The organism is Hallerella porci, from assembly GCF_003148885.1.
Taxonomy (GTDB): Bacteria; Fibrobacterota; Fibrobacteria; order Fibrobacterales; family Fibrobacteraceae; genus Hallerella; species Hallerella porci.
In genome coordinates, this window is record NZ_QGHD01000003.1 from 1 (window position 1) to 57,671 (window position 57,671).

Below are 57,671 nucleotides of genomic sequence, written 5' to 3' on the forward strand. Positions count from 1 at the left end.
ATGCTCCGTCTTTGCCAAAAATTGGCTTTCCTGTTTTGAACTGAGATGCTGCTTTTTTGATCATCTCTTTATATTCTTCGTGTGTCATCATAGTTCCTCAATTTACATCATTTTTCAAATGATGCTTGGTGGTGAATGACACAGTTTTATGGATAGAGTCAAAACTTACAGAATAAACAAACCGTAAAAGTCTTGTATATTTCAAAATACTACTATCCATACTTGGGCGGAGTAGAAAATATTTGTAAGTATTTAGTGGAAGGGGTTTCCAAAGATTTTGAAACCGCTGTAGTTTGTTTTAATGATTGCAATAAAAATCAAGTGGATGAAGTCAACGGGCATAAAATTTATCGCGTCGCTTCGCAGTTAATGATAGAACGCCAAGCGTTGAGCCTTTCGTATCATCGGATGTTAAAAAAAGCAATTCGGGAATTTCAACCTGATATTATTCATTTCCATGCGGCAAATCCGTTTCCGGCGGCTGTTTTATTGATGGTAATTCCAAAGCAGGTAAAATTGGTGATTCATTGGCACATGGATATTACAAAGCAGCGATTGATTTATCCGCTTGTAAAACCCGTTGAAACTTCTCTTTTGAAACGCGCTAATTTAATTGTTGTGACAAGTCCACAATATAAAGAATCATCGATTCCGCTTCGTCCTTTTTTAGATAAAGTTGTCGTTGTGCCGAATGCGATGGATTGCAAAAATTTTGAGCCAAAACCAAATGATGCGGCAGTCATTCAAAAAATCAAAGAAAAATTTCCCCAAAAAATTGTCTTTTTTGTGGGGCGGCATATTGAATATAAAGGTTTGCCTTATTTATTAAAAGCGGAACCATTTATCCAAAGCGATTGCGATATTGTGATTGCGGGCACGGGTCCTTTAACCCCCAAATTAAAAGCCGCGTGTAAATCTTCTCGGGTGCATTTTGTGGGGCGTTTAAGCGATGATGATTTGCGTTGCTTTCATTATGCGGCATCCGTTTTTGCATTTCCTTCGATTACACGAAACGAGGCTTTCGGGGTGGCAATTGCAGAAGCGCAATTTTGCAACACGCCGGTCGTTACATTTACCATTCCAGGAAGCGGTGTAAATTGGGTCAATTTAAATGGGGTGACGGGATTTGAAGCTCCGAATAAAGATGTTCAAGCTTTTGCAAAAGCCATCGATTCTCTTTTACAAAATGAATCGTTAGCCAATCAATTTGCGATAGCAGGGAAGCGCCGCGTCGAAGAAAATTTTACGATTGAAAAAATGGCAAAAAAAATGGAAGAAGAATATCTTCAAGTCATGCGGAATAGATGACAAACCCCTAGTCACCGCTGACGCGGCTAGGTGTTTGCCCCTTCGGGCTTAACACTCATTTCATTCGCGTTAAGCTCAAAATTTACTTCCACGCACTTCGTGCACGAAGTAAATTTTGTCGGCCCCTCTTCTCGGGTCCGAGTCTTTCGGAATAAAAAAGAAAGCCACCATAAAGGTGACTTTCTTTTTTTAGAGCGGGAAAAGGGACTCGGACCCTCGACCCCGACCTTGGCAAGGTCGTGCTCTACCAACTGAGCTATTCCCGCGGGGGTGACCCCAATTTAGAATTAAAAATTTCTTTTGTCAAGGGGAAAAGATTAAATTTCTACCTTTATTTGCATGAATTCTCTCTATGTTCACATTCCGTTTTGCTCAAAAATTTGCGGTTACTGCGATTTTTCGACGGTGGGCGGCGCGCCGCGGCTTTTTGCGGAGTATGTGGACTTGCTTTTGCGCGAAGCGGAGGAGCGTTTTGCGAAAGCGGGAAATTTTGTGCAGAATTTTCAGACGGTTTATTTTGGCGGGGGAACGCCGTCGGTGCTTCCGCTGAAAGAATTTTCCCGATTGGTGCGCGGGCTCGAAAATTTGGGAGTGAAATTTTCGCAAATGCGAGAAGTCGATTGGGAATGCAATCCCGATTCGGCGACAGAAGAAATCGTGGAAAACGCGATTTCCCTTGGCGTAAACCGCATTAGTCTCGGCATTCAAAGCTTTGATAATCGCATTTTAGCGGAAATCGGGCGAAGAGGAAGCGCAGAACAAGCCCGCGAAGCGCTTCAAAGATTGCAGAATTTTCAGAAATCGTCCAAATCGTTGCGTTTAACCGCCGATTTAATGTTTTGGCTTCCGAAGCAAACTTTAGAAGATTTTGAGCGCGATGTGAAAGAACTTGCGGATTCGGGAATTGGTCATGTGAGTTTTTACGGGCTCATTTTAAACCCAAAAACCGTTCTCGGAAAAAAATTTGCGCAGAAAAAGCTCGATTTAGACGAAGATTTATACCCGAAAATGTATCGAGCAGGAGTAAAAATCCTCGAAAATGCGGGAATTGAACGCTACGAAGTGTCCAATTTCGCAAAAATCGGCGAAGAAAGTTTGCACAATCGCAATTATTGGCTGCGGGGCGAATACATCGGGCTTGGTCCGAGCGCTCACAGTTTTCGAGAGAGCGTCCGCGCAGCGGCTCCCGCGAAATTTAATGCTTGGAAAAATTGGGTTCTCGCAGGCGCCGAAGAATCCGCGATGGAAATTGACCGCTTAGGAAAACAAGAAAGAATTGAAGAAAAAATTTGGCTTTCGCTTCGGACTCGCGAAGGCTTGGATTTGCAACGCCTTGAATTCGAAGAATTTACAAAAATTCCCGAACAAAAAATCGCTAGCTGGGAAGAAAAAGGCTACCTGAAAAGAGACGAAAATCGCTTAATTCTCCAAGGCGACGGCTGGCTTTGGATGGACGAAATCGTGAGCGATTTCATTTAGAACAATTGACGAAACATCAAATTCCTACCTTCTAATTTGCTTTTCTATTCTATCTTGGAGTATTGTAAAGTTGGTTATCTTTAAATGTTTTCGTTTTTTTTACATTTCCCGATATATTTTAGGTGTAAGGAATATCACAAATCGGTTGGTTTGTGTCAAATTTCTGCGAGACTTTGATCATGATGCGTTCTGTTGTGGCATGCGCACCCATTCGGGTTTTTGGATTCATCCTGCTGTTAGCGGGGATGGTTTTCGCTTCGACCCCAGAATGCCCTGAAAAGGGAAAGTGCAAATACTACTCCATTTATACTTCTCCGATTTCTTATTTATGGAAGACTTCTAGCGGATTCGAAATGAATCCGGATAGCGCAATTCGCGGGGCGACTTTCTTCACTTATGCGCCGAGCGATACGCTGATTTTAAATCCTTGTACAAAAGATTATGCGACGGGGAAGACAACTTGTGATCGTTCTAAAACTCTTTCGCATCCGACGGAAAAAGTCACCGCGGATACAGAAAAAGGATTTTTTTATGCGCGGGCTTCTTCGAATTTTCCTGCCGAAAATTTAGCACTCGGGATGGCGGTTGAAGCGGATGCGACGCCGACGATTTTCCGCTATTATACATTCTATGTCGCCGATTTGGAATTTTTCATTTTAGACGAAAAAGGCGAAAAAATTCCGGTGAATTCCAAAACGCAACTTTCAATTCCTGTCGATTCGGCGCTTTCTGTTTCGGTGCGTGCGGTGATTCCTGTCGGACCCGATTCGGGGCGAACCGATACGACGGTGAATAAATACGCCTTTTATTTAAATCCGGCTCGCGGAAGTGAATCGCTCGTTTTTACGACGATGGCGGGCGATACGACGGATCGTGTGATTTTAGAACGCGGCGAGGGGAATTTTCAGGTGCACGCTTCCGCTGCGGTTTCGGGCGGAAAATTTACGGCGAGCGGTCTTGTCAATCCGAAGGATTCTTCGTTCTTTGTGAATGAAACTTTCCCGGGAAATCTCACTTTTGAAAATCCGGATTTGCCGTCTCTTGATAGCGCATTTATTTATGATGCAAATGGCGATGGCATCGGCGATAGCATTATCGCTTACTATTCGGGGAAAACGGATTCTGTTTCGTGGGATAGCATTTTCCACAGTTGGCCAAACGATGGCTCGATGAAACAGTATGCGGGCGAATACAAGCAGAACTCTTCTTTGACTACTATGGAACTTTTGGATGTGAAAACATCGCTTCCGAAAGATTCGGGAAAAGGCGATTTGAAAGTTTATGTGACTTCGAAACTCAGCGGCACGAGTGCGCCGTTATCGTGTGAAATCGGCGATCGGATTGGGCCTGCAATTCAGCGTGTGACTCTTATTCCAGGTGTGAATGGCGCAAAAGATACATTGGTCGTCGACTTCAATAAAAAACTCGACGAAAATTTTGAAAAAGGTTCTGCGCTGCAACTTTCAAATGGCGATAAAGTTTATGTGAAAGCGATTGAAAAAGACGGTCTGCGTTGGACATTTACTGCTGATGCGGGGAAGGTTTTGGTCGGCGATTCTCTCTCGATTGTGCGGGGAATTGGCGATACGGGACTTGTTGCAGCAGACGGTAATGTGCCGGGCTACAATCGTCCTGTGTGCGTTTCAAATGCGGGCCGCGTCTATTTTTCCAATGAAAATAATGGCTTCTTTGATTCGGACGCCGATGGCAGAATGGATTCTGTTTCGGTGGGCTTTGAAAATCCGCTTACCGAAGAAGATTTGGCAAATCTTCAACTGCAATTCTTCTGGAAAGATTCGTCGGATAGCGTTCTCATCTTAAAACCCGAATCGAAAGATTTGATTCTTTCGGAAGACGGAAAAGTGGTTTCGTATAAATTAACGAAAGACGAAGTGGCAGCGGTGAAGCCGAATTTGACAGCGATTGAAGACGCGGATAAATACGGTTATGCGGCGCTCAAAAATATCTCGGAAGTGAACGGCGATACGGTTTCGCAGTTGCAGTATTTGCAGATGAACGATCGCATGGCGCCTGTTATCACTTCGACATTCCTTTCGCCCGAATCAAAAGACAAAGAATCGCCAGATAAATTGACTCTCCGCTTCTCGGAACCGGTCGATGTGAATGCGATGACAAATCCGAATTTCATCGGTTTCCTCGTCGATAGCGATACGGTTTATTTTGATTTTTCCCTTGCAGAATGGAATGATTCTTGCACACAAGTTTCGCTCAAAATCGCAGAAGATGTGAAGCTTCTTTCGCGGGCAAATCCGAATGATTCGCTCTTCATCAATCCGAAAGCGACCGTTGCCGATTTAAGCGGCAACGCTGTTCTCGCTAATACAAAGACGACGGGAATTGAAGGCGATCCGCGCGTGGTGATGGAAACTGCTTCGCTCGTGGGCATTAACCGTGACGCACTTGCGCCCGATGCACCGGCGTTCTCAACGCGATTCTTCCCCGAAGGCACTTCGACAAAAAATGAAATGGGCAAATCTCTCGGCGTGATGCTCGACATCGGATTTGCGACGATTTTTGATGATTCAACCGGCGAAAAATTAGACTTAGACGAAGTCGGTTTGCATTGGTCTATGGATGTTTATACGAATTTGGGCACATTTGTCGCTTCGGACGGTGGAACAATTCACTGCGACGATAAAGGCTTCGAAGGAAATTGCTTTGAACATGCAAAGCGTCTTTATTTGCGCTGGAATTTGCGCTCAAACGATGGCCGTAAAGTCGGCGTTGGCGCTTATCTCGTGCAATTTGAATTAAAAGTTTATGGTAAAAAGCATTCGTATAAATACGACAAAATTTTCAAGTGGGGCGTTCACGGCGGCAAAACCGGTCTTGCGCTCGACGACTAAACGGAGGATAACGAGATGAAAACGATCGAAAAATTCTTCCTTGCCCTCGGGGCAATTTTGGCAAGTTCTACGGCAGCGAATGCCGCAGACGTTTCTATTCGAACTCCGTATAACCCGGCAACGGGAATTTGGATTCAGCAAGTGGGCGATTTGTATCCGTCGGCGAGTACATTCGAAACGGTGTATTATACGCGGTATAGTGAACAGCTCAGCGCAAAAGCGGTGGACTATTACTACGATGGAAACGGTTATTTAAAACTGTATAACCGTCGTCTTCTCTGCCGCACCCGCGGAGCGGATGGAATTATTCACCATCCTGATGGCGATTTAGTCGTTGCTGGCCAAAATAATAACGAAATTTATAAAGTCAGCAAATCGGCGAAGGATACGCTTACCAATCAATGCGTGACGAAAACGGTTTCGTCGCAAGTCGGATCTTCTACATTCCACTTGATGATGAACCCCGATAATACGGTTCTTTGGTCTGCGGGTATTCCCGGAAACTTGGTGAGCTTTGCGACGGATTCCACCGGAAAAATGGATCGCATTCGCCAAGTGAAAGTTTATGGAGATGTCAATAATATCACGACAATCGTCTGGGACAAATCGCAGCAGGCTTATTACACGCGTTCGGATAATATGGGCGAAGGCTCGTATGCGCAATTTGGAAAAATCGTGGATACGACTTGTGCGATTAACGCAAAACCTTGCCCCGCAAATCAGATTACCGGACTCAAAACGAAGACTTTGATTTCGGGATTAAATGGTGCGCATGGTGCGAGCTTTGACGATTACTCCGAAACGATTTTGCTTTTCGGGGGAACGCATATCGTGCAGATTGATCCGAGTAATCCGTCTAAGATTGCTGCCGATGTGGATTTGAACAAATATCTTTTCACGCCGTCGAATGAGAATCATTGGGTCGGCTATAATCGTTGGCTTTTGGACCAAGGAACGGCAGACCATAAAGGCCATATTTTCGTTGCGTCCAATTCGGGACATTTGATTTTTGTGGACTTTACTTCGAACCCGAACAAGCTTATCGACAATAACATTTTGATTCATGTGCAGTGGATTGATAACTACTTGGATGATGTGGCTCCGATGGCGGGCGCAGGCTCGAATCGTCAATCGGCGAATACCGAAGGCGGCAATGTTGTGTCGTCAAATTCGCATTCTTCGAGCGCATCGGTTTACAAAGAATCGTCTAGTTCTAAAGTGAAATCGTCGAGTTCAACAGGAACCTCGCGTTCATCTTCTTCGAGATCTTCATCGAGCAAAAGTTCGTCGAGTTCCGTCAAAGGCGGAAGCTCGGGCTCGGATAATTCTTCGAGTTCAATTGGCGAAGGCGGAAATAGTTCTTCGGGCAAAACAGGTTCTTCTAGCTCGGTGGGCGAAGGCGGTGATAAATCGTCGAGTTCAAACGGCGGCGATGGCGGAAAATCTTCGAACTCGGGAACAGGCACGGGCGAAGATCCGTCTTCTAGTTCGAAGGGCGGCAGCGGTAGCGAAGAAGAACCGCAAAATTCTTCGAGCTCTAACGGCGGAAATGGCAGCGAATGGGTGCCGCCTTGGTCAAAGGATTCCACCTATTCGGGATTTGACGATGACGGCTCCGAAGATAAGGGCGGTTCCGACGCATATCCGACAAATGATAAGCGCGACAAGGGCGATACCTTGGTGACAAACGGCTCCATTTTGGTTCCGTCTTCTTCGCAGTCTTCGGATACGAATCACGTTGTGATTAACGGTGAAACTTATAAAAACGATAGCACGCAGAAATCAATTCCGCTTCCGACTTACGGCGCAGATTCTTCTTACGCGACAGGACGCGAACGGGTGAATGTCGGCGACGTTATCCAGATTACTCTTGATGCAAATAAAATCAAAGATTACTTCAGCGATTCGGATTCGCTTTTCATCTCGGGCACGGAAGGACTTTTGTTCGTTGATCCGAAGCATCCGAGTTCTCCGAATGCAAACATTTCTGTCGGTGTTGGCGATGAAGATGTGACGATTTGGGTCACCGCCGATACGACGGTTTCTGTGGGCAGTATTTACTTTACCGATAAAGATGGTCATTTGATTATCTTTGATGGCATCAATTTCTACGACCCGATTCCAGCGGCAGAAATCGGCTACATTCAAGATTCCGATGACGATGGCTTCTTGGATTCGATTGAAGTAATTCTCGCAGATACAATTCCGAAGGGAATGACCGCAACAGGTCTTGCCATTCTCATCGACGGCGATACGCTGCCCGTGCACAATGCTCTCTCGGTTTCGAAGAATCGCATTTTCGCAAGCGCAGACGGATTACAAATCAAGTCGGATAATTTCCCAGAAGATGCGAAAGTGATTATCACTTATACGAGTGAACAGACCGGCGCCAATTATCGTCGCAAAGGCAATTTGCTCGAACTCGGTTCGCATGTGATTAATCAAGCTTACGCCATTCGGAATTTGCACGGACGCGATTCGCTCTTTATCGAATTTAACGTCGATATTATTCCGGCGGATTTGAAAAATCCTGAAATGGTCACTTGGTTAAATGGTCAAGGCTTTGATTTGGACGAAGTCAATGTGTATCTTCCGACGAAGAATACGATTATCCTTGTCGGCGATTCGCTCAAATTGAACGGCAAAACCGACTACGTGACTTTGGCACCGGGCGCAGTTTTTGAAAATCTTTCGTTCATCGCTTCGGCAGAATACGACCGTCAAGTTCCGGTGAAAGTGGTGGATCGTTTCCCTGCAATGAAAACGGTGGAATATTACGATACCGATGGAAACGGAGAATTGGATTCTATCGCCGTTCGCTTCTCGACGAAAGTTACTGCCGAGGAATTGGAAAATTACTACTTCTCGTTCCCGTGGTATAGTTCGCGCGGACTTCTCATCAATCTGCAAGCGCAGCCGAAATCGCTGATTTTAAGCGCAGACGGAAAGAGCGCAGGTTGGCGCGTGACGAGTAATCAGAATGTCGCTTCGAATTTGACAAGCGTCAGCGCAGAATTGCCGCCCGCAACTCTTTACACTTACTACACGATTTTCGGTAACTCGTTCGTGTCATCGCAGACGATTCCGGTGACCGACAAGATGGCTCCGGTCATCTCGGCGGCAACTCTCCATTACGGCGAAAGCGCTCGTCGCGATACTCTCACCGTTTCGTTCTCCGAAGCAGTCGATTACGAATCTCTCGTGGGCAAGGATTTCTTTGCTTACATTCACAGCAAAGATACGATTGATTTGAATCCGACGATGATGCTTTGGGCAGCCGATGGAAAGAGCGTGCAACTCATTCTCCGCGAATCGACAGACGGCATTGTTCCGGGAGATTCGCTGATGATTATCGCGGGTAAAAAGTCCAATATCTCGGACGTTTACGGCAACGCTTCTGTCAAGAATGCTTCGCCGGTCGTTATCGGCGGACTTCTCGGCAAAATCGTGGAATCGGTGAATATGGGCTTCTTTGATCCGGAACAGTATGTGACGAATACTCTCAACTCGGTTTCGATTTCTTACGTTTCGAATCAGACGCGAACTTCGGATTTACGCAACGAAGGCACTTTGGGTCATTTGATTTCTTTGGGTGAACGCTTCGTGCCGCAACTCATCGATGGTGCAAAGACCGATGCCGATGGCAATTACGATGCCGCTGTTCTCGATAGCATTGACCCAGCCGATGTCTTCGTGAACTTTAGCGTCAGTTACTTTGACAATTTGGGTCAATATGTGACCGATACGACTTTCAATATTCCGTGTAACAGCGCTGCTTTTGGTACGGATCAGAACTGCCTCACGACGGATAAAAAAGTCTTCGTCAACTGGAATTACAAAGATCACACAGGGCGTCTCGTCGGTTCGGGCGTGTATGTGGTCGAATTCAAGTTGGTCGTGCGTTACAAACAAAAGAAAATTCAAGAAGAAATGCGCGACAAATGGGGCGTTCGCCGCAAAAAGTCGAAGTAATGTAACTACATTTGCATTATGCAAATCGGAAAAACAGAAGCTCGATTGAATGCGGAAATCGAAAAGCGCGGTGCTCTTTTTGCCGTGCTTCTCGATCCGGATACCTCTGACGATAACGCTCTTTTGAAAGCGGGCGCACTCGCTGCGGAAAACGGCGCTGACCTTTTACTTGTCGGCGGCTCGTTTATGGGCAATTTTAAGCTCCCCGCACAAGTCGCCGCGTTAAAAAAAGAAGTTTCTCTTCCGGTCGTTCTTTTCCCGGGTGGAGCGTCGCAAGTCGTTCCCGGATTTGATGCGATTTTATTCATGACTTTGGTCACGGGAAGAAATCCGAATTATTTAATCGACGAACAAGTCCGCGGCGGCGTCTTGGTCAAGTCGCTTGGAATGGAAGCGATTCCGACTGCTTACGAGCTCATCAATAGCGGGAAACGCACCGCGGTAGAATATATCAGCGGGACATTTCCTGTGCCCGAAAATAAGCCGAAGCTTTCGATGGTGCATTCCATTGCTGCAGAACTTATGGGAATGCGTTATGTTTATTTGGAAGCGGGCTCGGGCGCCGAAACTCCTGTTCCTGTAGAACATATCGCTTACACGCGGAAAGCGACAGAGATGACGATTATTACGGGCGGCGGAATTCGTGAACCGGAATCGGCTGCGGTACGCGTTGCTGCGGGCGCACAAATCATTGTCACGGGAACGCTTTGGGAAAAAGTAAAAGACCCGGGACTTTTAAAAGAATTTGCTTCGGCAATTCACGTGAAAGGCTGAAAATAAGCGTTTCGCAAAAGACGATTCCCGCAAGAATTGTGTATTTTTTCTCCGAAAGGTTTTCCTCTTCGGAGTTTTTTTATGGACAAAAAAATTGTGATGACTTATGCGCTGCGTTTGCTCGGCGTTGTTCTTGTTTTGATGTACTTTTTTGGGCATCCGCTTTTGAATCGCATTTTCCCAGGCTTTCCGATTTCGTCGCTCAATTATTTCTTTTACGCGGGACTTCTTTGCTATTTAATCGGCGCAGTTCTCTATTATTTCTTCAACCGAAAATTGCTCAAGAAAATTGCGAAGGACGATGAATTTTCAAAGGACGAATCGAAATGATTCAAGTGGAGAATTTGCAAAAGACGTATCGCACGGGCTTTTTAATGCGTCCGAAGAAAGCGCTTTCCGATGTTTCTTTTCATGTGCCGCGCGGAGTAATTTACGGATTTATCGGTTCGAATGGAGCCGGAAAATCGACGACGATTAAATTGCTCACGGGACTTCTCCGCAAAGATGCAGGGAAAATTCTCGTCGCAGGATTTTCGCCCGATAGTGCCGAAAGCCGAAAACATCTCGGCTATTCTCCGGAGCAACCGTATTTTTACGATTACCTCACCGGACGCGAACTCATGCGCTTTTACGGAAGTCTCTGCGGGCTTGCTGGACGCGAACTCGAAGAGCGCATTACTTGGGCGCTTACGCTTTTGAATGCGAACAAAGATTGGGTGGACCGCCGCCTTCGCACGTATTCGAAGGGGATGATGCAGCGTATCGGAATTGCGCAAGCGATTCTTTCGAAACCGGAACTTTTGATTTTGGATGAACCGATGAGTGGACTTGACCCCGTGGGTCGCAAAGATGTCCGCGAAGCCATTCTTTCTCTCAATCGCGATGGCGTTACCGTTTTTTATTCGAGCCATTTGCTTTCGGATGTGGAAACGATTAGTCACCGCGTAGCGATGATCGTCGGCGGAAAAATCGTCCGCGAAGGCACCGTCGATGACATTACTTCGAACGCTTCTGCAGAATATCATATTCATGTGGCGGCAGATATTCCGACGCAAGATTTGCCGGCGGGAGTTTCGGCTCAAGGTACGACTCCGCGGGAATGGATTTGTAAAAATGCGGAAGCGCGCGACCATTTCTTAGAATTTTGTTTAAAGTCTGGATTATCCATCGAACGCATCGAACATCAGCGTCCGAGTTTGGAAGACGTTTTGACCGAGGAGATTGCCCGTGCAGAACATTAAAAATATCGGGATTATTGCCCTCAATACTTTCCGCGAATCGGTGCGGAATAAAATTTTATACAACATCGTTTTCTTAGCGATTGCGCTTGCGTTCTTTAGCATTATTCTCGGCGAATGGTCTGTCTTTGACCGCGCGCATGTCATCAAATCGACGACTCTTAGCATTATGTCGCTTTCGGGTCTTTTGATTTCGGTCTTTGTCGGGATTAGCCTCGTCCAAAAAGAAATTCAAGGGCGGACGGTTTTAACTTTGCTTTCGAAGCCGATTAGCCGTGCGGTTTTTATCGTCGGAAAATATTTTGGTTTGCTCGCCGTCATCGCGGTGCATTTGATTCTTTTGACCGCAGTTTTTTATTTGATTCTCCTTTTGACGAATTCGCATCCGAGCCTTTCTCTTTTGACGGCGGTATATTTGATTTTTTGCGAGATGGCAATCGTCGTGGCGGTAGCCCTTCTCTTTTCGACTTTTTCAAGTCCTGTGCTTTCGGCGCTTTTTACGATTGGCATTTACATTGCGGGAAGACTTTCTAACGAACTGATGGAACAGGTGACATTTGTCCGCCGCGTGGGTGAAATTGAAGGCGGTGAAGGCGTCTTCTTAGAAAAAGTCGCAAGTGTTATTCACGCGATTTTCCCGGGGCTTTATCGTTATGATATTTCGGCGTATGTGGTGCATAGCGTTGCTTTGCCATCGCATTATGTTTTTTGGAATAGCTTGTACGCGCTCGGTTACATTGGAATTTTCTTAGCGATTGCAAGTTGGTGGTTCAGCCGGAGAGACTTCGTATGATGACAAAAAATCAAGTCAATCAAATCATTGCCAAAGTTCTTCTCAAGAACAACCGCGTTTCCGAGAAGCAAGTGCAAGAATATTGGACGCGTGTCGATAATGAGCACGATATCGGCCGTTTGCTTTTAGATGCGGGAATCATCGATCAGAAAACGTATCAAGTCGTTTTGCAATATGTGAATTCTCTCGAAGCAAAATTGCAAGCGAAGGAATTCGCAGAAAAAGTTCAAGCGCCCGCGCCAACTCCTGCGCCACAGCCCGCACCGGCTGCTAATCCCGAGCCAGCTCTTGCGATTGAAGGCAATAATCCGTATGGACAACCGACGGCGACGAATGTGCAAATTGAAAAAGTCGAAGGCTTAGAGCAGACGAGTATTGCGTCGGTTTCGATTGCGTCGGAGCCCGCGCCCGAAGAAAAAGAAACGGCAGAGAAAAAAGAAGACGCTCTTCCGGATCGCTTTGAAATTGAAAGCGGGGAAGGTTCCATTACTCCGCCAGAACAGTTGACGACTGAAAATTCTCTCGCCGAAATTTTAGCGTTTGCAAGAAAATACGGCGCAACGGATGTGTATCTTTCGAAAACTTCTCCGATTGCGATGCGCATCTGCGGAATGCTCGGTTATGTAAACGATAAGCCTTACGAAGCATCGCAACTTTCGCGGCTTCTCGCCGAAGCGAAAGCGGGATTTGCGGACGGTTACGAACCGGTCGTCGGACAAGATTTTAGCAAGTCCATTGCGATTCCAGGAACAGGCCGCAACCGTTTAATTGTTTCGTGGAATGAAACGGTGCCGAATCTCGCTTTCCGCGTGATTTCTTCGGATGCAATTCCTTTGCAATCGCTTTACTTGCCCGCGTTCTGCAACGACTTTGTGAAATTGCAGCACGGTTTGGTTTTAATCGCGGGCCCATCGGGAAGCGGACGCTCGACGACTCTTTCGGCTTTTGGCGAAGCGATTGCGAGTGAACGCTCGGTGCTGATGCAGTCGATTGAAAAAACGATTGAACGCATTTTGTCCAATGCCAAAGGCATTACGATTCAGAAAGAAGTGGGTTTGCATACATCGTCGGGAGTTTTGGCGGTTCGCGAAGCGGTCAATTCTTCGGCGCAGGTCATTCTCTTCGATCACTTGGATACGACGGACGAATTGCGGGCGCTTTTGCAAGCAGCATCTTCGGGCGCTCTCGTTTTTGTGGTGACGATTGGCAAAGATATTTTCGGATTGCTTTCGCGGTTGCTTTCTTCTGCGGGCGATGGCGCAAGCGATTTAGCTGCATCCCTTGCCGATGAATTGCGGGGAGTGATCGTGCAGCATTTAATTCCGGTGATCGATAATCAAGGTTGGGTTCTCGCGGTCGAAGCGTTAAAAGTTACTTCGTCGATTTCGGATTTAATTCGGAAACAAGAACTCAGCGAATTACCGGCTGCGATTGCAGCGTTAAAAAGTCAAGGCGTTTCCTTGGACGATTCGCTACAGAATTTAGTGGAATCGGGATATATCCGCGGCGAAGATGCTTGGCTGCGTTCTCAAAATCGTCGGCGTTTTGCCGCATACCGTCCGCAGACAAAGGGTTGAAAATGCTGAATTTAAATGTTTGCTTAAATTATGCGCTGCAGTCGGGTGCAACCGATGTCATCCTCGCCGAAGGCTTTGTGCCGAATGTTCGCATCGCGGGCAGTTTGCATGCAATTCCCGAAACGGAAAAACTTTCTTTTGGCGATCTCGAAAGTGCGCTCGGTTCTCTCGAAGGTGAATGTGGTGCTTTTATCGGTGGACCGTGGCAGAACGCAAATTGGCGCGTGCGTTATTCGCGGGAAGCGTTTGGAAAAATGGCGACTCTCCGCGCAGTCGGTGCAGACTCGCCGAATTTAGCTGCATTAGAAGCGCCCGAATCCGTTTCCAATTTAATCGGAGCTTCTTCGGGTTTGATTCTTTTTACGGGGCCAATCGCTTCGGGAAAAACGACGACGGCTTCGGCTTATGTTTCCGAAGTTTGCAACAGTCGCATTTTACGCGCAGCATTTCTTGACCCGCTTCCGGAATACAAAATTTATTCGGGCGAAAGTTTAGTGCGAAAAAGACGTTCAAATGTTCCGTTAACGAAAGACATTGTGCAAAATTTACGCGCGGGAACGGATCTCTTTTGGCTCGGCGATGTCTCGCTTTCGGAATCTGTTCTCCCGATGCTTTGCGCCGCAGAAATGGGCTCGTTAGTCGTCGCCACATTAAATGCGGATTCGGCAAAATCAGCGATTACCAATTTGCTTTCACTCGAAGAATCGAGCAATCGTGAACTCGCACGAAATCTTCTTGCGGCAAATTTAAAAGCGGTTGTTTCGGAACATCTCATTTTGTCCGCAGATAAAACTTCGCTTGTCCCCGCTTGGGAAGTGCTTTATAACGACACAAGTGTTGCGCCGCTCATTCACGCGGGCGAATACTTCCGCATTCCGCAGGTGATGCGCGCAGCGACTTCCGAAGGCTCGCTCCCGTTAGATGATTCGCTCTTGCAACTCGTTCGCGGAAACCGCATTTCTAAAGCGGACGCTCGCGTGTATGCAATGGATGAAACTCTTTTCTTGGATTAGGAAATTCTAGTGAAGTTTGGGTTCGTGGTCGTGCTACTTTCTTTTGCGCTTCTCTTTGCGCAAAAAGAATCCGCGCCCAAAGTGACTCTTTATCTCGGCGGCGGAACGTATTCGCCGTGGTATTCTCTCGGGGTTTTGTACGCCGTTCGCGATTACCGCATTCCCGTAGATAGTGTCGTCGGCGTTTCGTGGGGCGCTTATGTGGGCGCATTATGGAGCGCTGGATTTGAATTAGATGACATTCAACGCATTTTAACGGATTCGCATTTCACCGCATTACTTTCTCCGAAAAATTCTCCCGACGAAAATTCTCTTTTCCATTTACCGATTGCGATGAACGGAAAACCGTCGCTCGCATTTCGTTACGCATTCTTTGGCGACTCTCTCGGTTACGCGCATTTTCGTTCCAAAAAATTAGAAGCGGATTCTGCATTCACCGAAGAAAAATTTTTCCGTTTTCAAATCGAAGAATCGCTTTTGCGGGCGGATTCTTTTGTGGTGCCTTTTACCGCATTGATTTGCGACGGCGGAAAATTGCGCGCGGGCTCGGTAAAAGAATCGCTTCCGTTTTCAAAAACTTCGGGCGAAAATTGTCCGACATTTCTTCCCGCCGATTCGTCCGCGGCCATTTATGTGTCAGCGCATCCGCTGCGAAATAATGGGAAAGATTCGCCGTTTCTTATCGCGGGCTTTGAAAATGAATTAGAACAAATTCACTTGCGCAAAGAAAATTCTGCGGCTCCCATCGTTCTCATTCGTCCGCATTCTTTTTCCGAAGATTCTCCGCTTGCGCTTATGCAAACGGGCTACGCCGATGTCGAAAAAAAACGCGGGGAATTCGCAGCGATTGTTAACGAAGAACGCGATCGTTCCGCTGCGAAAGATTCGATTCTTCCGCGCTTTCAAATCGAGCCGTCTTTTGAAAATTTTTCGTCGGCTTATTATTCGCACATTTCTTCGTTTTGGAATCCCGCTGATACGGGAATGCAAGCGCCCAAAAATTTTCTGAAAAAAATGGAACAGTCGCCGTTTTATGATTCTGTGCAAATTGCGATGGATTCTCTTGGCATCGCAAAAGTTTCGGGATTTGCGTCATCGGTTCTCGAATTTCGCGTCGGCGGTTTCGGCTCCAATATTTCGGGACCTCTCGCTTATGCGGGAATGGATTTCCGTTACATCGATCAATTTGAATACGCATTTTCTCTCGATGCTTTTGTCGGCGAATATTCGTATGCGGTGCGCCCCGCGGTGCACATCCGCGGCATGCTTTCGGGCAAAGGCGATCTTTTTCTTTCCGGAAATATTTCAAAAAAGCGTCCGCTCAAAAGTTACTTTTCGGAGCTCGATGAAAATTTGAAAATTCACGAAGTCCGCGAAAATGATTTGACTTTTGGCTTTGCGATGAAGCAAAATTTTGCCGATGTAAAAGTGAGCATTCTTCTCGGCGAATCGGAATTTAAAACCGCGGAACAAGAAGAATTTGGAACGTTGCATGTCAATTCGCTTTCTCCAGATTTAACGGTAGAACGCAAAAGTGAAAATTTTGCAGAATGGTTCGGCGAAAGCGGATATCGTCTGCGCGGCAATTTCGGTTTGCGTTCGGTGAATTTAACGGCTGCGGGATTTGGCGATGCGCCGCTTTATATTTCATCGACCTTTGATGCCGAAGGCGAAATTTCTCCGCTTTCTTTTTTCACTCTCGGCGCAGGCGCTGCGGGCGGTGTGAACATTCGACGGAAATCGGGCGAAGGTTATGTGTATCCAGATCCGCTCCAAGTTTCTTCGGAAAAAACGGCGCTTGCGGTCGATAATTGGTATCGTTTACATCCGGCGATTTCTCCGTGGAATGCGACGTGGAATTTTTCGGAAATCGCATCGCATCATTACGCCGTTGCCCGCGCACATTTCGGACTTCACGCAGGCTTTGTCGGCGCTTGGGTTTTCGCGGCTTACATGCGCGACTTCGAAGAAAATCCTTCTGTCGATTTAGCAGCAGATCGATTCCTTTTTGAACCGCTTCTGCGCTTCGCTTATCGTTCTCTCGATTTGCGCTTGGGAATGAGTCGAATAATTTCGGCAAAAGATTTTAGCGATTTCTCTGATTTCGATGATTATCATTATTTCTTTCAAGTCGGCGGAAGTTGGTAAAGTGCAATCGTTCTCTTTGTTAAATTTGGGATAATGCGTTTTTCAAAAATTTGCCTTTTTCTTCTGGCGGTGATTCTGGTCTTTTCGGATCAGATTTTTGCAGCCGAACCCGAAAAAGAAAAAGCGTCAACCGAGCAAACCGAAAATGCAGAAACTGTTCCGAATTTTGATTTGGAAATGGAAGACGAAAGTGAAAGCGAAATTCCTTCGCCAGTCATTGCGGCAAAAGGAAAGACCGGCGTGAACAGCATCGATTCGCTTCCGACTTACGAATGGGATGTGAGCACAAATCATCAATCGCTTCCGATGACTTTAATGCTCGGCATTTTCCCGGGCGGCGGGCAGTATTATACGGGGCATTATATCCGCGGCGGTTTTATTACCGCAGTCGAACTCGCGCTTACCTACGAAGTTTTCATCAACAAAAAAACGCAAAAGCGCAGACGTTTTAAGCAAGCGCGGGAATATCAAGATTCGGTAATGGTTTACACCAAACGCATTTTGCATAACCGCGATAGTCTCATCTATTTTCAGAAAAAGCGCAATCAATTTGCCGAACAAATCCGCGATTACAGCGACCATAAAATCGAAGAAGAAGATTTGCGAAAGTCCGAACTCACTTGGCTCATCGGCGTGCACATTTACAGCCTTTTCGACGCTTACGGCATTTGGGTAAACAATCAAGGACACAGCGTCGAATATCGTCCTGTCCTCGGAACATTGCTTCGTTCCTTCGTGCCCGGCTGGGGGCAAATTTACAACCGCGAATACGGAAAAGCGGGACTTTTATACATGGGACTTCTCGGCGCTTCGGTCAGTATGGCTTCTCGGCAACATGTCATCAATTATTACTTGGATAGAAAACACGCATTAGAAAAAGAAGATCCCACTCACGAAGATATGGATAAAATTAACGAACAGATTTTATATTACCGCAAAAATCGAAACCAATATATTTGGGGAATGGTGTTAATTTATCTGTATTCTATCGGAGATGCCGTCGTCGATGCGATGATGAGCGACTTTGATAGTCCCGCACACTTTGCGCTCGGACCCGATTTTCAAGGCGGCATTTCGGCCGCGATTACATTCGACTTTTAACGCAGAAAAAATCTTAAAGAGTTTTCACGTATTCGGCTAACGAATTTTGCGCAATGCCACCGTAGAGAGTTTCAAAATTCCCGCGGGGCTTTCCGTTCTCCAAATGCAAACGAAAACGGGTGACCATCGCATACGGAAAAGCGCCTTCAATAAAATCCGAATCGGGAACGCCGCAGACAGAATGTTCAATCGATGCGATAACGCCAGCGTGAGTCACAAAAATGATTCCGGATTCTTCGCCCGATTTTTCTTCTTCTAAGAGAAGCTCCGTTAAAAATTTCCCAACGCGAATATCCATATCGTGAAAAGATTCGCCGCCGGGAAAGCGGTAACCGCGAAAGTCTGCTTTCCAAGCGTTCATTTCGTTTTTCGGAACGTCCGCGAGCCGGACCATTTCCCACGAACCAAAATTCAATTCATAAAGCGCTTCGGCTTTTTCAATCGGCAAATGGACTGCTTCCGAAACTTTTTCCGCGAGTCTATAGCAGCGCAAAAGCGGACTCGAAAAAAGTCGCGTTGCCTTGGCATCTTCTTGGAGCACTTGCACCGCGGGCGGATATTCGCTTGCAAAAGAAGGGGAAACATCAAAATCCGAGCGCCCATAGCAGACGTCTTTTGGATTATAAGGCTTTGTGTGGCGAAGCGTCCAGAGAAACATGAAGTAAAATTAGAAAGGAAAAATTATTGGAACAAAAAAATCCTCAGACTACCCATTCACATAAAAATTCACAAGTCCGTTGCTGCTTTCGCCCTGGCGATTTGCCTGCAAAGAATCATTGAAAGGGGTCTGAGGAATCCGAATGATAGAAAAATTTTGCAAAAAGCGGGGAATTTTTGGCTTAAATTTTGCGAAAAATTGAAAACGGGAAAATTCTGCGGATAAAATGCAGTAAAAAAACGAGATTTAAATCACATTTTACTGAAAATGTTACGAAATACGGCGGAAAATAGCGAAATTTAACGCGGTTTGTAAATAAAGTTAAATAATGTTTCAAAAAATTTATATTTTAAAGATAAGGATGTAACTAGGGATAGTGTTATGGTTAATGAAAACTTAAAGAGGCTCTTTTCGGGGCTGTTTTTGGTTGCAGGATGTGCGTGGGGCGCATCGGTTGCGCCGTTGTATTTTACTTCACTCGGAAATTCAGCAGACGACAGAGCCGAAGAACAGCAAGCTTATTGGGAAAGCTTGATGAAGTATAAGGTATGGGGAACGCATTCGCTCACCTATTCCAATGGAAATATTTCTATTTCGGATAATACCGGTTACAATGGCACTGCCGACGGTGATTTTATCGTCAACTTTCAGCATCATCATATCGGTGGCCCGACTTTAGTCGGCGGTAATTTTAAGTTTAATAACGGCGGTTATGATACTTTGACGACGGGACCGGTCCGCGTTCTCGGCGATATGCAAGTGACTTTGCAAGACGATAATGTCTTTGAAGGCGATTATTGCGTGAAAGGGAATATCCGCGGGCAATATGAAGGCAATAAGAATCTTTGGGCAGAAGGCGTCCGCAAAAGTGGCGGCTCCATTTACGAAAAAATGAATTATGATCAATGCCCCGAATCGGTTCCCGAAGTGGATGCGCATTTGAATGTTCCTGTTCTTCCGCAAGATTCGGTTTGGGTCGCTTCAACTTGGTCCGATGAATCGATTGAAATGACGAGTTGTTCTCCGGACGAAGTCTTGTATATTCATGTGCCGCCTGATTCCGTTGTCACGAATGAATTTGGAACATTTGACAAGTATGTGGATCATATTAAAATTTCTTGCACCAATCACAAGAAAATGTATTTCTTAATGCCTCCCGGCGGAAGGCTTACGCGTATTTTCTCAAAGAACGGTTTTGATTTTAGCAACTCTGTAAGCGATATGCGAATTCAAGTGGTTTACGCTTCGGAGACGACGAAATTCGATAAAACGAAAATGGAATGGGATTTGTCGGATTCGGCAAATTTCTCGTATTTGACGAATAAAGAATACAGCGGTAATTTACTTTTTTATACGCCGCAGCCTATTCTATGGAATTATTGGGTCGATGCAAACTTCCAAGGCTCTTGGATAACCGCGGATTCCTTTCATGTAGCAGGCCATTTTAAATTAGCTGGCCAAGTCGTCGCTGAAAATCTTTATTTTGATGCCGACGTGCAAGGCGACTTCCGTTATGTGCCTTTTGATCCGCCTATTTTGGACATTGACCCGACCGCGATGGGCGCTGGAACCTTTATCGAAAACGATCGTCCGCAACAAGTGCAAATCACACTTTCCGATGCGCCGACGACAGCGGTGGAATTCAATTATTGCTTTGCGCTCAGCAATCTCGCTGATTCGAATGCGGTGCATTTGGCGAATAAAGCCGACTTTATTACCGCTGGTATGCCGCTTTGCACGGTAAAATCTAACGGCACCGTTGTGGGCGATTCGGGACTTGTCACTTTCAAAGCGGGGCATAAACTGCCGACGTCTCCGGTGATGGTCACGCCGAAAAAAGACGACTTAATCGAAGGCGATGAAACTTTCAAACTTTACGTCTTTAATATGAGCGGTGCCGTTCTCAAAGGCAATAAGCGCACCGGTTACTTTACTTTAAAAATCAAAGATGTGGACTTTAATACGCCGCCGTATTTCGATAAAACCGCTTACAGTTTTAACGAAGACGAAAATAGTCCAATCGGCGATTCGGTTGGAATTGTCCACGCTTCGGATAAACAGAAAGGCGATATTCCGTATTATTACATCGCTTCGGGCGATTCCGCGCTCTTTACGATGGATTCCATTTCGGGAAAAATTACGGTGAAAAAGAATGCCTTGGATTATGAATCCAAAGACACGACTTTTACCCTTTTCATTTACGCGTCGGATGGTCTTTTGAATTCGGATACGATTCCGGTGACGATTCATATCAAAGATGTGAACGAAGCGCCTGTTGCGCCCGATACGACATTTAAGATTGCCGAAGATGCGAAGAAGGGAACTGTCGTCGGCACAGTTTTAGCGTCAGATCCGGATTCGCTCCACATTGCAGAATTTGGAAAATTGAAATATCAACTGGTGACGAAAACGACTGTCTTTGCCGTTGATTCTCTTAGCGGAAAATTGATTCTCACCGACACTCTCGATTACGAAACGACGAAATCTTATACGGTTTACGTCCGCGTGTCCGACGGAAAACTCGCCGATACCGCCAAAGTTATCGTGAATGTTTTGAATGTGAATGAAGCGCCGGTGGTGAAAAATACGACGGTCATGATTGACGAAGAATGCAAAGGTTGCGCTGCGTCCAATAATGTGCCCGCGAGCGATCCCGATGGCGATAAATTAAAATACGAAGTTTTGAAAGATACGAGCGGACTTTTCAAAATCGATTCGACAATCGGTCGCATCGCACTCAAGAAAGATGCGAAGTTAGATTATGAAAAAGATTCTGTGTATCAAATTTCCGTCGTCGTCAGCGATCCGGGCGGATTGAAAGATACGGCTCTCGTGACGATTAAAGTCCGCAATCTTCCCGAAAAAGTGGAAATCACCTACGCTGAATCGGGCGATTCGAGTTGGAAGAAACCGGATACGATTTATACGAATGATCCGAAGACCTATATCAAGTGGACAACTCCTGTCGGCGAAAAAGACAGCACCGTGATTGCTAAAGAAGGCAAGAATACGGTGAAGGTGAGTTATCAAGATGGTTCTGCGACTCTCGTCATTATCCTCAGCACAAAAATTCCGAAGGTAACGGTTACCGCATCGAATGATACGACTGGCGCTCCGAGCGGCGTGACGATTGTCGAAGAAAAAGAAGCGGGCGATACCGCGAGCTATGTCCGTTCGAAAAATGCGTTAATTACTGTAACCGTTACGGATTCGTCGGGCGAAAAACCGGTGACGAAAAAGAACAGCTTTAAGGTTGCCTTAGACACGGCGACGGTTTCGAAGTCGCAAATTTCTGCGATGGAAAAGACCGTGGGCAAAGTCAATGTCGCCGATGAATCGGAACTTTCTTCGAAGGTAAAAGTCACGCATTCCGTTGTCGGCGAAAATAAAATCCGCGTGAGCTATTACGATACGACGGCAGCGGGAACCGTTGTCGAAGTCGCTTACTATACCGATTCCAAAGGCAAACGTTTAGCCGATAAAAACGGCGAAGAATATTATGAAATTTCTTCGACGGTGAAAAATGCCGAAGGCAAATCGGTGACTCTCACTTATACCGTCGACGCACTCGGAACGGTCAAGCAAGATGAAAACGGCAAGACTTTGTATCAAGTCAGTTATACGAATGCGGTCAAGGCCGCGGACGGTGTCGTTTACGATGTGAAAATTTCTTATACCATGAACGCATCGGGAGAGAAATCGAAAGATGCCGATGGCAATATGATTTACGACGTCGCGTATACATTTACAGATTCTTATGGCAATTCGGCGACAGCTTCGACGGTGATTATCGTAGACCCTGTTCCGCCGGTGGTGAAAATTATCTCGCCCGAAAATATGGCTTCTCTCAGCAATGTTTCGGTTTCGGTCAAATGGACAGTCAACGATATCGAACAAGATACGCTGAATTTCCAAGGCTTAAACGATGGCAAGAATTTAATCATCCGCACTTACCGCGATAAAGCGGGCAACGAAGCGTCGGATACCGTCATCGTGATTCTCAAAGCGGGAAAATTGGTAAAAGTCAAAATGGAAGAACCGCTCGTTAATCCGGATTCGAAACGCGTCGAAAAATTCACTGCTGCTTCGAACAGCAAACCGGGAACGACTTACGCGTTGAGCGTGATGAACGCAAAGACCGGCAAAGAAGTCGAAACGCAAGCGGGTTCTGCGAGCGGACTCGATAAAGGCTCGTTCAAAGAACCGTATTCGGGACTTTCGGGCAAGCATTTAGGTTCGACATTGCACATTACGGCGCAAGCGCCCGCGGTCGATCAAACGGGAACTTCATCTTCTCTCGGAAGCATTCTCGAAAACGGTTATGTTTCCCTCGATAGCGGTGGAGGCTGGAACCGTAAAAAGATTCCTGTCGATGAATTCTTGGAAAATAATTGCTCGGCAGATTTCCGCAACGCTTACGATTCTCTCGGCGCAGCGGCTAGCCTCTACACGACGAAAATCAAACTCAAAATTTGGTTCTTCACAACCCTCGGTGAATTTGTGAGTGAATACGGCTTCACGCAAGACATTTACACCGAAAACGTCGATGAATCGGGCGGAATTCAACTCTTCTTCGAACTCAAACCCGATGAAGATGGCTTCCTCCGTTCGGCAGACGGGCGTAAACTCGCAACGGGTCCGTATATTTACAAGTCCGAAGTGAAAATTCGCTCGGAATTGCAATGCGATTTACCGGACCGCAAGAAGGGTTACATCCGAAAAGACGACGATGACATTCTCACGCGTTGGGGATATCGAAGACCGAATAATTAACGAATCAGAAATGAGCTGCGCAATTACGAATTGTGCAGCTTTATTTTTTCGAGGAAAATTTTTCCGTATTTCTGCAATTTGAAATTGCCGACGCCGGGAACTTCGGCAAATTCACTTAATGTCGTCGGCTTTTCTTCGACGATAGCGGTTAAAACTTTATCGCTAAAAATATGAAAGGCGGGAATGCCTGCTTCTTTGGCGAGCTCCAATCGGAGCGCGCGGAGTTCTTGGAAAAGTTCTCGGTCGTCAAATGAAAGCAGAGAGTTTTCGCGGGAAGTTTTGGACGCTTCGGCATTTTCATTGCGGATTAACGCCAAATCGATTTTGCGTTTTCCAAAAAGAATTTCTTTTCCAAATGCGGTAATCGAAAGATGCTGATCTGCGGCGTAACTTTTTTCGATGACGCCCAAGTGGATGAGCTGTAACAAATACGCTTCCCATTTTTCTGTCGGCGTTGAGCGTCCGACGCCAAAAGTTTTTAATTCATCGTAATGCTTTTCGACGATTTCTTGCGGGCGATTTCCGCGGAGAATGTCTACGATAATTTCGCTGCGTTCGGATTCGTGAGTGCGGGCAATCGCCGAAAGTGCCTTCTGCGCTAAAATCGTTCCGTCAAATCGCTGCGGCGGATTTTTGCAAATATCGCAATGGTTGCAGTCGTGGTCAAATGTTTCCCCAAAATAACTGAGCAGAATACGTCTGCGACAAATCGGACTTGTTGCATAATGTTCGATGCGGTGCAATTTTTCGAGCTGCAATTCTTGTTCGCCGCTTTCTTCGGCAAATTTTGCAAGCATCACCATATCGTGATCGTTGTAAAAAAGCAGCGTGTCCGAAGGCATTCCGTCGCGGCCTGCGCGCCCGATTTCTTGGTAATAGCCTTCCATATTTTTCGGCGTGTTGTAATGGATGACGAATCGAATATCGGGCTTGTCAATTCCCATGCCGAAAGCGGTCGTCGCACAAATCACTTGGATGCGGTCATTCAAAAAATTTTCTTGAATGCGGATGCGTTCTTCGGTTTCGAGCCCCGCATGATACGCTTCGGCATCGATGCCGTTTCCGCGCAAATCGTCGGCGAGGGTTTCGGCGCCTTTTCGCGAAAGGCAATAGATGATTCCGCTTTCGTCCGTATGCTTGCGGAGAAGTTTCAAAATTTCTTGAAGCTTGTCGCGCTTCTTTAAATTCACTTTGACATTCAAACTCAAATTCGGGCGGTCAAAGCTCGAAAGCACCGTATTTTCTGCGGGAATTTGCAACTGCGAAAGAATATCTTTTCGGGTTGCAGCGTCTGCGGTAGCGGTTAATGCGACGAGCGGAATTTGTGGAAAGCGTTTCCTTAGCGTGTGCAACTCCGCATATTCCGGGCGAAAATCGTGACCCCAAACCGAAATGCAATGCGCTTCATCGATAGCAAAAAGAGAAATGCGCATCGCAGAAAGCAAATGGTCGAGCTCAAAATGAATGCGCTCGGGCGAAAGATAAAGCAATTTTAATTCGCCGCGAATCGCTTTATTTCGGATTTCGTAAGATTCTTCGGGAGAAATTTGGCTGTTGAGCGCAGCCGCTGCGATGCCGTTTTCGACGAGGTTATCGACTTGATCTTTCATCAAAGCGAGCAGGGGAGAAACGACGATGCAAGTTCCCGGGTAAACGAGAGCGGGAATTTGATAGCAAATGGATTTTCCGCCACCAGTCGGGAGAAGTGCTAACGTATCTTTTCCCGCAAAAATGTTTTGAATAACCGCTTCTTGCGCGGGGCGAAACGAGCTAAAGCCAAAGCTTTGCTTTAAGATTTTTTTTGCAGTGGAAAAAAGTTCGTCAGCGTTCATCATAAAAAAAGCGGCTTTGAAATTAGAAAAATCTAACCCAAAGCCGCCGGTATGGAGGTGACTATTTAGTGAATGTTTGCAGAAAGGAGCTTCGTAATCGCTTGGACGTATTCGCCCGGATTTTCAAGCTGCGAACCTTCGGCGAGGACCGCTTGCCCGTAGAGAGCCTTCGGCCAATCTTCGAGAGATTCGTTCTTCGCTTTCTTTTCCTTCAACATTTTGCAAATCGGATGATTCGGATTGATTTCCAAAATGCGCTTGGACTTGGTGACGTTTTGACCCATCGCACTCATCATGCGTTCCATATGACGGCTCATCGCTGCTTCGTCGGTAACGAGACAGCACGGGCTATCTTTCAAGCGGCTCGAAATGCGCACTTCTTTAATGTTTGCGTCCAAATCCTTTTGCAATTCGGTGCAGAGATCTTTGAATTCAACCTTGGAAGATTCTTCGGATTTCTTTTCTTCTTCGGTCTTTTCGAAGTCCACATCGCCGCGGCTTACATCGTGGAATTTTTTGCCGTCAAATTCGGTGACCGCTTGCATCATAAATTCATCGATTGGATCCGAGAGCAAGAGCACTTCGTAATTCTTGTTCTTGTAAGCTTCGAGAATCGGGCTTGCGGCAATTGCGTCTTTATTTTCGCCGATGAGGAAATAAATTTCCTTTTGATCTGCGGGCATATTCTTCACATATTCTTCGAGGCTTGTAAATTTATCGCCGGACTTCGTGGACTTGAAAAGAGTCAACTTTTTCAATTCGTCCAAATGTTCCCAGTTCATGTAGAAGCCTTCTTTCAGAACCATGCCGAGTTCTTTCCACCAAGCTTCATACTTTTCGCGGTCTTTATTTTTGATTTCTGCCAATTTATCGAGCACATCTTTGATCACGCGTTTGCGAATCGTCGTGATGATTTTATTCGATTGGAGAATTTCGCGCGAAACATTGAGCGGCAAATCTTCGGAATCGACAACGCCGCGGACAAAGCGGAGCCAAGGCGGAAGCAAGTCTTTGCAATCGTCCATGATGAAGACTTTTTTCACATAAAGCTTGAGTCCGTTAATGCGGTCATTTTGCCAAATGTTGAACGGCGCTTTGGACGGAATATAAGTGAGTGTCCAGAATTCTTGAGCGCCTTCGGCGTGAGAATGTTTCCACGCAAGAGGATCATCGCCTTCGTGTGCGACAGTTGCGTAAAAATCTTTGTATTGCTGTTCGGTAATTTCTTTATCGCTTTGACGCCAAAGAGCCGGCTTATCATTCAAACGAGTCGGTTCCTTCGTTTCCATTTCGCCCTTATCATTTTTCGTCGGTTCATGATGCAGGTAAATGCCGTAAGAAACAAATTCACTGTATTTGCGAACGATGGATTCGACTCCCCATTCCGAAGAAAATTCTTGGAAGTCTTCGCCGTCTTTTAAGTAAAGGGTGATTTTCGTGCCGACATCTTGCTTCGGCATATCCGAAATTTCGTAAGAGCCTGTTCCGTCCGAGCTCCAAAGGTAACCGGATTCTTCGCCCGCTTTGCGCGAAAGCACTTCGACTTTGTTTGCGACCATAAAGGCGGAATAAAATCCAACGCCGAATTGACCGATCAAATCCACATTCGATTTGTCTGCGTCTTTCAAATTTTGCACAAAGTGTTTCGTGCCGCTGCGCGCAATTGTACCGAGACAGCTCACGAGATCTTCTTTGTTCATGCCGATACCGTTATCTTCAACGGTTAGCGTCTTATTTTGGCTATTGACGGCGAGGTCAATTTTTAATTGCGTTCCGACCGGGAGAAGTTTCGCATCGGAAAGGGAAAGGAAACGCCGCTTATCAAGCGCATCCGCTGCGTTAGAAATCAATTCGCGGAGAAAAATTTCCTTGTTGCTATACAAGGAGTGAATCATCAAATGCAAAAGGTCTTGCACTTCGGTTTGGAATTCTTTCTTTTCTGTTGCCATGGTTATCTCCATTTTATACAAATGTTTCAATTTGAAACAAATCACTGTTTCAAAAAGTTAAAGTCAAAAGCACCCGAACGGAAAAAGCCCGCTCAAAAGGCGCATTTCAACGTTTTGTTTGAAACCGAACCAATAATTGCAAGAATCGTGCCAAAAAATTTGGAATGAGGAGTTAGGCAGTTCGAGCGTTTCCTTCGGGGATAGCAGAAGAAGATTTGCAGCATGCGGGAATGGTGCAAATGCATTCAGCGTTGCGTGGGACGACTTTGGGAACATCTTTAGAATCGGCGCCCACTTCGGAAAAGCCCGAAATGACGGTGAATTTTGATTATGATTTTTCTCTTGGCGCGCACGAAGTGACCCGAAAAGAATATGCGACATGGACGGGGAAAAATATTGAGCGGCAAAATGATTTGCCGATGACGAATGTAACTTACTTTGATGCGATTTTAGCGGCCAATTCTCGGAGTAAATTCGAAGGACTTGACAGCGTTTACACTTACCGCAAATTGCAGATGAGCGAAGGCTCTTGCTTGGGAATTGAAAATTTGGCGTTTCATCCCGAAGCAAACGGTTACCGTCTCCCGACCGAAGCCGAATGGACTTTTGCCGCAAAAAACGTGCATTTTAATCCGGAAAAATCGTGGAATGTTTCGAATGCGGGCGATTCCTTGCACCCGGTTTGTACAAGTGAACCGAAAGCGATTCTCTGCGATATGGCGGGGAATGCGATGGAATGGGTGAACGATTGGTTTGTTCCATTTTCGGACACAACTCTTTTGAATTTTATCGGCGGCGCACAATCGGATGCGATTGGAAAACGCATTCTCAAAGGTGGATATTTTCGAAAAGCCGCAGACAACATGCGGATTTATTCCCGCGGCGATGTTTACACGGTGACTTCTTCGACCAAGGCGGATTACGTCGGCTTTCGTTTAGCCCGCGGAATGATTCCAAGTCCGAGCACATTAAATTCTTCGAATTCCAATTTCTCGCCCGAGAATTTTTCGGTTTTACCCGCGCTTGAACTCAAAAAGAAACTCCGCACTTCTCAAGTGCGCTTAGCGTTCCGCGATGATGAAAGCGGAAATATTTTCGCCGTCGATTACACGAACGGTTCTAGTGCTCTTTTCGCTTTACCGAAAAAAGGTAACGTTTATCATCCGGCGATTTCTCCTAACGGCAAATGGATTGCGATGACTTCGAAGCCCGAAGGCATCTCGGGCTTTGACACTCTTTCGGTGCAGCCTTTTAACGCAGCGGATTCGACCCATTTCCTTTACAACGAATCGTCGGCAGCAGAACCGCGCTGGCGCATTTCTCACGGAGACACGCTGATTTATTTCGGAACGGACGGCGGCGATAATTCAAGCGACGGAAAATTCTTCGGCGAAAAAACTCTTGCCGTTTCCTTTCAAAATCAAAAGTTCGGCGCAGAACGGGAAATTTTTGCGGGCTCGTATCACGGCGGCATCTCGGACGATGAAAATCTCGCCGTCTCGGGTTCAAAACTTTTGCGCGCTCGCGTCCGCGGAAAAGATACTGTCTGGTATCACGGCGAACAAGCTTGCAATGTGTCTTTATCGCCCGATTCGACGAAGCGCGTTCTCTTCCTCGATTTCGGAAGCAAAACCGGCCGCGAATTTGTCGGCAAAAATTATGCGCCGCACGAATTTATTTTGATTGCGGACAGTTCGGGAAAACTCATTCAAGCAATTCTTGCGCCCGACGGTTACACTTTTGATCATACGGAATGGACGAACGCACCCGATTTCATCGCAGCGACTCTCGTAAACGAAGAAGGCGTGCATTCCAAAATCGTCCTCGTCGATACGAAAGATTCGAGCGTCACCACTCTCGTCGAAGGAAACGAACTTTGGCATCCGAATGTGTGGATTCAACCGAGCGCCATTCGACTTCCTCAAAAATACGCCGCCGATAGTTTGGGCGTTTACATGACGGGAAATTCGAGCATTAGCAGCCGCATTCAAAAAGTGAAAATGGATTTGTTCTGGAAATATCGCGGCCAAGCAGAAATCGCCATCACCGGTTCCTCGCGTTGCTTTGCGGGAATCGATCCGACGTTACTTTCGACCAGTGAAAATCGATTGGCAATCAATTACGCTTTCTCGGGCGAAGACATGGCGGGCACCGAATATTTATCGGTCAATTATTACTTGCCGCTCGAAAAATTGAAATTTTTAATTCTCGCGCTAGATATTGACCGTTGGGCAATTACCGACGAAGGTTTCCGCACTTTATATGTTGAAGTGCCGGGATATTTATACGATGAACATCACGACTTTTGGAAAAAAGGCGTTCCCGATGAAATGGAAAATTTCGTCGCCGCAAATCCGTCGCCACCATCCGACGAATACTCTCTTTACGCGTATCATTTGGGCTGGCATTATTCGACGCTTTCGGGATATGAAACTCCCGTCGATTTGGCGTTTTCTCCGTATGAAATGAAAAAGGCGCACTATAACCAAGAAAAATTGCTTTCGATTCTCGACGTGGCGAAAAGTTACGGCGTTCAAGTCGTCGGAATTATTTTCCCGCAAGCGCCGGAATATATCGCAAGCGGAAAATCGTGGGGACGTTACGGTCCATCTCTCGCCGATGCAAAAATGCTTTTGCAAACTCTCGATTCTTTGGCAAAGCAAAAAAGCAATTTTACCCTTTTTGATGAATATAAAAATGGGGAAAACGATTACGCTTCCGAAGATTTCGCGGACTACGATCATTTGAATCAATCGGGCGCATTAAAACTCACGCAGCGTCTAGATTCGCTTTTACAAAAACTTCGCCAAGAGAAATTTTAGCGGGCAAAATAAAATATTACAGCGACCTTTGTTGGTTTGTAAACTTTTTTTATATTTAGCACATGCAAACGATTACCAATCAAGATGTCGCGAATTCGACGCAAAAAGCCGAAGATGAAATTGATCTCTTGGAACTTGCGGGAATTTTAATTGCCAAATGGCCTGTGCTTTTGCTCTTTATCCTTTTGGGCGGAGGCATTGGATTTTTTGTCGCCAATTTCTTGCGCCCGAGTTATTCGAGCGATGCGCTTTTACAAGTCGATCAGAACGGAAAGACGGCGGGACTTGCGATGGGCGAAATGGGAGCGCTTTTAGATGTCGCATCTCCCTCGGAGGCCGAAATTGAACTCATCAAAAGTCGTCGCGTTTTAGACGAAGTCGTCGAACTCGAACATTTGGCGTATTCCGCAAAGCCGGTTGCATTTCTTCCGCGTTTACTTCATACCGAAGGACGCGTTGATGTTGAATTTTTGCATATTCCCGAAATCGCTCGCACCGAAAAATGGATGTTAATGGCGTCTGCGGATTCAGCACTTTCGAACAGCGAATTTTCCATTATCGATCCGATGGAAAAGGTGATTTTACAAGGAAAAGTGGGGGACACTTACCGCATTCCTGTGATGGGCGATACCTTTGCCATTCGCATTTCGCAGATGAACGCTCTCCCCGAAGAAAAATTTGAATTAACCGAACTCGATCCGCGGACTGCGCTCGATATTTTGAAAAAGCAATTAGTCGTCTCGGAAATGGGAAAGAAAACGGGAATTATTCAAATGCAAATTGCGCACCGTTATCCCGACCGCGCCGCGAGCATTTTGAATTCTATCGCCGACACCTACGTGCGCCAAAATGTCGAAGCTCGAAGCGAAGAAGCGACGAAAACTTTGGCTTTCTTAGAAAAGCAACTGCCCGGCGTCAAAGCAAAACTCGATTCTTCGGAACAAGTTCTTTCGACTTATCGCAAAGACGAAGGCTCCGTCGATTTGAATGGCGAAGCGCGGAACGCACTCGAAAAACGGATGGAACTCGAAAAGCAACTTCTCGAATTGCAGCAAAAACATCAAGAAGTTTCTCGCCTTTTCAAAGAAGATCACCCGAGCGTCATTTCTCTCAAAAAGCAGCAAGCGCAAATTCGCCGCGAAATGGCAAAGCTTTCGGACGAAACAAAAGATCTCCCCGAAAAGCAGCAAGAAATTCTTCGTTTACAGGGCGATGTCGAAGTGAACAATTCGATTTACACGAATATGCTGAACAATATTCAGCAGTTACGCGTGGTGCAAGCGGGTGAAGTAGGGAATGCGCGCATCGTCGATCGCGCTCGGATGGAAATTCGCCCGGTAAAACCCCAAAAATCGGTCATTCTTCTCGGAAGCATTGTCGGCGGATTTATTTTGGGAGCCGTTTTCGTTTTCCTTTATCGCATGATTTTTAACCGCGGCATTCGCACTTCTCGCGAATTAGAGCAAGCGACGGGAGTTTCGGTTTACGCAAAAATTCCCGAACTCAAAGAACGCAAAAAGAGTTTCACCTTGATAGAAGAGGGCGGCGAAGACATCGCAAGCGAAGCGCTTCGCACTCTCCGCACCTCGTTAGAATTTTCGATGGGAGTGGGCAAAGTCCTTTTGATTACGGGCTGCGTTCCCAACTGCGGAAAGAGTTTTATTTCGAAAAATTTGGCAGCGCTTTATGCGGCGAGCGGGAAAAAAGTTTTGCTTTTGGATACCGATTTCCGCGCAAGTGAACTTTCTCCGCGGGGAAGGAAACACGGCCTTTCGGATTATTTGTTAAATAAAATTTCTTTGGACGAAGCGATTGACCATTTAGAAAAATTGGGCTTTGATTTAATCGGTGCGGGTTCTTACACTTCGTCTCCGACGGAAATGCTCGCAAGTTCTGCGTTTGGCGATTTGATTTCACAAATGCGCAACCGCTACGATTTGATTATTTTGGATTCCGCTCCGATTTTAAGTGTCGCGGATGCGTTAACCACTTCGCGTTACGCGGACTTTGTCCTCGTTGCAGTTCGCTATGCGAAGGATTCTTTGGAAGGCGTCGAAGAAGCGTTGAGCTTACTCGATAAAGCCGAAGTGAAGAATCGCGCCCTGGTCATTAACCGCATTTTATCCGATGAAATTTCGCATTACGGTTATGGCTACGGTTACGGCTATGGCTATGGTTACAAAAAAAAATACGGCCATAAAAAGTCGTGAAAAATTTGACGAAAATCGCCAAATGCGGTAACTAAATTTTGAAATATGAGTCGTAGATTTCTTTTGATTCTGGCTTTTGCTTTTGCAAGTGTTTTTGCGCAAGCGCCGCAGCATTATGATTTTAAACACGCCAAAATGCAGATGAATCGCATTTATTACGGCGATTTACAAGTGACCGTTTATTGTGGCTGCAAATACAAAAGCAATAAAAAGCCGAACGGAATCGATTTTGAAGGCTGCGGTTTTCAGCCGCGGAAAAATGCAAATCGCGCTTCGCGCATTGAATGGGAACATGTCGTAACCGCACACAATATCGGCTTATCGCGACAGTGCTGGCACAAAGAGGGGAAGCGCAGCGCCCGCAAAAATTGCGAAGAAACCGATCCCGAATACGCGTTAATGGAAGGCGATTTGCACAATTTGCTCCCGAGTATTGGCGAAGTCAACGGCGACCGCAGCAATTTTATGTATTCGCAATGGACGAATTCGCCGGAACCGATGTATGGCACCTGCCAATCTATCGTCGATTTTAAGAATCGCAAATTTCAGCCGCGTCCCGAAGTGCGCGGAATGCTCGCCCGCATTTCATTTTATATGGAAAAAGCCTACGGCATCACCCTTTCCAAAGAACGCCGCCGTCTTTTAGAAATCTGGGACAAAGAACATCCCGTTTCGGCATGGGAATGCGAACGCGACCGCCGCATTTTCAAAGTACAAGGCGATCACAATCCGTTTGTCGAAGCAAAATGCAAGAATAATTAGGAATGGTTAGTAATCAGTGGTTAGTGGGCAGTTGTTAGAAACTGCGTGTCATTCTGAGCGAAGCCATAGGCGCTGCGGTGTCATCCTGAGTGGAGCCGTAGGCGAAGCGATATATGAAACTTGGAACTTTAGTTCCTTAGTTGAATTAAGCTCTTTGGGGTTGGATCTAGCATTTTCTATTGAGTCCAAAAAAGGACTTCTTCTAATTCACAAACCAAGTGCTAGATTCTTCGCTCCATTACATTACGCTCAGAATGACACTACTAGATTTCCAGTGCTAACATTTCCCCCAGGCGATGAACCCGCTGGGATTTCAGTGATAACATTTCCCGGGGGAAATAATTCCGCAAGAAATTAGAGAAGACATTTCTCGGGGGAAATAATTCCGCAAGAAATTAGAGAAGAAATTTCCCGGGGGAAATATGTCCGCCGAATTTCTGGAAAAGACATTTTCTGGTTAAGATAAAGCCTAAAAAAATCCGGGGAGGAATTTTTTTTGTCGTTTTCACTAAGAAATGTTACGCTGAACGCGCTTCGGACTTGATGAAACTTTTTCTATCTTGAAAATTGCTTATGAAGGTGACTTTTGCAATTCTCGCTCTTTTTTCTGTGAATCTTTTCGCAGGCGTCTATTCAAGCGGTATTATTTCGATGAGCGAAACGGCTCGGACGATTTTTCAAACGGATGAAAATGCAAAAGAAGAAAATTTTGCGGTTCCTTTTCTGAAAAACGAAGACCCCGAAGATAGCGAGCCTGATGAATTTTTGGACGAAGCTTCTGCAATTGATGAAATGGAAGTGGATTCTCTCGCTCTCGCTGAAAAATCACAAGATACCATTCGCGTGGATATGTTGCGCGCGGCAATTCCTTTGGAAAGTCGTCGCATAACGTCGCCGTATGGATTTCGCGGATACCGCATTCATAAAGGACTTGACATCGGATTAACGCGTGGCGATTCCATTCGGGCAGCGTTTGATGGGAAAGTGGTGCGCGTCCGCTATGAACGCCGCGGCTACGGGCGTTACATTGTTTTGGAACATCAAAATGCGGGAATTACGCGGACCATTTATGCGCATCTTTCGAAGCAACTTGTAAAAGTCGGCGAAGAAGTGCAAGCGGGAAAAGTCATCGGGCTCGGCGGAAATACAGGCCGCAGTACGGGACCGCATTTGCATTTTGAAATGCGCGTCGGCGATATGCCGCTCGATCCTCTCGGATTTTACGATTTTGAAAATCATCAAATTCGCGCCGAAAAAATTTTGATTCCGATGAAACGCGTCGAAGCGGAATATGCAGAACTTCAAAAAGAAGCGAGCAAACATCGTTTTTATCGGGTGCGTCCCGGCGATACTCTCGGAAAAATCGCCCGCAAATATCACACGACGGTGAGCCGTCTTCTCAAACTCAACGGGATGAAACGCAGCTCGGTTTTGCGTGTCGGCAGAATGATTCGCTGCTCGTAATCGTTTATGCTTTCTCTTTTTTGTGCTCCGCTGCAAGGCTTTACAGATGCAGCTTTCCGCATTGCTCATGCGAAATTTTCGGGAGGAATTTCGGCGTATTACACGCCGTTTCTGCGTTTAGAAAAAGGGAAAATTCGCCCGAAAGATTTGCGGGATTTAGAATGGGATTTGCAGACGAAAAAAGATTTTCCGTATCATTTGATTCCGCAGATAATCGCGAAAGATGCGTTTGAATTTCGTTCTCTTGTCGAACAAATTTTACCGCTCGGTTTTTCGGAAATCGATTTGAATGCGGGTTGTCCTTTTCCAATGCAGACGAAATCGGGGCGCGGCGCAGGGCTTCTTTTACATCCGGAAAATTTTTTTGAAATTCTCGATGCGATGGAAGAATTTCCGCAAGTGCAATTCAGTATAAAAATGCGCTTGGGCGAAAATTCGGAAAGTGAAATTTTTGAAATTCTTCCTCGGCTGAATGTGTCAAATCTTTCGCAAATTACATTGCATCCTCGTTTAGGAATCGATGAATATCATGGCGAAATTCGGTTAGACGCTTTTCAACGATTTTACGAAAATTGTTCACGCCCGATGGTTTTGAATGGCGATATTTTTACCGCCGAAAAAATCCGAGAATGCGCCGAAAAATTCCCCAAACTCAAAGGTGTGATGCTCGGTCGCGGGCTTTTACGAAATCCGAATTTAGCGCGGGAATATGCTGAAAATTTCACTGGGAAAACAGCGGAAACTCTTTTCAAAATGCACGCAGAAATTTTTGCGCAATATAAAATGCGTTATCAAGGCGATGCACAAATTTTGGAAAAAATTCGCCCGTTTTGGGCTTACGCAGATCTTCCGAAAAAAATGGCAAAAAAAATCGCCAAAGCAAAAACTTTGGCGGAATACGAAAACTGCTTAATCGCAATCGGAGAACTGTAAAACGCGCCGCTTCGCGGCGCGTTCGCGGTTACACTTTGAGTTCGCCTGCGTCCAAATTATCCCAATTCGGAATTGCCTTTAACGCAGGACGGACTTCTTCGTTTACGAATTTATTCACTTGACCCGGAGCGCGCCCGATGAATTTCTTCAAGTCGAGAATTTCTTTGAGCTTTGCTTCGGTAATGCCGAGCTTTTGGAATTTTTCGTTTTTCAAAACGCGTTCGAGTAAGTCGTTATCTTTACCTTGTTCTTTCACGACTTTGCCCGCTTCCATCGACATCACGCGAATTTCTTCGTGGAGTTCTTGACGGTCGCCGCCGTTTTTCACGCCTTCCATGATGATGTTTTCGGTCGCCATAAACGGAAGTTCTGCCATGATGCGTTTTTCAATCACCTTCGGATAAACGACGAGTCCGGTCGTTACGTTTTCGGCGATGATGAGCATCGCGTCCATCGCGAGGAAAGCTTCGGGAATGGCGAGACGCTTGTTTGCACTGTCGTCGAGTGTGCGTTCAAACCATTGCGTTGCTTGGGTGAAAGCTGTGCTGTTTACTTGCGCCATCACAAAGCGTGCGAGGGAACAAATGCGTTCGCTGCGCATCGGATTACGCTTATAAGCCATCGCACTCGAACCGATTTGCGTTTTTTCAAATGGTTCTTCGACTTCTTTGTTGCCTTGCATTAAGCGCATATCGGTTGCGAATTTGTGAAGGCTTTGTGCAATCGACGAAAGAACTTGATTGACGCGGTTGTCCCATTTGCGGGTATAAGTTTGGCCGGTGATGGTGAGAACGCGTTTGAATCCTGCTTTTGCGGTAACGCGGCGATCGAGTTCCATGATTTTTTCTTCGTCGCCGTTAAAGAGGTCCATAAAACTTGCCTGCGTTCCGGTCGTTCCTTTGACCCCGCGGAACGGAAGCACTTCGATGAGGAAATTGAGTTCTTCCAAATCGATGAGCAAATCTTGCAGCCAAAGGCAAGCGCGCTTTCCGACTGTTGTTAACTGCGCCGCTTGGAAGTGCGTTGCACCGAGCTGCGGCATATCTTTATATTCCATCGCAAAATTTGCGAGCTTGTCCATCACGCGGCAAAGGCGTTTCCGCACAAGAATCATCGCTTGCTGCATTTGAATGAGGTCGGTATTGTCGCCGACAAATGCAGAGGTTGCTCCCAAGTGAATAATGCCTTTTGCTTTCGGGCATTGCACGCCGTAAGCGTAAACGTGACTCATCACATCGTGACGGCGGCGCTTTTCTTCGGCTTCGGCAACATCAAAATTGATGTCGGTCGCATGCGCTTTCAATTCATCGACTTGTTCTTGCGTAATCGGAAGGCCTAATTCCATTTCGGATTCGGCAAGGAAAATCCACAGCTTTCGCCAAGTCTGAAACTTGTACTGCGGGCTGAAGATGTAACTCATTTCTTTGCTGGAATAACGCTTGATAAGCGGGCTTTCATATTGATCACGCATAATCATTTCCTTGTGAAAAGTTTTCCGAAAATTTAGAAAAAGAAAATTGCAAATCGGCTTTTTTTGAATTTGAAAAAACGGAAAAATGGCGATGTGATTTACCTCAACTTGGAATAGAATTCTCGACGAAAATTGGTTTTGAATCCATTTATCGATTTATACTTCTTTTAGGAAAATTATGGAAAAGTTGATTTTATTCGCTGCGGATTTTGAAGTCGATCAAACTCTCGAATCGATTTTAACGGAAAATTTTGAGTATTGTCCATGCTGCATTCATGCGAATTTGGATATTTCAAAAATTCTCGCCGAGAAAAATCCGAATGTGATTTTTGTAACGTCTTCGGCTGCACTCGAAAATGAATTTCAGCTTTTAAAAAGTTTGCAAAAAGAAAAATCGGCATCGTCGAGTTTGGTAATGCTTGTAACGCCTGCGACGCCGATTTCAGAAGAATTGGAAACATTAAAATTTGGTGTGCAAGATTTTATCGTTGCGCCGTATTGCCGCGAATTGATTTTAAATCGAGTGAAGCAATATCGGATGCGCGATTCTTTGCATTTACATACCGATGAACTCACGGGACTTTATCATCAAAATTATTTACGCGAAGTTTTGAAAAATTTAAGCCCATACGATTTTCCGCTCGGCATTATTTTTGCGGATTGCAATTCTTTAAAACAAATGAACGAATCGTTCGGACGTGATTTTGGCGATGAATATATTCGTTTAGTCGGCGTTCTTTTTAAAATGATTTTACCGAGCAATTCAAAAATTTTCCGCGTAGATGGCGATGAATTTTTAGCGCTCATTCCGAATGCCGATGAAATTTCTTTGCAGCAATTTATACGTCAATTAAATGCAAAATCGAAATTGTTACAAATTCGCGGAAAGCGGGTGAGTCTCGCTTTTGGCTTTGCAAGTATTCCGAAAAAAGAGGAAAATTTTCGGCCGTATTTTGAACAAGCCGAAATGCAAATGTACACCGATAAAAAAGAGAAGAAAATTCTCGATTCTTAATTGAAAATTATTTTTCGCCGATTAACAAATAGGTGCACTTTTCAAAGTCATTTGTGGTCGCTTTCGGAGTCACTTCATAAAATTCTAAAAAATTCCGAATTTTTGTCGCTTTAATTCCGACATTGACATTTTGGGAATTGATGAGCATTAAAGTGGCAAGTCCTAAAATTTTCCCGTTATAAACAATGGGACCGCCCGAATTTCCGGGCTGAATCGCAGCATCCATTTGAAAAGTGGATTTATCGCCAAGAAGTCCATTTTTCCCCGAAACAATTCCTTTGGTGACTTTTAATTCCATGCCTTGTAATTCGATTTGCGGATAACCGTAAACAAGAATTTCACTTCCCAGTTTGGGTTGTTCATTGGAAATAGGACAAGAATTTAATGTGACTCCGTTTACTTTTAAAATCGCTAAGTCGAGCACATCGTTAGAAAGTTCTGCAATTTTTGAAAATCCATCTGTGGGAATATACTTGCCATTTAAATAAATAGCCACTGAGGAAAGATCCTTAATCACATGCGAATTGGTGATTAAAATATCGGGAGCAATCGCTACTGCGGAACCTTGGGCAGTTGATTTTTCATCTTTTGCGGGTTTAGTTGAGTTTAGAATTTTAACTCCACCTAGATTTATTTTCCATTCTTCAAATTTTGCAAAATTGATATAGCGCGGTGCACAAATTAAAAAATAGCGGGCATTGTCTGCATCGTGCAAAGTAAAGATAATCACGTTTTCATCATCTCTATTTTTATCTTCATCAAAAGCATCTACAATCATTGAATATTCCAAATCTTTGATTTTAATCAATAGGGATGAGTCTTCGATGGAAATATTTATACTTCCCGTTCCCGCAGAATCAATATCGGTAAAAGATTTGGTATAATCCTCTTTTTCATCGTCATACAATCCCATGCCGGCAATTGCATAGCGAAAGGAAAAAGAAAAATCTCCCCATAAATTTCCCGAAGAGAACAATAAAATGCCTAAAATCCAAAAAAGAATCTTGAAAAAATTTTGGTTTTCTCTTTGCATATTTGCTCCGATTCTAAAATAGAATTTATTCTGTTTTGCTAGAATCTGGCGGAGCGTTTAACGCTTTTAAACTATCGACTTTTAAACTGTCGCGGCGCGGGAACATATTTTGATAAATGACCGTGCGACGACTCGCCATGAAGCGGCTGTAACGCCCATTCGGATTGTGTTTTCCGGGACTTGCAAGAACCGCAGCCATATTGATGGATTGATCTAAATTCAATTTGAAAGCGCTTTTCTTAAAATATTCTTGACTGGCAGCTTCGCAACCAAAAATCGTCGGTCCCCATTGCGCATAATTCAAATACAATTCTAAGATGCGGTTTTTGCCGAGAATTTTTTCCATGAGAAGAGCGTAGGCGAGTTCTTTGAATTTGCGTTCCCACGAACGTTCTCCCGAAAGGAATAAATTTTTCGCCAGTTGCTGCGTAATCGTGCTTCCGCCGAATTTCGTTTTTCCGTAGTAACGGTTTGCATCTAAAGCTTCGGCGATTGCGCGCACATCAAATCCGGGATGATAATAAAATCCCGCGTCTTCGCTTGCGATTACCGCTTTTTGCAAATACGGGCTAATGCTATCGAGCGGCACAAAGCGATGCTTGATTTGCACTTTCGGATTGGAATCGACGAGCGCTTCCATATAATTGCTCATCTCGGGATTTTCATATTCCAAAACTTTGACGTTATCGTAAATGGCGTAGCAGTAAACGAAAGCTTTATAAAGCAAAAGAGAAACGACGAGAGTAAATGCAATCGCGTAAAGGGTTAACGTCAAAAGCGCCAGACGGAAAATGCGATTTAATATGCGATAAATCCATTTGAAAATGCAAAAAATAATCCCGAGAATTTTGCGGAATTTTTCGGGGAGCGCATTCCAACGCTGTTCTAAAGATTCTTTGATTTGTTTGTAATTCACAAGCGGAAATGATAGAAAGTTTTAATGGAGTTGTCTTTTAACGTTTGCCGCCGAACCAAGAATTCATATCTTGTCCTTCGGAAAGTTGAAATCTTTCAACGCTAATTCCAGCGCCGAGAGGAGCCGCATCGATTCCTGCATTTTTAAAAACTTCGAGAAGAGATTCTGTGCCCGCGCGCCCCGCGTCATCTTGATCCAAGCAAAGAATGACGCGTTTATTTTTAAAAAGATTTGCCCATTCCGTTTTGAAGGATTTGACGCCCGGAATTCCCACCGCTGGAAATCCGCGGTCGATCATGGTGAGCGTATCGACGCAGCCTTCGCACAAATAAACCCAACCGATATTTCCGTCTAAAATTTTCAGATTAAAAGGAAACGGAATTGTGCCGCGCAAATTCAATTCTTTCGGTTGCGTTTCGTTGTCAATTGCACGCGCTTGAAAATAAAGCGGAATGATTTTTTTATCTAAATACGGAAAAAGTAAACGGTGTTTGTAATAGCGCAAATTGCCGTTCTCGTTGAAAAGTCCCGCTTTTTGCAAAGCTTCAATTCCAAAATTTTGCAGCAATTCTCGGTTGACTTTATCGTAATCGGTAATGTAACGCAGCCGCATCGATTCCCAAGTTTTCTTAAAAATGCGGCGTTTGACAAGCCAAGACGCAGCGGGCGAGCCTTCAATCGGCGAAAGTTTTTCAAAAAAATTCAGAATAATTTTTGCGCGTAAAATCGGATCGATTTCGGGCTTGGGTTCTACTTTTACCACTTTAATTGGCGGAGCTGCCGCGGCAAAATTCGGCACGAGATGTGTTTCCGAAGTCCCGGGCGCAGGAATTGTCTCGGGAAAAAATTCCGCTTGCAACCAATCGACTGCTCCGCGGAAATCTAAATTCCGAGAAATTTCTACCAGGCGAATCGCATCGCCGCGGACATCTTGACAAACCCAACAATTAAAAAGACCTTTGGATTCCGAAAGAGAAACGCTCGGTGTGCGGTCGCCGTGTGCGTGGCGCATCGCATAAGGGCAGCGAAATTTTCCGCGGACGACATGATGCCCCAAGCGTTCTGCTACTTGAGTAATCGAGAGCGAAGCCTTTAACGCTTCAATATCGTCGCGGGAATAATTCATCGTTAGGAAAACTAATTTAAAAACAAGAAATGTGTTCTATTTTTTGGGCGAATCGCTGCGGCGCTTGTCGTCAAAGATTTCGTAAATTTCTAAATTTGAGTCATGGCTAAGAAAACAAAGAAAAAGGGAACTGAATTCGATACAAAAAAAATTGGGCGCGTCTTGGGCTGCTTTGCGCTCGGGTTTGGCGTGCTTTTGCTGATTGCACTCATTTCATTTATCGGCAGTGAAAAAAATTGGCTCGGACCGATTTTTGGTAAAATGATTCCGGAAACTTTCGTTTACATTTTCGGAAATCTCTCGGCGACGATTGTTTCGGTCGCTTTGATTTGTTGGGGAATTTGGCTTTTGCTTGCGGGAGAATTTCCGCGTTTTCTGAAAGCGTGCTGTGGATTTTCCGCTCTTTGTATTCTTTGTCCTGCGACATTGGCGCTTGTTTCTGCGGCCGCAGGAAACCTCAATTTGAAGGCGAATACGCTTTATGCGAGCGGCGGACGTTTGGGATATTTTTGGGTGAAAGTTTTAATTCAACCGGTTTTTGGTTCGACGAATTTTCTTTTTCCATTTGTGATTCTTGGAATCATTTTTTTTGCGGTTGCCGTTTCGCTTTTTGGACTGAAACTTTCGCATTTTTCATGCGTGAAAATTCCGTTTACTTTTATCGCGGGCTGGTGGGCGAATCGTCCGAAGAAAGAGTTAGAACCTGAAACAGAAAAGCCCGAAAATCCGAAGCCGAAGAAACCTTCGAAAAAAGATGACTCGGACGCTGTGAAAAAATTGTTAGAAAAAGAACGCGCCGAAGCGATTTCAAAAGATTGGAATAGCGATTATACGATTTATTCGGGACAAGCAAAACCATTCCGCGGAAATGCGGGCGCATTTGATGGAACTCTTCCGGTAGAAAATCAGCCGGTGGTAAAAGAGGCTTCGTCTTTCACGGTGACGTCTACGGAAAAGGCTGCGAAAACGCAAAATATTTCTTCGGATTATCCGAATGTTGCAGAACGTGAAATCGAAGAAAAAGAACGTTATCTCCGAGAAAATGAAAAGAATTTGGGCGCATTAGAAGTGCGCGCTCTCCGCGATGAAATTGCGCATTTGCGGCAAGTGCAGCAGATGAATAATTGGGAAAATAATCGTCAGCAACGGCCGTCGATCAAAGGAATTATCGAACGCGATGACGAAAAAAATTCTCCCGAAAATTCGAATTTTAATTTGGATAATGCGAAAGAAAAATCGAAAAAGGATGAGTCCATTTTCAATTTAGAGGAAGCGTTAAAAAAATCAAAAGAAAATAATTCTTTGAAAACGGAAATCGTTTCGGAAAATGAGCCCGCAGAATTGACAGAATCCAAGGTAAATGTTGAAGAAAAAACAGTCGCGCCCGAAACGCAATACGACGAATATGTGATTCCGAAAGTCGATGAAATTTTGGAAGCACCGCCCGAACAAAAGCCCGATTATACGGCGCAAGAATTGGATGAAATCAGCCATCAATTAGAAGAGCAATTAGAAAATTTCAAAGTGAAAGGAAAAGTGCTCGGCATTTCCACGGGTCCGATGATTACGCGCTTCGAAGTGGAACCGGGTCCGGGCGTAAAAGTGGGCCGTTTTTCTTCGTTGCACGAAGATTTAGCGCTTGCATTAAAAGCAAAATCGATTCGTATTTTGGCGCCGATTCCTGGGAAATCTCTCGTGGGCGTTGAAGTGCCGAATCGAAAATTGCAAACGGTTTTTTGCCGCGATATTTTTGAAAGTCCGCTCTTTAAACCGCAGCCCGATAAACTCATTATTGCTCTAGGAAAAGACATCACCGGAAATCCTTATACGATGGATCTTTGTCGCGCTCCGCACGTGCTTATCGCGGGGCAAACCGGTTCTGGTAAATCTGTTTGCATTAACACGCTGATGGCGAGTTTACTCTTTAGTAAAACGCCCGATGAATTGCGGATGATTCTCGTCGATCCGAAAGTGGTCGAACTGAAACTCTACGAAGATATTCCGCATTTGCTTGCGCCCGTGGTGACGCAGCCCGATGTCGCTGTCAGCGCACTCAAATGGGCGTGCGTTGAAATGGACCGCCGCTACGAAGAACTTGCCAAGTGGAAAGTGCGTAATCTCGTCGGCTACAATCAAAAGCGTCGCGAACAACAAGAAGTCATTCGCAAAATTCAAGAGATGAAAGCGGCGTACGAATCGGCGAAAAAATTAGCGGATAAAGTCGAAGAAGAAAATCGCACGGCGAAAGAAACTGCTTTGGCAAATGGAACTCCCGCTCTTGAATTACAGCCGATTCCGCCGGTGCCTAGCTTAAGCGAAATTCCACCGATGCCCGAAACGATTATGGAAAATTTGCCGTATATCGTTGTCGTCATCGATGAACTTGCGGACTTGATGATGGTCGCTGGCAAAGAAGTGGAAAAGTATATTGCTCGCATTGCGCAAAAAGCGCGCGCTGTGGGAATTCATTTGGTCATTGCAACGCAGCGTCCTTCGGTGAATGTGATTACCGGTTTAATCAAAGCGAATTTACCTGCGCGTATCAGTTTCAAAGTCGCGTCTCAAATTGATTCGCGGACTGTCTTGGATCAAGCGGGCGCCGAGAAACTTTTGGGCCGCGGCGATATGCTTTATCGTTCTGGCGATGATCCGGAACCGACGCGTGTTCACGGCGGATTTTTAACCGATGAAGAAGTGGAAAAATTAGCGGATGTTTGCGCCAATCAAAATGTGCATTACGAACGCTTAACCACTTTTGACATCGAAGATCCTTCGGATACGGGAGAATCGGGCGAAGAAAAAGCAGGCTTCCTCGACAAATTGGATCGTCTTGCTTTCGATGTTGCGCGTTACGGACTTGAACGCGGCTCACTTTCGACTTCCGAAGTGCAGCGGCATTTCGCGGTAGGATTTAGCCGCGCCGGAAAAATCGTCGATCAGTTGGAACGCTTAAATATCTGCGGAAAAAAGAACGGCAGTAAACCGCGTGAAATGCTTGTCGCCGATGAACAAGCGCTTTTTGAACGTTGGCCAAAATAAGGAAAATATGCAAACAGAAATCAATATTCCTTGGGCGCATTCGCCGGCTCCGAAAGAGCCGGGCATCCACGTTATCGCCGATCAGAATTTAGAAGAACTCGTTCCGTTCATCGATTGGTTTTATTTGTTTTACGCATGGCGCATTCCGGGAAAATTTCCTGAAATTTTAGAAGGCGATTCGCCGAAAGCAGAAACTGCGCGCAAACTTTATGCGGATGCGCAAAAACTTTTAGCCGAAGCAATTGAAAAAAAGTGGATTCAAGCTCGCGGAATTTTTGGCGTTTTCCCGGTGACGCGTTCGGGCGAAGGCTTAGATTTGCATTCGGAATTTGGAACGACGCGCTTTGAATTTTTGCGGGAACAAGAAGTGCGTGACGGCATTTGCAAGCATCGTTCTCTCATCGATTTTATCACGCCGAAAGAAACGGATTATCTCGGACTTTTTGCGGTGTCTGCGGGATTTAACATCGCAGAACAATCCGCGCAATTTAAAAAAGCGGGCGATGATTATTCGTCCATTCTTTTGCAATCATTAGGCGGACGCTTGACCGAAGCATTCTCCGAAAAATTGCATCAAGATGTGATGAAAAAATATTGGGGCTATCTTCCCGAAGGCGCAAAACCATTTGGCATTCGCCCGGCTCCGGGTTACCCGACTTGTCCGGATCATACCGAAAAACTCGCCATTTGGAAAGCGATGCATGTCGAAGAACAAACGGGCATTAAACTTTCGGAATCGTATATGATGATTCCTGAATATTCTACATGCGGCTATTATTTTGCGCATCCGAAGAGCCTTTATTTTTCCGTTGGAAAAATCGCAGACGACCAAATTCAAGATTACGCTAAGCGAAAAAATTGGTCGGAAGAAATGGCAAAAAAATGGCTGAGAAGGGAATAATCGCAGCGTTGCTGCATTGAAAAACTATATTTTGAAAAATGATAACGATTTGCTCTTATACATTGATTCTTCTTTCGGTGATTTATTGCGTTTATAATCTTTCGCACTTTATCGATAATTTTGGAGAACTGCAAAAGAAAGTGGGCGAATATCGGGACATCGTTGCGGAATTAGATGACGATCGTTCGGGAACTCTTCGCAAACTCGTCATCCAAGATTTTCTTTTGATTGCGGCTTATACAGCGTTAGCGTATTTTGCGGGATTGCAAATTTGGGTTCTCGCTTTAATCGCGATTAAATTTCTTTATTCGAGCAAACTTTCCAATCGATTTATGGATATCGTCTTTAAATTGGAATCCGATGTCACGCCGAAATTTTATCGGGCACAAAAAATTGATGCGCTTTTGAATGTGCTTCTTTGCTTGTTTATTTTGCTCATTCTCGTTGTATGAAAAAAATTTTCGTCCTGCTTTTGTTTTTCACAGCGACATCGTTTGCGCAAAAATTGCCATTTGTCATCGGGGCCGTCGCGGAAACGGGTTACGGCATTTTAAACGACGGCAGTGAAGGCGCAGGCCTCAATCGGATGACTCCTTTTCTTGGCGCTTGGGTGCAAGGCATTGGATTTTTCCGTGTGGGTTATGGATTTTACAATTATTCGCGAACAGAAAAAAGCAGCGGGGAACATCTTTATGTGCGCTCGCGCGCATTGAATGCAACGTTAGGAATTACGCCACTCGGTCCTGGAAGGCCTTATTTGACGGGCTCATTTACCCATGTGCGAAAACTCGCCAATGTTGGCGACGTCACGTGGAATGAATGGGGAATTGGCGGCGGCGCGACTTTTCAAATTCTCCCGACGGCAGCAATCGTTACCGAATTAGAACAGCGATGGATTCTTTCGCATTATGATCCCGTCGCCGATTTGCGCGTGCACGGAACGCGGCTTCAATTCAATGTTGGATTTGTAGTTTATGTCTATTAAAACTGTGGCAATTTTTGGCGGCGCATTTGACCCGGTGCATCAAGACCATGTGCGACTTGCCAGACTTTGTTTGGATTTGCATCTTTGCGAAGAAATTTGGTTTGTGCCGAGTCCCGATCGTTGGGATAAGAAATTATTTGCGTCCGCAGAAGATCGTCTCGCCATGTTGGATTTAGTCGTCGGCGATGATCCGCGCATCCGCATCTCGGAAATGGAATTGAATTTAGGCGATTACCGCGGTTCGTATGTTTCGATGTGCACATTCCGCGAACAATTTCCCGAAGTCAATTTTCGCTTACTTGTCGGCGCGGATAGTTATCAAGGAATTCCGCATTGGCGCGATCCGCTGCATTTTTTTGGCACCGAATTTAACGGTCCGCAACTGCTCAAAGAATTTGAACTGATCGTTTTTGAACGCCGCGGTTCTCCGAAGCCCGATATGCAAGAACATAGAGCAAAAGGTTACGCACAAATGTTTTGGGTCGGAAGCGAACATGGCTTTGACGGAAAATTTGCGAGCAGCGAAATTCGGAAAGAACTTTTCTTCGGCAGAGGAAAAAAGCCCGAAGGCTTAGACGAAAAAGTTTTCCGTTACATTCAAGAACACGAAATTTATCGCTTGTAAATTTTATGCACGAAGTTCCCCAAACGATGTTCTTTGAAAGCGTTGTTCGCAATGAACAGCGCGGCATGACTCTCGAAGATGAATTGGCGCTGCGTTTTACATATCATTCCAAAGAAGAATGGCGAAGAAAAATTCAAAGCGGACTGGTTACATTAAACGGCGTTTTGGCGACTCCCGAAATGATTGTGCAACCGAAGGATAAAGTCGTCTACCGCGTGGACAATTATACAGAACCCAAAGTCCCGACGCATTTCGAAATTCTTTACCGCGACGACGATTTTCTCATCGTTTCAAAACCCGCAGGAATTCCGATCCATCATACGGGGCGCATTTTTTATAATACATTCACCGGCGTCGTGCGCCGCACACTCAAAAACGAAGAACTTTCGCCGATGCATCGCTTAGACCGCGACACCGGCGGCATTATGATTTTTGCGGAAAACAGCGACACATTAAAACGATTTGAAAAATCTCTCGAATATATTTTGCTCCGTAAAATTTATTTGGCGGTTGTCCGCGGAAAATTTCCCGATGGCGAAATCGTCTGCGAAGAGCCACTTGCCGAAGATCCCACAAGCGATATTCGCATCAAAATGTTTCCGAGAAAAAACGGAAAACCGTGCAAAACCGTTTTTCGAAAAGTCGCCGAATCGACGGAAAAAATCGGTGAAGTCGAAGCGCCATTTTCCCTTGTCGAAGCAGAACTTTTTACGGGACGCAAACATCAAATCCGCGCGCATTTATCGCATTTAGGATTTCCAATCGTCGGCGATAAATTATACGATTTCGACGGCAAGTATTATAAGAAGCTCGTGCAAGGTCCATTAAGCGAAGAAGATTTTCGCATTTTGGGCGCGCACACGCAAATGCTTTTTGCTTATAAAGCGTTGATTCGGATTCCGGGAAAAGAACCGGAATGGTTTACGTCGGAACAGTTTACAGGTGAGATGGCGCAAGTGGTGAAGGCGCTTTTGCCCGCTTCACGCGACGCTTGAGTTCTTGATTCAGTGGAAAATAAATCAGCGAAAATAAAATGTAGCCGAAGAAAAGAACGCACCAATGATTGATTTCAAATCGCGTTTCGATAAAATGCATTTCGATAAACATTAACGGTGCTGCGATTAAAAAAAGCGGAAGTTGTCTGCATTGATCGCCGAGAGAAAATCGGCATTCATAGCTCACGATAGAATTGATCATCGGAAAACTTGTGCAAAAACCGCCCATCAAATTTTTGACGAGCATAAGGCAGCTTACGACAGCCGCAATCGCGGGCGCTTTAATGTAAACGGGAAGCGGTGTTTTGTAGCGGACGCCTGGCGCATAAGTTTGCTTTTGAAAAATAATCACGCCGAGAATGATATCGAAAAGACAAAATCCGACAAAGAAAATTTCGCTTTCGGGAATTCGCGGAAGCAACAATGCCCCGAGCAAAACAAAGAAAACGAGCCCGAGAATAATGCTTACGACGATGGGAATTCGCATTTTATCGTGCATCACGCGGACGATGTGCACATACAAAAGACACATCAAAGCAGAAATCGCATTTGCCGTTCCAATCGGAAGGCCGACAGCGATGTAAGCGAGTCCGCAAGGAATTGGAATCGTCGCTAAAACCGCTTTAATTTGAGGATCTTTTAAATATGCGCTCGCTGTTCCGAGGAATGTGACGACAATAATGAGTAGCCAATCGTAAAAGGAAAAATCAAAATTCAACGCGGAAAACATGCAGTAAAATTAGAAATTAGAAGGGCGAAGTTAGGGGGTGAAAAGCGAGACAGCTTTATCGCCTGCGATAAAATTTTCTTATATTTGAAATCAAGTAGTTGCGTTTGTCTTGGATCTGCAGACCAGAATCGCCAAATTCCACTGGGTGCAGGCAGAGAAAAGGCTAAAGTAATTCATTCACATAAAACCAAAAAGGAAATGGACAGCATATGGCTACCATTACAAAAGAAAAGATTAAAGAACTCACCTCTAAGTTTGGTGCAAACGAAAACGATACCGGTAACGTCCGCGTTCAGATTGCGATTCTCACCGAAAGAATCAAGAATCTCACGGAACATGCAAAGGCTAACAAGAACGACCACCACTCTCTCCGCGGTCTTTCGATGATGGTTGCTCAACGTCGCAACCTCCTGAACTACTTCAGCAACAAAGACATCAACGCAGCACGTCAGCTTATCAAGGACTTGGGCCTTCGCGGCTAAGTTAGGGTTTGCTTATGGAATACAAAATGCTCGCAGCTAAGGAAGCTACTGCAAAACTTCCCGACGGAACCGAAGTGGTTCTCGAAACGGGTCGTCTTGCAAAGCAGGCTTCTGGTTCTGCAGTCGTCAAAGTTGGCGACGCATTTGTCCTAGCAACCGTTTGCTTTGGACCGGAAAAAGAAGGTGACTTCTTCCCGTTGACCGTTGAATATCGCGAAAAGGCTTATGCTGCTGGTCGCCTTCCGGGTGGCTATAGCAAGCGCGAAGCGGGTCGTCCGAGCGATGAAGAAATTCTTTCAGCTCGTATCATCGACCGTCCGATTCGTCCGATGTTCCCCGATAACTTCACCCGCGAAGTGCAGGTGATTGTAAACGTTCTCTCCGCAGACAAGAAATTTGCTCCGGACGTCTTTGGCGTTTCTGCAGCATCTCTTGCGATTGGTCTTTCCGAACTTCCGTTCGAAGAACAAGTGGCGGCGGTTCGCGTTGCGGTAATCGGTGACGAATACATCGTCAATCCTTCTTACGAACAAGTTTCTGTGGCCGATCTGGACCTCGTGGTCGCCGGTACAGAAAACTCGGTTTGCATGGTGGAAGGCGGCGCTTACGAAGTTTCCGAAGACACGATGATTAAGGCCATCACGACCGGTCACGATGCGATTAAGGAACTTTGCAAGGCTCAAGCAGAACTCGTTGCAAAATTTGCAAAGCCGAAGATGGTCCTCACCCCGAAGAATAAGGGTGAAGCTCATGACAAACTGGAAGTCGCAGTCAAGGAAGTTATTTTCGACGAATTGAACGCAGCTCTTCACGCCAATATGGTGAAGACTCAGCTCTATCCGAAGATGGCAGAATTGGAAGCGAAGGTTGTCGCGGATCCGAAAATTCTCGCTATCATCGGCGAAGGCGAAGCACAAGATGCAGCACTTCTCGCAGATGCGAAGGCAATTTTTGCAGAACTCGAACGCACCACGATGCGTACGATGATTTTGAACGAAGGTCGCCGTATCGACGGTCGTGCAACGACTGAAGTGCGTCCGATTGAAATTCAGTTGGGAGTTCTTCCGAGCGCTCATGGTTCGGCAGTTTTCCAACGCGGCGAAACTCAAGCTCTCGTCACCTGCACTCTCGGCACAAAGGCCGACGAACAGCGTTACGAAACCCTTCAAGGCGAAGGCTCGAAGAGCTACATGCTGCATTACAACTTCCCGCCGTTCTGCGTCGGTGAATGCAAAAAACTCGGCATGTCTCGTCGTGAAATCGGTCACGGCCATTTGGCGGAACGTTCGCTCAAGGCAGTTCTCCCGGTAACGGAAGACTTCCCGTATACGATTCGCATCGTTTCCGAAATTCTCGAATCGAACGGTTCTTCTTCGATGGCTTCTGTCTGCGGTGGAACTCTCTCGCTCATGGATGCTGGCGTTCCTATCAAGGCGCCGGTAGCTGGTGTGGCGATGGGCCTCATCTCGGAAACGGGTCATGCGGATGATGAAAAGATCAAAATTTTGACCGACATCACCGGAACCGAAGACCATCTCGGCGATATGGACTTTAAAGTCACTGGTACCGAATTTGGTATTACCGCATTCCAGATGGATATCAAGATCAAGGGCATCACTCCGGAACTCATGAGAAAGGCTCTGGAACAAGCTCGTGCTGGTCGTATGCACATTCTCGGCAAGATCAAGGAAGCCATTCCGGCTCCGCGCGATCATTTGTCCGCGAAGGCTCCGACCATGATCAAGATGCATATCCCGACAAGCAAGATCCGCGATGTGATTGGCTCGGGTGGCTCGGTGATCAAGGGAATGCAAGCTCAGACCGGTTGCCAAATCAACATTGACGAATCCGGTATGATTGACATTGCTGCGCCGAACGCTAAGGCAGGTGCAGTTTGCCGTCGTATGATCGAAGAACTCATTGCAGAACCGGAACCGGGTCGCATTTACAAGGGCAAGGTGAAGACGATTCAGCCGTTTGGCGCATTCGTTGAAATCCTCCCGGGTCGCGACGGTCTCGTTCACATTTCGGAACTCGCAGACTACCGTGTAGAAAAGGTAGAAGACATTGTTCACGTCGGCGACGAAGTGAAGGTGCTCTGCCTCGGTGTCGATCCGAAGGGCAAAGTGAAGCTTTCGATCAAAGCTCTTCAGCAAAAGGAAAAGCCCGCAGAACCGCAAGGGGATGCGCCCGCTGCTCCGGCTCCTGAACAGCCGCAAGCTTAACGCAAAAAATCCCGAGCTTTGCTCGGGATTTTTTTGTATTTCTTCTGCTCCGCCGGCTTGCCGGCGGAGCACTATTTTATAAAAGACTAATCAGCCAGAAGCAAATCGCAGCAAATGTCCAAAGAATGGCAAAAAGTTTGCGATGCTTTTTTTCAACAGCGCAAATCGCAATAATCGCGGTAAATGTCAAATAGACGCTAAAGAAATAAATCAGAATTGTGATGATTTCGTGGGGAATGATTGCGGGCAAAATTCCGCTTCGCATCCAAGCAATCGTCAGCGCAAAAATTTGTAGAAAAGTCGGGAGCACTAACGCTTTTCGAATTTCAACGGGCGAAGTTTTCCATGTGGCGAAAATTTCAATCGCTAAAATGACGGTCGCTGCGATGGCTAAAAATTGAAGTAAAATCATAGGATTTTGAATGAAAAAGGGAAATGAAAATTCCGTTTGTGAAAAGAAAATAAAAATTTTTGAGAGTGCGCAGGCATTCTTTTCGAAAATGCAAAAAAATCAACGGGAATTTTCTAGAAGAATTGTAAAATTTCGTATATTTTACCCACATTTTTTGAGGTTCGCTCTATGAAATTTTGGCTTTCGTGCCTTTTATCCGCCAGTGTGGCTGTTTTATCCGGCTGTTTTGCATCGCCGGGAATGGTGCTCAACGAATCGGCAGACGAAGATGGTGCAGTCGATACTCTTGCGGATTTTCAAGGGGCGAAGGTGCATTTGCAAAGCATTAACGCAAACACTCTTTCGGCTTTAACCGAACCAGCTCCTGCAGCAGAAGCTCTTCCGAGTCTTCCAGAAGAATTGCTCGCTTACAAGCCTGAAGCCTATAAACTCGGACCTTTTGATATTGTTCAAGTCGTGATTTGGGAACATCCCGAACTCACAAGTCCGCTCGGCTCTTACCGCAGCGATAACGCAACCGGTCAGCTTGTGAGCGAATCGGGAGTGATGTTCTATCCTTACGTCGGAGAAATTAACGTCGTCGGTTTAACCGTTGCCGAACTCCGCGAAAAAATTGTCCAAGATCTTTCGAAGGTTTTGAATAATCCGCAAATCGATGTGCGTCTTTTGCAAAGTCAAAGCCACAAAGTTTATGTGCAAGGCTCGGTGAAAAATCCAGGAGTCGTTTCGTTGAACGATGTTCCGGTGACATTTTTAGAAGCCGTGAATCGTTGCGGCGGTGCAACGGGGGCAGCGAATCTTTCGACGGTGGAATTTACTCGCGAAGGTAAAACCTATTTTGTGAATTTGCTTTCTCCTTATGCTGCGGGCAAAGGTCCGAACGATTTAATTCTCAAAGACAACGATGTGATTCGCATTCCGGATTCCGAAGAATCCAAAGTGTACATGATGGGCGAAGTTGGCAAACAGCAAGCGCTTACCTTTAAGAATGGAAAACTTTCACTTGCCCAAGCCATTGCCGAAGCGGGAGGCCTTCAATCCGAATCGGCAAAAGCCGAAAACATTTATGTCATTCGGGCGCAAGCGATGGATCAAATCAGCGTTTATCATTTGAATGCGCGCAATCCGATGGCGCTCGTCTTCGGCGATCAATTTGCGCTGAAACCGGGTGATTTAGTTTACGTCGATGCGACAAGTCTTGCTCGTTGGAACCGCGTGATGAAGATGCTTCTCCCGACGGCTCAGCTGATTTACTACGGAACACAAGCTGTCCATACAACGCATACGGCGAAGGAAGATATTACAAACTGGTAATTTTTTTCGAGAGGAATGAAACAAATTTTTTTTCAATTCCTCTTGATTTTTCTTCTTCTATGTATATATTTTCGCTATGAGTGCTAAAAACGCCAATCAAGAGACGCCTTTTTGGAGTCGCAAGAACCAAAAAGCGTATCGCTTAAACCGCGTTCTTATTTACGCGACAATGATTCTTTCGCTTTTGGCGGCTGGGATTATTTGGTTTGGCGTGAATAGCGCTTTGGGAAAATAAAAAGTGAGGTCTATTCTTATGAACTTTAAGAATATGGAAGTGAATAACCGCGTGCCTATGTATTGCGGTCGTCGTCCAAAGAACGAAAGCATTGAACCTTCTGATCCGATTCCGAACGAAGAAGAACAGGAAGAACAAGAAGAGGAAGAAGAAGAAAACCTCGATGAAGAGGTGAACTTCGACAAGCCCACGTTCAAGCGCGATCAGATCTGGAACGATTACGCGGAAGATCTGGATTACGACCAGTGATCCTTTCCCTGAAAAGGGGAGCTTTTCTTTTATTCGCTTCCGTTTTGGCGTGTATCTTCGTTTCTTGCGCAGCGGGGAACGTTTACACTCCTGAAGCGGAAGAATCTTTCGTTTCTCGGGCGATGAGCGATTGGGTCGCTCCTGAAGAAGAAATGCGGGAATCGTGGCAGCAGTATCAGTTTGCGTTGCAAGCGATGGAAGAGGGCGATTGGTTGGTCGCTCGTCATCATTTGGATATTGCTCTCAAAAAACTTGTTGCAGAACGTTATGATTCTGCGTATTATAATTTGCCAACTCCAGAACGCGATTCGCTTTATCGCGTTGAAATGGCGCATAAAATTATTCTCGCTTTAGATGAAATTTATCCGGAAATTCTTGAAATGGGAGAAGAAGCTTCGGAATATGTGCGCTATGAATTCGAAGAAGAAGGTTTGGATAATTTAGATGAACCGCCTCTCGACAGTGCGGCACTTTTAGAAATTGAAAGTTTTCTGGATACGTTAAATCGGGCGCAGTTTACGCTGCCGGTGGAATTTAATGAACGCGTGATGCAAGAAATTCAATATCTTTCGACGCGGGCGCATGACTTTACCGAGGCTTCGCTTTCGCGGAAAACCGCCTTCGATGAAATGATTTTTGCGAAAATGGATTCTCTCGAAATGCCGCGGGATTTAATCTTCTTAGCGCTCGTGGAATCGGGCTATAAAATTAAAGCGTATAGCCGCGCCAAGGCGGCGGGACTTTGGCAATTTATTCCGTCGACGGGAAAGCGCTACGGACTTTACCAAGATTTTTGGATTGATATGCGGCGAAATCCGGAACTTTCGACGGTCGCTGCGATGAAATATCTGCGCCGTTTGCACGATGAATTCGGCGATTGGCTGATGGCGATGGCGGCTTATAACTGCGGCGAAGGCTGCGTGCGCAAACGCATCCGCGAAGCCAAAGAAGATACGCTGCGGGACACGACGCAGGCGATTACTTATTGGGATTTGAATTTGCCGAAAGAAACGATGCATTATGTGCCGCGGATTTTGGCTGCGATGACGATTGGACATTATCCAGAACATTATGGAATGCAAGTGGAAAAGCGGGAACGAGCGCCATTTGATACGGTGACCGTTGTCGAATTTATGCCGCTCGATCAAGTGGCGAAAGCCGCGAATGTCGATTTGAAGACGATTCAAGAATTGAATTTGGAATTGAACCGTTGGTGCACTCCGCCGAAAGAAACGGGTTATGTGCTGCGAATTCCTGAAGGCTCGCGCGATTCATTCCTTGTCGCTTATAATAAAATGGACAAAAAATCCTTCTCGCGGTGGCAATATCACAAAGTCGCGGGCGGCGAAAATTTAGGGAAAATCAGCCGACAATACGGCGTTTCGGTGCGGGATATTCAGCAGGCGAATCATTTGAAAAATACGCGAATTCGCCGCGGACAAGTTTTGATGATTCCGCTGCCGGCAAGCGCTTATTCCGATTCGAAATCAAAAAACAGCGGAAAAGAAAAAGCGTCGAAAAATTCTTCGGGCAGAACTTATAAAGTGCGTTCGGGCGATAATCTCGGAAGCATCGGACGCAAATTTGGCGTTTCGGTTTCGCAGTTGCAAGAATGGAACGGACTTTCGGACGCGTCCATTTATGCGGGGCAAATTCTCGTCGTTTCGAAACCGGCGAAGGCGTCAAAGGCTAAAACGGAAAAATCCGAAAAGCCCGCAGAAAAAAGCGAAAAGAAAAAAGAAAATCCGCCAAAGACAGAAAACGGCGAATTTATTTCGCACAAAGTAGAATCGGGCGAATCGCTTTGGGATATTTCGCGGAAATATGGCGTGACAATTGAACAAATTGTCGAATGGAACAAGAAAAAATCGACAAAAGTGAAAGCTGGCGAGGTTTTGAAAATTCGCCAGTAGCAGAAATTTTTAACTTTGGGCAATGAAGTTTAAAATTTCACTTCTTTTTTTGCTCGCTTTGCAAGTTGCGTGGGCAGAAACTTCTACGGATTCCATTCCGAAGAATCTTCCGTCCGATGAAACGCAAAAAATTGAGGTCCAAAAATCGGAACCGAAAAAAGCGGGAATTCTCAGCAGTTTAAATCCCGTTGAAGAAGATGAAGCGATTCATCGCGGCAATGTTTTTGCGGGCGCGACTCTTTTCCTATTGCAAGGAAGTTCGGATGACGAAACTTTAAATGTGATTTTCGGCGACATTTATGAAGCGGACGGCTACACTTTTACCGTCGAAGGTTTCGGCGGTTATTTTATTCGCGATGCGATGGCGCTTGGCATGCGGGCTGGTTTTAGTCGGACGCATTTAGATATTGATTTTTCTTTGTTGGATGATATCGCTAACGTTTCGCAGCACCGCAAATACGAAAGCAACGGATTCTTTTTGCAGCCACTTTTGAAAAATTATCTGAAAGTTTTTGATTCTAAAAATGTTTACTTCTTTAATGAAACTTCATTGACGGTGGAATATTCTTACGGCATTTCGCAAACGGATGACCGCGAAGATATTTCTAAAACGCGCACGAATAGTTGGACATTTAAATTCGGAATTAATCCGGGCTTAAGCATTATGGTTCTCGATCGCTTTGCGTTTGAATCTTCGGTCGGACTTTTAGGGCTGAGTTCTACGTGGATGGATGTTGAAGAAAACGGTAAATCCCGCAGCGAAGTCGTTTACAATATCGTGAATTTTAAAATCAATTTACTGGCGTTAGATTTTTCGCTAGTTTATTTCTTCTAGGGAAAAGCTCATGAAAAACAGCAAAAAATTTTCTTTGTTTTTAGCGTTCTTCTTCGCGTTCTTTACCGCCTGTGAAGAAAGCGATGTCACTAGTGCAAATGTTCCCGAGACAATTTTTGCGTCGATTGCATTTGAAAATGGAACGGTGAAAGCGGTGAATCCGCAGACGAAAACGATTGCCATTTCCTTGAATGAAAATGTCGATTCGCTTCAATTAAAATCGATTACATCGAATGCGACTGCTGAATTTTATTTGACGACCGATGCGGATTTAATCGATCCGGGAATTGGCCAAGAAATGCAGCCGGGAATTCAAATCGCTGTGAGCGATACCAATTCTTTTTCGTTCGTTGTCTTGGATGAAAAGAAGCGCATTGTCGAAGTTTGGCTTGTAAAATGGGAAACGGAAAAATCTTCGTCATCCGAAAGTTCTTCGAGTGCAGAAAAAGAAAAATCTTCCTCTTCTGAAAAAATTTCTTCGGCAAAAGAATCTTCGTCTTCGATGAGCTCGAGTTCTTCGAAAATCAAAAATTCTTCAGCGGAAATCATTTCGAGTTCGTCTGTAGAAATTTCTTCTTCGAGTGAAAAATCTTCGTCTAGTTTTTCATCGAGTGAAGTTTCGTCTTCTTCGGAAACAGAAATTTCTTCTAGTGAAATTTTCAGTTCATCGTCAATTTTGAAAACAGAAATTCCGCAAATTCCGGGCTCGGATTTTTCTTCGCGGAATGATTTCTTTGCGACGACAAGCGATGCGATGGCGACGGAAGGAAGTGCAACCGTTGTCGCTAAATACACATTTAAGTCCGAAGCGAATTTGATTGAAAACGGTTCATCGATTACACTTTCAACAGAAGAAGTATCTTGCGCTTGGGGCGGAATTCCGGGCGGATGGAAAATGGCGACGGGAATTTATTTCACCGGTGAATATTCGGGAACGGATGCGCGCGATATTTACGACGAAGGTTATGAAAGTGGAACGCCGAGCACAGCGCCTTCGGATTTGACAAAGAAAATGAAATTTGGAAAACCTTATACAGCGCGCCCAACTGCGTTTGAACTCACTTATTCTTACGAACACGTGGCGAATAAATCCAAAGAATTTCCGCAGAAAAGTCTTGCTTACGTCATCCTCGTGAGTGCGGACAATCACGCCGTGGCACTAGGAATGCTTTCGGATTCGGCAACGGTTGAACAGACAATGAAAATTGTTCGGTTAAATTACGGCGCAGATCCCGACGGAATTCTTTCGGCGGGTTATGCGGGTACATCGGATTTAACTCTCGGCACAGGCGATGAAGAAGTTGCGAGCATTCGCGTTCTCTTTGCTTCGTCTGCGTACGCGCATATCGTCGCTGGCGGTGTAGCGGGGAAAAGTAGCGATTTCCGCGGCGGCGAAAAATCTTCGCTCACTTTAGAAAACTTCCGGCTTCTCGGTAAGGAAGTTGCAGAATGAAATATCTCCTCGGCATTTTAGCGTTTTGCATTTTCGCATGCACC

43 protein-coding genes and 1 tRNA gene (1 of these 44 running past the window's edge) are annotated in these 57,671 nt (G+C 45.5%); 34 read left to right on the forward strand and 10 right to left on the reverse strand.

Going from position 1 to position 57,671, the window contains the following annotated elements:
• Positions 1-222: 222 nt before the first annotated feature.
• On the forward strand, positions 223-1,308 hold the full coding sequence (locus B0H50_RS02465) for a glycosyltransferase (RefSeq protein WP_199219602.1): 1,086 nt from the start codon (positions 223-225) through the stop codon (positions 1,306-1,308).
• 193 nt (positions 1,309-1,501) lie between these two features.
• Here B0H50_RS02465 and B0H50_RS02470 read toward each other — a convergent pair.
• Positions 1,502-1,574: transfer RNA gene (locus B0H50_RS02470), tRNA-Gly, on the reverse strand.
• Positions 1,575-1,647: 73 nt separating this feature from the next.
• Here B0H50_RS02470 and hemW point away from each other — a divergent pair.
• The 11 genes from hemW (at position 1,648) to B0H50_RS02525 (ending at position 18,270) form a co-directional block, all read left to right on the forward strand.
• Positions 1,648-2,787, forward strand: coding sequence for a radical SAM family heme chaperone HemW (gene hemW / locus B0H50_RS02475; RefSeq protein WP_109587191.1), 1,140 nt, complete (start codon positions 1,648-1,650; stop codon positions 2,785-2,787).
• Positions 2,788-2,966: 179 nt separating this feature from the next.
• Positions 2,967-5,654 carry a hypothetical protein gene (locus B0H50_RS02480; protein WP_109587192.1) on the forward strand — a complete coding sequence of 896 codons (2,688 nt, stop codon included), beginning with the start codon at positions 2,967-2,969 and terminating at the stop codon, positions 5,652-5,654.
• A 15-nt stretch (positions 5,655-5,669) separates the two neighbouring features.
• Complete coding sequence (locus B0H50_RS02485) at positions 5,670-9,626, forward strand: hypothetical protein (protein WP_109587193.1); 3,957 nt, start codon at positions 5,670-5,672, stop codon at positions 9,624-9,626.
• An 18-nt stretch (positions 9,627-9,644) separates the two neighbouring features.
• On the forward strand, positions 9,645-10,400 hold the full coding sequence (locus B0H50_RS02490; protein ID WP_106199738.1) for a phosphoglycerol geranylgeranyltransferase: 756 nt from the start codon (positions 9,645-9,647) through the stop codon (positions 10,398-10,400).
• Between the two features lie 81 nt (positions 10,401-10,481).
• The gene (locus tag B0H50_RS02495) at positions 10,482-10,730 is read left to right on the forward strand and encodes a hypothetical protein (protein WP_106199736.1); all 249 of its coding nucleotides are present in this window, start codon (positions 10,482-10,484) and stop codon (positions 10,728-10,730) included.
• Entirely contained in the window at positions 10,727-11,641 is a 915-nt protein-coding gene (locus tag B0H50_RS02500) for an ABC transporter ATP-binding protein (RefSeq protein ID WP_106199734.1), read from the forward strand. Before B0H50_RS02495 ends, B0H50_RS02500 begins: the two co-directional genes overlap by 4 nt.
• On the forward strand, positions 11,628-12,431 hold the full coding sequence (locus tag B0H50_RS02505) for an ABC transporter permease (protein WP_106199732.1): 804 nt from the start codon (positions 11,628-11,630) through the stop codon (positions 12,429-12,431). Before B0H50_RS02500 ends, B0H50_RS02505 begins: the two co-directional genes overlap by 14 nt.
• Positions 12,428-14,008: an ATPase, T2SS/T4P/T4SS family gene (locus B0H50_RS02510; RefSeq protein ID WP_109587195.1), complete on the forward strand. Its 1,581-nt coding sequence runs from the start codon at positions 12,428-12,430 to the stop codon at positions 14,006-14,008. Before B0H50_RS02505 ends, B0H50_RS02510 begins: the two co-directional genes overlap by 4 nt.
• Positions 14,009-14,010: 2 nt before the next feature.
• Positions 14,011-15,021: an ATPase, T2SS/T4P/T4SS family gene (locus B0H50_RS02515; RefSeq protein ID WP_106199728.1), complete on the forward strand. Its 1,011-nt coding sequence runs from the start codon at positions 14,011-14,013 to the stop codon at positions 15,019-15,021.
• A gap of 9 nt (positions 15,022-15,030) precedes the next feature.
• Entirely contained in the window at positions 15,031-17,169 is a 2,139-nt protein-coding gene (locus B0H50_RS02520) for a patatin-like phospholipase domain-containing protein (RefSeq protein ID WP_146129218.1), read from the forward strand.
• 33 nt (positions 17,170-17,202) lie between these two features.
• Entirely contained in the window at positions 17,203-18,270 is a 1,068-nt protein-coding gene (locus B0H50_RS02525) for a DUF5683 domain-containing protein (RefSeq protein WP_106199724.1), read from the forward strand.
• A gap of 13 nt (positions 18,271-18,283) precedes the next feature.
• Here B0H50_RS02525 and B0H50_RS02530 read toward each other — a convergent pair whose 3' ends face one another.
• A complete protein-coding gene (locus B0H50_RS02530) occupies positions 18,284-18,928 on the reverse strand; it encodes a histidine phosphatase family protein (protein WP_106199722.1) in 645 nt (214 codons plus the stop codon).
• A 423-nt stretch (positions 18,929-19,351) separates the two neighbouring features.
• On the opposite strand from B0H50_RS02530, the gene B0H50_RS02535 reads away from it, so the two are divergent.
• On the forward strand, positions 19,352-23,701 hold the full coding sequence (locus B0H50_RS02535) for a cadherin repeat domain-containing protein (RefSeq protein WP_158275871.1): 4,350 nt from the start codon (positions 19,352-19,354) through the stop codon (positions 23,699-23,701).
• A gap of 23 nt (positions 23,702-23,724) precedes the next feature.
• Here the strand turns inward: B0H50_RS02535 and recQ are convergent, their stop codons facing one another.
• Positions 23,725-25,536, reverse strand: a complete 1,812-nt coding sequence (gene recQ, locus B0H50_RS02540; RefSeq protein ID WP_233244479.1) for a DNA helicase RecQ — start codon at positions 25,534-25,536, stop codon at positions 23,725-23,727.
• A 62-nt stretch (positions 25,537-25,598) separates the two neighbouring features.
• Entirely contained in the window at positions 25,599-27,482 is a 1,884-nt protein-coding gene (htpG, locus tag B0H50_RS02545) for a molecular chaperone HtpG (RefSeq protein ID WP_106199716.1), read from the reverse strand.
• Positions 27,483-27,697: 215 nt separating this feature from the next.
• Here htpG and B0H50_RS02550 point away from each other — a divergent pair, with 215 nt between their 5' ends.
• From B0H50_RS02550 to B0H50_RS02570, 5 genes are all read left to right on the forward strand, one after another.
• Entirely contained in the window at positions 27,698-30,304 is a 2,607-nt protein-coding gene (locus B0H50_RS02550; RefSeq protein WP_269843920.1) for a TIGR02171 family lipoprotein, read from the forward strand.
• A gap of 62 nt (positions 30,305-30,366) precedes the next feature.
• The gene (locus B0H50_RS02555; RefSeq protein WP_109587197.1) at positions 30,367-32,514 is read left to right on the forward strand and encodes a polysaccharide biosynthesis tyrosine autokinase; all 2,148 of its coding nucleotides are present in this window, start codon (positions 30,367-30,369) and stop codon (positions 32,512-32,514) included.
• Between the two features lie 45 nt (positions 32,515-32,559).
• Complete coding sequence (locus tag B0H50_RS02560) at positions 32,560-33,276, forward strand: endonuclease (RefSeq protein WP_106199708.1); 717 nt, start codon at positions 32,560-32,562, stop codon at positions 33,274-33,276.
• 573 nt (positions 33,277-33,849) lie between these two features.
• Entirely contained in the window at positions 33,850-34,740 is an 891-nt protein-coding gene (locus B0H50_RS13775; protein WP_106198160.1) for a peptidoglycan DD-metalloendopeptidase family protein, read from the forward strand.
• 6 nt (positions 34,741-34,746) lie between these two features.
• The gene (locus tag B0H50_RS02570) at positions 34,747-35,673 is read left to right on the forward strand and encodes a tRNA-dihydrouridine synthase family protein (protein WP_109587198.1); all 927 of its coding nucleotides are present in this window, start codon (positions 34,747-34,749) and stop codon (positions 35,671-35,673) included.
• A gap of 28 nt (positions 35,674-35,701) precedes the next feature.
• Here B0H50_RS02570 and purB read toward each other — a convergent pair whose 3' ends face one another.
• Complete coding sequence (gene purB, locus B0H50_RS02575) at positions 35,702-37,144, reverse strand: adenylosuccinate lyase (protein ID WP_109587232.1); 1,443 nt, start codon at positions 37,142-37,144, stop codon at positions 35,702-35,704.
• Positions 37,145-37,322: 178 nt separating this feature from the next.
• On the opposite strand from purB, the gene B0H50_RS02580 reads away from it, so the two are divergent.
• The gene (locus tag B0H50_RS02580; protein ID WP_109587199.1) at positions 37,323-38,159 is read left to right on the forward strand and encodes a GGDEF domain-containing protein; all 837 of its coding nucleotides are present in this window, start codon (positions 37,323-37,325) and stop codon (positions 38,157-38,159) included.
• 7 nt (positions 38,160-38,166) lie between these two features.
• On the opposite strand, the gene B0H50_RS02585 is transcribed toward B0H50_RS02580, so the two are convergent.
• The 3 genes from B0H50_RS02585 to B0H50_RS02595 form a co-directional block, all read right to left on the reverse strand.
• Positions 38,167-39,072 (reverse strand): S1 family peptidase, encoded by a 906-nt coding sequence (locus B0H50_RS02585; RefSeq protein WP_158275873.1) that lies wholly within the window; start codon positions 39,070-39,072, stop codon positions 38,167-38,169.
• A 145-nt stretch (positions 39,073-39,217) separates the two neighbouring features.
• The gene (mtgA, locus tag B0H50_RS02590; RefSeq protein ID WP_106198164.1) at positions 39,218-40,108 is read right to left on the reverse strand and encodes a monofunctional biosynthetic peptidoglycan transglycosylase; all 891 of its coding nucleotides are present in this window, start codon (positions 40,106-40,108) and stop codon (positions 39,218-39,220) included.
• Positions 40,109-40,145: 37 nt separating this feature from the next.
• Positions 40,146-41,234 (reverse strand): toprim domain-containing protein, encoded by a 1,089-nt coding sequence (locus B0H50_RS02595; RefSeq protein WP_106198165.1) that lies wholly within the window; start codon positions 41,232-41,234, stop codon positions 40,146-40,148.
• Between the two features lie 102 nt (positions 41,235-41,336).
• On the opposite strand from B0H50_RS02595, the gene B0H50_RS02600 reads away from it, so the two are divergent.
• Genes B0H50_RS02600 through B0H50_RS02625 form a run of 6 tightly spaced genes read left to right on the forward strand, consistent with a single transcriptional unit; the run spans position 41,337 to position 47,779 of the window.
• Positions 41,337-44,273, forward strand: a complete 2,937-nt coding sequence (locus B0H50_RS02600) for an FtsK/SpoIIIE family DNA translocase (protein ID WP_109587200.1) — start codon at positions 41,337-41,339, stop codon at positions 44,271-44,273.
• Positions 44,274-44,280: 7 nt separating this feature from the next.
• Entirely contained in the window at positions 44,281-45,174 is an 894-nt protein-coding gene (locus B0H50_RS02605; RefSeq protein ID WP_158256445.1) for a vitamin B12 dependent-methionine synthase activation domain-containing protein, read from the forward strand.
• A 38-nt stretch (positions 45,175-45,212) separates the two neighbouring features.
• On the forward strand, positions 45,213-45,626 hold the full coding sequence (locus B0H50_RS02610; protein ID WP_106198168.1) for a hypothetical protein: 414 nt from the start codon (positions 45,213-45,215) through the stop codon (positions 45,624-45,626).
• On the forward strand, positions 45,623-46,159 hold the full coding sequence (locus tag B0H50_RS02615) for a hypothetical protein (protein ID WP_109587202.1): 537 nt from the start codon (positions 45,623-45,625) through the stop codon (positions 46,157-46,159). Before B0H50_RS02610 ends, B0H50_RS02615 begins: the two co-directional genes overlap by 4 nt.
• On the forward strand, positions 46,149-46,784 hold the full coding sequence (locus B0H50_RS02620; RefSeq protein WP_233244480.1) for a nicotinate-nicotinamide nucleotide adenylyltransferase: 636 nt from the start codon (positions 46,149-46,151) through the stop codon (positions 46,782-46,784). Before B0H50_RS02615 ends, B0H50_RS02620 begins: the two co-directional genes overlap by 11 nt.
• 5 nt (positions 46,785-46,789) lie before the next feature.
• The gene (locus B0H50_RS02625; RefSeq protein ID WP_106198170.1) at positions 46,790-47,779 is read left to right on the forward strand and encodes a pseudouridine synthase; all 990 of its coding nucleotides are present in this window, start codon (positions 46,790-46,792) and stop codon (positions 47,777-47,779) included.
• On the opposite strand, the gene B0H50_RS02630 is transcribed toward B0H50_RS02625, so the two are convergent.
• Complete coding sequence (locus tag B0H50_RS02630) at positions 47,721-48,509, reverse strand: hypothetical protein (protein ID WP_106198171.1); 789 nt, start codon at positions 48,507-48,509, stop codon at positions 47,721-47,723. The two genes, B0H50_RS02625 and B0H50_RS02630, sit on opposite strands and share 59 nt — an antisense overlap.
• Positions 48,510-48,718: 209 nt before the next feature.
• Between B0H50_RS02630 and rpsO the strand changes: the two genes are divergently transcribed.
• Together rpsO and pnp are read left to right on the forward strand one after the other, a co-directional pair.
• Complete coding sequence (gene rpsO, locus B0H50_RS02635) at positions 48,719-48,991, forward strand: 30S ribosomal protein S15 (RefSeq protein WP_106198172.1); 273 nt, start codon at positions 48,719-48,721, stop codon at positions 48,989-48,991.
• 26 nt (positions 48,992-49,017) lie between these two features.
• The gene (gene pnp / locus B0H50_RS02640; protein WP_173315195.1) at positions 49,018-51,216 is read left to right on the forward strand and encodes a polyribonucleotide nucleotidyltransferase; all 2,199 of its coding nucleotides are present in this window, start codon (positions 49,018-49,020) and stop codon (positions 51,214-51,216) included.
• A 76-nt stretch (positions 51,217-51,292) separates the two neighbouring features.
• On the opposite strand, the gene B0H50_RS02645 is transcribed toward pnp, so the two are convergent.
• Entirely contained in the window at positions 51,293-51,628 is a 336-nt protein-coding gene (locus B0H50_RS02645; RefSeq protein WP_106198174.1) for a hypothetical protein, read from the reverse strand.
• 168 nt (positions 51,629-51,796) lie between these two features.
• On the opposite strand from B0H50_RS02645, the gene B0H50_RS02650 reads away from it, so the two are divergent.
• The 7 genes from B0H50_RS02650 to B0H50_RS02675 all read left to right on the forward strand — a co-directional run.
• Complete coding sequence (locus B0H50_RS02650; protein WP_106198175.1) at positions 51,797-52,942, forward strand: polysaccharide biosynthesis/export family protein; 1,146 nt, start codon at positions 51,797-51,799, stop codon at positions 52,940-52,942.
• Positions 52,943-53,018: 76 nt separating this feature from the next.
• Complete coding sequence (locus tag B0H50_RS13255; RefSeq protein WP_158256446.1) at positions 53,019-53,177, forward strand: hypothetical protein; 159 nt, start codon at positions 53,019-53,021, stop codon at positions 53,175-53,177.
• A gap of 33 nt (positions 53,178-53,210) precedes the next feature.
• On the forward strand, positions 53,211-53,426 hold the full coding sequence (locus tag B0H50_RS02655) for a hypothetical protein (RefSeq protein ID WP_106198176.1): 216 nt from the start codon (positions 53,211-53,213) through the stop codon (positions 53,424-53,426).
• Between the two features lie 44 nt (positions 53,427-53,470).
• On the forward strand, positions 53,471-55,339 hold the full coding sequence (locus B0H50_RS02660; RefSeq protein ID WP_106198177.1) for a lytic transglycosylase: 1,869 nt from the start codon (positions 53,471-53,473) through the stop codon (positions 55,337-55,339).
• 22 nt (positions 55,340-55,361) lie between these two features.
• Positions 55,362-56,174: a hypothetical protein gene (locus B0H50_RS02665; protein WP_109587205.1), complete on the forward strand. Its 813-nt coding sequence runs from the start codon at positions 55,362-55,364 to the stop codon at positions 56,172-56,174.
• A gap of 10 nt (positions 56,175-56,184) precedes the next feature.
• On the forward strand, positions 56,185-57,627 hold the full coding sequence (locus B0H50_RS02670) for a PCMD domain-containing protein (RefSeq protein WP_106198179.1): 1,443 nt from the start codon (positions 56,185-56,187) through the stop codon (positions 57,625-57,627).
• On the forward strand, positions 57,624-57,671 hold the 5' portion of the coding sequence (locus B0H50_RS02675) for a PCMD domain-containing protein (RefSeq protein ID WP_109587206.1). It continues 1,635 nt past the right edge of the window; the window shows 48 of its 1,683 coding nt (coding positions 1-48); its start codon is at positions 57,624-57,626; its stop codon lies beyond the right edge, outside the window. Before B0H50_RS02670 ends, B0H50_RS02675 begins: the two co-directional genes overlap by 4 nt.

Coding starts and splice junctions, on each gene's coding strand:
- hemW (WP_109587191.1), top strand. CDS start 1,648: ATGAATTCTCTCTATGTTCACATTCCGTTTTGCTCAAAAATTTGCGGT.
- B0H50_RS02480 (WP_109587192.1), top strand. CDS start 2,967: ATGATGCGTTCTGTTGTGGCATGCGCACCCATTCGGGTTTTTGGATTC.
- B0H50_RS02485 (WP_109587193.1), top strand. CDS start 5,670: ATGAAAACGATCGAAAAATTCTTCCTTGCCCTCGGGGCAATTTTGGCA.
- B0H50_RS02490 (WP_106199738.1), top strand. CDS start 9,645: ATGCAAATCGGAAAAACAGAAGCTCGATTGAATGCGGAAATCGAAAAG.
- B0H50_RS02495 (WP_106199736.1), top strand. CDS start 10,482: ATGGACAAAAAAATTGTGATGACTTATGCGCTGCGTTTGCTCGGCGTT.
- B0H50_RS02500 (WP_106199734.1), top strand. CDS start 10,727: ATGATTCAAGTGGAGAATTTGCAAAAGACGTATCGCACGGGCTTTTTA.
- B0H50_RS02510 (WP_109587195.1), top strand. CDS start 12,428: ATGATGACAAAAAATCAAGTCAATCAAATCATTGCCAAAGTTCTTCTC.
- B0H50_RS02515 (WP_106199728.1), top strand. CDS start 14,011: ATGCTGAATTTAAATGTTTGCTTAAATTATGCGCTGCAGTCGGGTGCA.
- B0H50_RS02525 (WP_106199724.1), top strand. CDS start 17,203: ATGCGTTTTTCAAAAATTTGCCTTTTTCTTCTGGCGGTGATTCTGGTC.
- B0H50_RS02530 (WP_106199722.1), bottom strand. CDS start 18,928: ATGTTTCTCTGGACGCTTCGCCACACAAAGCCTTATAATCCAAAAGAC.
- recQ (WP_233244479.1), bottom strand. CDS start 25,536: ATGATGAACGCTGACGAACTTTTTTCCACTGCAAAAAAAATCTTAAAG.
- htpG (WP_106199716.1), bottom strand. CDS start 27,482: ATGGCAACAGAAAAGAAAGAATTCCAAACCGAAGTGCAAGACCTTTTG.
- B0H50_RS02555 (WP_109587197.1), top strand. CDS start 30,367: ATGCAAACGATTACCAATCAAGATGTCGCGAATTCGACGCAAAAAGCC.
- B0H50_RS02560 (WP_106199708.1), top strand. CDS start 32,560: ATGAGTCGTAGATTTCTTTTGATTCTGGCTTTTGCTTTTGCAAGTGTT.
- B0H50_RS13775 (WP_106198160.1), top strand. CDS start 33,850: ATGAAGGTGACTTTTGCAATTCTCGCTCTTTTTTCTGTGAATCTTTTC.
- B0H50_RS02570 (WP_109587198.1), top strand. CDS start 34,747: ATGCTTTCTCTTTTTTGTGCTCCGCTGCAAGGCTTTACAGATGCAGCT.
- purB (WP_109587232.1), bottom strand. CDS start 37,144: ATGCGTGATCAATATGAAAGCCCGCTTATCAAGCGTTATTCCAGCAAA.
- B0H50_RS02580 (WP_109587199.1), top strand. CDS start 37,323: ATGGAAAAGTTGATTTTATTCGCTGCGGATTTTGAAGTCGATCAAACT.
- B0H50_RS02585 (WP_158275873.1), bottom strand. CDS start 39,072: ATGGGATTGTATGACGATGAAAAAGAGGATTATACCAAATCTTTTACC.
- B0H50_RS02595 (WP_106198165.1), bottom strand. CDS start 41,234: ATGAATTATTCCCGCGACGATATTGAAGCGTTAAAGGCTTCGCTCTCG.
- B0H50_RS02600 (WP_109587200.1), top strand. CDS start 41,337: ATGGCTAAGAAAACAAAGAAAAAGGGAACTGAATTCGATACAAAAAAA.
- B0H50_RS02605 (WP_158256445.1), top strand. CDS start 44,281: ATGCAAACAGAAATCAATATTCCTTGGGCGCATTCGCCGGCTCCGAAA.
- B0H50_RS02610 (WP_106198168.1), top strand. CDS start 45,213: ATGATAACGATTTGCTCTTATACATTGATTCTTCTTTCGGTGATTTAT.
- B0H50_RS02615 (WP_109587202.1), top strand. CDS start 45,623: ATGAAAAAAATTTTCGTCCTGCTTTTGTTTTTCACAGCGACATCGTTT.
- B0H50_RS02620 (WP_233244480.1), top strand. CDS start 46,149: ATGTCTATTAAAACTGTGGCAATTTTTGGCGGCGCATTTGACCCGGTG.
- B0H50_RS02625 (WP_106198170.1), top strand. CDS start 46,790: ATGCACGAAGTTCCCCAAACGATGTTCTTTGAAAGCGTTGTTCGCAAT.
- B0H50_RS02630 (WP_106198171.1), bottom strand. CDS start 48,509: ATGTTTTCCGCGTTGAATTTTGATTTTTCCTTTTACGATTGGCTACTC.
- rpsO (WP_106198172.1), top strand. CDS start 48,719: ATGGCTACCATTACAAAAGAAAAGATTAAAGAACTCACCTCTAAGTTT.
- pnp (WP_173315195.1), top strand. CDS start 49,018: ATGCTCGCAGCTAAGGAAGCTACTGCAAAACTTCCCGACGGAACCGAA.
- B0H50_RS02645 (WP_106198174.1), bottom strand. CDS start 51,628: ATGATTTTACTTCAATTTTTAGCCATCGCAGCGACCGTCATTTTAGCG.
- B0H50_RS02650 (WP_106198175.1), top strand. CDS start 51,797: ATGAAATTTTGGCTTTCGTGCCTTTTATCCGCCAGTGTGGCTGTTTTA.
- B0H50_RS13255 (WP_158256446.1), top strand. CDS start 53,019: ATGAGTGCTAAAAACGCCAATCAAGAGACGCCTTTTTGGAGTCGCAAG.
- B0H50_RS02655 (WP_106198176.1), top strand. CDS start 53,211: ATGGAAGTGAATAACCGCGTGCCTATGTATTGCGGTCGTCGTCCAAAG.
- B0H50_RS02665 (WP_109587205.1), top strand. CDS start 55,362: ATGAAGTTTAAAATTTCACTTCTTTTTTTGCTCGCTTTGCAAGTTGCG.
- B0H50_RS02670 (WP_106198179.1), top strand. CDS start 56,185: ATGAAAAACAGCAAAAAATTTTCTTTGTTTTTAGCGTTCTTCTTCGCG.